The sequence below is a fragment of the Helicobacter bilis ATCC 51630 genome, from assembly GCF_000686565.1.
Lineage (GTDB): Bacteria > Campylobacterota > Campylobacteria > Campylobacterales > Helicobacteraceae > Helicobacter_A > Helicobacter_A bilis.
Genome location: NZ_JMKW01000008.1, coordinates 1 through 57,671, shown reverse-complemented (window position 1 = coordinate 57,671; position 57,671 = coordinate 1). Strand labels below are relative to the sequence as shown.

Here is a 57,671-nt window from a genome sequence, read left to right as displayed (position 1 = left end):
CAATGATAGCTCAAAATATCACCGAACTCATCGGCAATACGCCGATTTTACATCTCCAACAATTCGCCCCCAATCTCTATGGCAAATGCGAATTTTTAAACCCAAGCCATTCTGTCAAAGACCGCCCAGCTTATGCGATGATAGAGCAGGCTATGAAAGAGGGAAAAATCACTAAAGATACTACGATTGTAGAATGCACAAGTGGCAATATGGGCATATCTCTAGCAATGATTTGCGCTTCTTTGGGGCTTAAAATCATCATCACAATGCCAGAATCTATGAGCATAGAAAGACGCAAGATGATAGCTTTGTTTGGTGCGAATCTTGTGCTTACTCCTGCAAGTGAGGGTATGAAAGGCGCACTTGATAAGGCTCAAGAGATTTTAGATTCTACACCAAACTCATTTATGCCAAGTCAATTTGAGAATCTAGCAAACAAAGAAATGCACAAACGCACAACTGCGCTAGAGATTTATAAAAGTTTTGAGGGTAAATTAGATTATTTTGTCGCAGGATTTGGCACAGGCGGGACAATCAGCGGTGTAGGCGAAGTGCTAAAAGAAAAGATTCCAAACATTCAAATCATAGGCGTAGAACCAGCTGCCTCACCACTGCTTAGCAAAGGACAAGCAGGACCGCACAAGATTCAAGGCATTGGTGCAAACTTTATCCCCAAAATCCTTAATCGCGATGTGATAGATACTATTAAAGTCGTAGAAAATGAAGTTGCTATCAAAATGGCGCAAGATTTGGGCAAAATCGGCGCAATGGTAGGTATATCTAGCGGAGCAAATGTCGCTATCGCACTAGAGATTGCAAAAAACAATCCAAACAAAAAAGTGCTTACAATGCTCAATGACACAGCGGAACGATACCTTTCGACAGATTTATTTAATACGCTTTAGGGTTTGTGTAGTAGAGATGAGCTAGGCTTTACTCATCGGGTATTACGCGATAGGAAAATGGAATAGTGTATTGCGTGTCTTCTTGCAAATTGTGCGTCTGGCATTGTGCTTTTATACAGGCTTTAGCTTTGTGAAGCACTCTTGTGATGTGTGGGGCAAACTCGCTTTTGGGCTTATCAAATGCGAGAGATTGAATCTCGCAAGTATTAGCCTTGAGTATAAAGCTAACTTTTAGGTTTTCTTCTTTGCCAAGTTGCAGGAGTTCTTTAGGATAGGTATTGTGCTTATCTAGGCATTGTTTTATGGCTTTGGTTTTATAGCTTTGTGAAAAAAGGGGCTAGGCTTGAGTGCGTCTCTATGGTGGCTTTGTGCGAATCTTTTGCTAAGTCTTTAAAGCCTATCAGCAGATACACAAATACAAAGAGCCAAAACAATGTGCCAATAATGCCATAAAATAGTGCATATTTTTTCATCATAGAGCCTTTTTGGAGCAAAACTCGGCAAAAGTTAGGCGATTTTACAGCTCCGTTTTTAAAACCGCGCCATTTGCGGCGTTGCTTACAAGTAGTGAGTAGCGTTTAAGCCATTTGCTCTTTATCTCTTTTTTGATTGGCTTCCATTTTGCCTTTCTAGATTCTAGAATCTTAGAATCTACTCTCAATTCCAAGCTCCCACGCGAGACAGAAATCTCTATTTCATCACCATCTTCAATGAGTGCGATAAGCCCCCCTTCAGCAGCCTCTGGGCTTATATGCCCGATACACGCCCCCCTTGTCGCCCCACTAAATCGCCCATCGGTTATGAGTGCTACGCTTTCGCCCAAGCCCATTCCCATAATAAGACTTGTAGGGCTTAACATCTCTTGCATTCCCGGTCCTCCCTTTGGTCCTTCATAGCGGATAACTACCACGCTTCCAGCCTTTACTTTGCCCCCAGCAATGCCCTTAATCGCTTCATCTTGGGAGTTAAAGCAAATTGCCTTGCCGCTAAATTCTTTCATAGATTCTGCCACAGCGGCTACTTTTAGCACCGCACCTTGCTCGCATAAATTACCAAAAAGGATTTTTAATCCGCCAACTTGTGAGTAGGCATTGTCATTATGGCGGATAATTTCGGGGTCTGTGATATTTGCGTTTGCTATTCTCTCCCCCAAAGTTTCGCCGGTGATTGTGAGAGCGTCTAGGTGTAAAATAGCTTCTGTTTTGCGTGTTGTCCCTTTATTGTTGCTGGAATTTGCCGCCATAGAATCTAATCCTACAATTGCATTAAACTGCTCTTTATTTGTTTTAAAATATGTGCCTTGTATGGTATCTCCATACTTATCAAAAAAACTATAGCTTTCTTTGTAATATTTTTTTATTTCCAAACTTACATCGTTTATATCTATATTTAATTCGTTGATGTATTGTAGAGTGATTAAATCCTCTGCATTCTCTATTATCTCAAAAATACCATCAAATTTTTGCTGACCAAAGGCATAGGTTAGAACCTTATCGCCTTTTTTCATTTCTTCTGAGCATTTTCCATACCTTCTTATATTTCCACTCTCGTTATATTTATCCCACTGCCATTTTCCACTTATTCTCAATTGTGCTTCTTCTTCATTGTTGTAATAACCTGCAATCCAATAATCCACTGCATTGCCACGCTTAGAAATCTCATTCATTACCGCTGACACTCCCCCCGCTCGGTTTATGTCTTCCATATGCACACTACTTAATGCTGGGGCGATTTTAGCGATATGTGCGACATTTGCGGCAATATTATTGATAGATTCTAGGTTAAAATCCACTTCCGCTTCCTTAGCAATGGCTAACATATGTAAAATCGTATTCGTGCTGCCCCCCATTGCCATATCCACGACAAAGGCGTTATGCACGGCTTTTGCATTCAAAATATTGCGGAATCTAAACTTTTCACTTAGGCTAGAATCTAGGGCAATCTCTACAATGCGTCTAGCCCCCTGCCTTAGCAACTCTTCTCGCTCTGGCGTTAAAGCCGGGATTGTGCCATTGCCAGGCAACGCCACGCCCATAGCCTCACACAGAGTATTCATAGAGTTTGCTGTAAACATTCCGCTGCAACTCCCCCCACTAGGACAGGCTTGGCACTCTATCTCGTGCAGTCTTTTTTCATCAATCTTACCGCTTTCATACGCACCTACCGCTTCAAACGCGGAGTTTAGATCCAAAATTGTGCCATCACTCAAACGCCCTGCTTTCATAGGACCGCCACTCACAAAGATTGTAGGCACATTCACACGCAATGCCCCCATAAGCATTCCGGGCACGATTTTATCGCAGTTTGGTAGGCAAATCATCGCATCTAACGCGTGGGCGTTCATCACAGATTCTATGCAATCAGCAATCAGCTCTCGACTTGGCAGAGAGTAGAGCATACCGCTATGCCCCATAGCGATGCCATCATCTACGCCAATGGTGTTAAACTCAAAAGGTACGCCCCCTGCCTTGCGGATTTCGTCCTTTACAATCTCGGCATATTTATTTAGGAAAAAATGCCCCGGAATGATGTCAATATAGCTATTTGCCACGCCGATAAAGGGCTTATTAAAATCCTCATCTTTTAGCCCTGTTGCCCTTAGCAAACTTCTGTGTGGGGCGCGATTATGTCCCTTTTTTACAATATCACTTCGCATAGAATCTCCTTAATATTTTGTAGTAAATAATTATACTTGAAGATTCTTAGAATCTCGTTTGTGGATTCTAGGCTTGGGGGCAGTGCTTTAGAATCTATAAAGTGGATTCTATATAGTGTGTAAGCTCTAGCTCTAGGGCTTTTGCTTTCTCTTGTGTGGTGGCAATGCTAGATTCTATCTTGTGTATATGAGCTACAATTTTTTCTTGCACTTTCAAAGGCGGCAGGGGGATTTTTAGATTTTGTAAATCACCTTGAGATATTGCAGGGTAAAGAGCTCCAGACATTATTTGATTAAAAATATCAATGCCAATTTGAGATTGTAAAATGTGCTTTATATAATGATTTGTTACGATATTTTTAGAATCCACAACTGCAAACCCACTAGAAACAACAAAGTTATTATATTCTTGTTCTACAACTGCAAATGCACCAAGATTTGGTCTAGTTAGCGAAATCAATAACTCTCCTGTTTTAACGAGTGTTTTTGCACGAGATGGGGCATTATCATAATGAATCAATGAATACCCATCAATGCCTTTTTGTGTAACATTAGAAATTTGAATATAAGGAAATGTTTCATTTTTGTAATACTTATGCCAATTTCTATTGATAATCTCACAAATCTCGCCGAGTGTTTTAACTTCCCAGCCGTGCGGTGGCGGAGTAGGGATAGAATCTAGTAGGGCTTTTAAGTCTAGTCCCGTCATTGCGAGATTTTGCGTAGCAAAATCGTGGCAATCCATAGATTCTGTAAAATCCGCTTTTATGTTGTTTTGTGGATTATGGAAAGCTTCGGCTTCGCCTCGCAATGACAATGTGTCAAAATCTCTTTTAGATTCTATGTTTGTAGATACTTCGGCTATCGCCTCAGTATGACAATTTGGCTGTTCGGTATGGTAGGGGATAGAATCAGTGTGGCAAAGGTTTATAGCAATGCTTTGATTATGCCTTGTGTCCCAGCGGTCTAGGTCTTTAAAGCGGATAATGAAGACCTTTTGCCTTTTTGCTTCTTGCTTTTTTTCCAGTCCAAGTGCTATATATATATATGCCTCTATCTCATCTTTTAGGCGTTTTTCTTCTTCTTGCAAGGCTTTAATTTGTGCTTTTATGGATTCTATTTTGGCGACTATTTGCTTTTGAATCTTAAGTGGGGGCAGGGGGATTTTTATTTTTAGTAATTCTTTAAATGAAATGTATTGCCTATTTGTTGTCCCTGTAACTTGAGAATCCAAAAATTGTTGAAAAAACTTGCAAGAAAAAAGATGTTGTAAAAATAATAAATCAATTTTATCAGTATTTATTTTAGCTTGTATCATATTGTGTGAAGCGTAATACCCAATATGCTCTGTTAAAGTAACGCCAAAAGCACCATTTTTTGTATCCACTTTACACCAAAATAAATTGCCCTCTTGAATTTTTTGATAGCGTTTTGTTGTTTTTGTTATAAGTGTATTGCCCTTTGCCGTTCTGTTGTGATATACGCCTAACCCATAAGAGCGAACGCCCAAAATATTATAGTCTTTGTTTGGATTAAGTGTTTCGTATTCAACTTCTGCTTGTGATAGAAGGTCTTCAAATAATACTTGCTTATGGCTTGATTGCAAAGATAGGCTAACATTACTTTTTATATCCCACCGCACTAAATCCCTAAACCATACAACTTGCACTTTACTCATTTTTATTCCTTACTCACTTATTTTTAGAATCTTGCGTTATAATTCTATTGTTTTCAAGGGGATCCTTGTTCCCCACTCTTTGTTCCTTGCTTTTTCTTACTACTAGCTTTTTTATCATTTCTTTAAACTTTCCTTGTGATTTTTAGAATCTTGTGTTATAATGTCGGCGTTTTCAAGGGGATCCTTTTCCCCACCCTTTACTTTCTCTACAAAATAGCTTATAAAATCTCTCAAAAACAATTCAATTTTACTTGTTTCTATACTGATGATTATCTTTTCTTTACCACTTTTTACGGATACACTTAGTCTTGGTTTGCCTTGTTCGTTGAGTTTATAGAGATTCTCAAAGTGAAAGGCTCTATTGCGAAGATTCCTAAAAAGATTAAGAAAAATGCTGACTTTTTGGTAGTTTCTTAAAGGTTTAGTCTTAAAGCTGTTTTTATTCCCATTAAAATAGCGTTTAAAGTCTAGGGTATCTAAAAATTCTTTGTCAAAAAGCTTGTTGTGGATTTTGTAAAAATCTATAACCTTAAGCCAGAATCCTAAGCTTTGATGTGAGATGATTTGATGTGGCTTAGTATGCTTTGGGCTTGTCTTTAGCTCTAGCTCTTGTGGCAATTCATCTAGCCATTTAGCATTATCAAGCACAAGGGTGGCATTTATGTGATTTCGCAGGATAATCTCTAGCATTCCTAATGTTTGGGCTATGCGTGATATAAGGGCTAGATTATCAAAATGCTCTTGCGTGCTTGCATAAGCGTTTAGTCGCTCTTGTGAAAAAAGGCTTTGTAATTGTGCGGTGCTGAGTGTGTGAAACATTATTACCCTTTATTATTCTTGCTCTGTTTTCTTCCATTGTATGTTGTATTCTTGTAAAAACTTTTCAAAATAGCTTAGAATTCCCTTTTGCTTTAGGGACTTTTTCAAGCATTTGCCATTGTCATCTTTATGCACTTCATAGCTATCTAGTAGCTCATTTTTGACATTTTCGCCCATTTCGCCCGTGCTAGTGATACCTACAAACTCCGGCTCTGCCATAAATATGGGGTAGTCAAAGTCTATTTTGGTAAGCTTGAAAGCTTGCTTTTTTATACTAGATTCTAGCTCTTTTAGCTCTTTTTTTGCCTTGGCTTTGTCGTTTGCGTTGTATTTAGTTATTTTCTCGCCCTTTGCTTTGCGATAGTTGATAATGGTTTCTAGCTTGTCTAGTGTCTCTTTGTGCTTTTGCCTTAGCTCTTGCGTGTGTTTTGCTAAGAGAGAGTTAAACTCATTTTGCTCATTTTGGCTAAATTTTTGCAGAAATAAAATAGAGCTTTTCACACTTGCTTTACTGCTTGTGAAAGTCTCTTGTGGGAGTGAAATCACAGCGCGTAAAAATGCCCTGCCTTCTACAAACTCTCGCACATATTCGGCATTTGGCGTGTTAAACACGCCCTCTGGCAAGACGATTCCCATTCTGCCACTGGGCTTTAGCAAATCTAGGCAGCGGTTTATAAACAAATGCTCGGTTTTATCAGATTCTAAATTGGGCTTTAGGGCAAAGAGGGAGGCGATAGGCTTACCTATGTTGTCTAGGATTTTGCGTTGGGCGTTTTGGTAGGTCTCTTTGCCATAGGTTTTGTAGTAGTGTTCTATCTGCTCTTTTTTCTCTTCAGTGCAAGTTACTTCGCCGTTGTTGTTTAGGTAGGTTTGAGCGTCTTCTGCTCGTATGGTGTTTTCTTTCCTTACATTTGAGCCAAAGGGAGGGTTGGTTAGGATTATATCAAAGCGGTTTTCAAAGATTCCATTGATGTTTAAAAGCCCATCGTGGTGGTGAATCCCGCCGTGTCCATCGCCGTGCATTATCATATTCATCTTAGAAGTTCTTGCCATTCTGTCATTTGCATCTGTGCCATAAATGCAGTGGTTTGAAAGCTTGTGTAGCCTTGTGCCTTGCGTGTCAGTCTCTAGCTGTTTTTCTAGCTCACTCTTTTTGTCGTTGAGCTTTTTTGCTTCTGTGTCGGTGATGTTGTTTATATCTTTGAGTATGGATTTTTTATAGGCTTCATATTGCTTGATGATGTCTTGCTGTATGAGCTCACGCACTTTGCTAAAGATTCTAATGAGAAAGCCCCCGCTACCACTTGCAGGGTCGCAGGAGACTTCATCTTCTTGTGGGTTTATCATCTCTATCATAAATTCTACAATGGGTCGTGGGGTGAAAAACTGCCCTAATTCTCCCCTAAAAGTCTGCCCTAAAAACTTCTCAAATGCCACGCCTTTAATATCGCTTGAAGTGTTGGATAGATTGTAAATTTGAAGTCTTTCTATGATTTTATAAATAGTGGCGTTTTTTAGCTCAATTTTTTCGTTATCTATGAAAATTTGGTCTTTTGCAAATTCTTTTTTCGTTTCATTAAAGAGCCATTCTAGGTAGTTTGGATTATATTTTTCTGCCTCTTTTACATATTCTATTGTAAATTTATTATCCGTTTCACCCTTTATGAGCTTTCTCTCTACATACACTTTCATAAACAAAATTTTTGCGATTTCATCAAAGGCTTTTGTGGGGTCAAACTTATCATTATCGCGTATGGAATTGTGGCATTCCCATAAGATTTTAGCAAACTCATCTTCTTTAAAGGCAACTAAATCTTTGAGTAGTTTATCTATGTCTTTATCACTTGCGTTATTTTCTGGGATATTTGCTATCTCTTGGATATGCCCGGGCATTTTATCCTTTATCACACGCCAGAATCTTGTCTCATAGCTATTGTGCGTTACAAAAAATGGCGCATTTGTAAGCCTTGCATAGCTTTCCCCTTGTGCATAATCGCTTTCACTTATGCGAATGGTGTCTGCCTTGCACTCTACGATGATTAGGGGAGGATTCTTATCCTGCTTATCTTTGGGGCTTTTCCATATTACAATATCAGCCCTTGCGGCGTTTTTGCCCTTTTGCGTTTTGGCTTCTTCTTGCATTTGCTCTAGGCTGTAACCATAGCTATTTACAAGCGTGCAGATAAATTTCTGTCTTATAATCTCTTCTGGTGTAGCGACTTTGTATTTCTTACCTAATGGGCTATAAATCTTACCCTCTTTGTTGTATTGTAGCTCTAGCTTTTGTGTTTTGTGCATTATTGTCCTTGCTTGGATTTAATTGTGGAATTTTACCATTAAATATAAATGATTGCTTGAAGTGAATCTAGTTTGTTTCAATGGTTTAGCTACAATGTAGCAAACGCATTGTAGGCTGTGTGAAAAATGCTAATATCAAAAGGGGCAAAAATGTCATTACAAAATCTTTGTGCGCAAAGGGAATTATTTCTTGCACAATATGCAGATATGGAAAAACCTATCCAAACTTTGCGTGAGTTATATCAAGATAATGGTGAAAAACTCGTTGCTGTTGAGAGTTTTAACAAGTATATGGAGCAAAAAAGTGAAGTATTTGATGATTTTCAAAATATAGATAATAAAAGGCAAAAAATTGATGAGCTTAATAGGCAAATACATTACGCTGTGTGTGCGATATTGCAAAATATCAAAAAGGAATCGCAGACAACGAAAGATACATTAGAGATGACAATAAGATATTTGCGGGAATTGCAGATTCGTTATGATACGCAAGAATTTATTGAGTCGCTTAAAGGTGTGGGAAAATATGTAGGCAAACATTTGTCTCTATTTATTTGGATTCCAGCTGTCATTGGGGCATTGATTTTGATGTGTTATTTTGCTTTTAATGCTCAATATTTGCGACCTATCAGCAAAGATAGTGTGCTGTATTATATTTTTGCTACGACTATTTTGGGTGTTTTTATTGCTTTTGCGATGGGTATATTTTTTCTTTGCCCTATCTATGCTATTCATCTTATATTTTATGATAAGCCAAGACCAGAAAAATGGGCAAGTATGGCTTTTGGGGCTATTGCTGTATTGCCAACGTCTGGTTTGTTTGTGTTTATATTGCTTTATTTGTTTGATATTCAGCTTGGTTATAAATTTTTTGCATTTGCGATATGCTCCATTGTTCTTTATGCTTTACTTGTCCGTATTTGTCTTGCAAAGCTAGATTGTCTTAATTTTGAAAAGATAATGCTATTTGCTACATTGTCTTTTATGTTAATGTGTGCTTATCTTATGATAGTGGCTTGGATCATTAGATTTGATCCTGATATGAATCTCACATATTTTGTTGCTATTTCCATTCTTATTGTTTGTTACTCTATATTGTTTGTGGGGGCTTTGGCATCTACTCGTTTTAATTTGGTAAAGTTTTCATTTGTAATTGGCATTTTATGCCTAGTAGTTATACCTTTTTTGTTAAGCTCCTTTATTGTAAGCAAACTCCACATAGGCAACTACGCAGCAAAAGAGCTTATTTTCACACAAGAAGCCGCAGATTCTATCGCTCTATGTCAGCCAACACAGGGGGCAAATAACACGCTTACAATTTCTAATGCAAAGGTTATCTCTTCGCTTGGAGAGTATATACTCTTTGAATGCAACGGCATAGAAGGTCGCCGAAAAGTCCCAACGCGATTTTTGCTAGGGGAGATATTGCAATCAAATGCAGACAAAGATAAAAAGTAGATTCAATAAGAAAATCAATAATGGGTTTATGGTAGCCTATTAAAAGCTGACTTGATTGCTGTGTTTGGATAGGGCAATAATGATTCTAGAATCCTTAATACATATACCCCCTATATGTATATTTACAAATATATGGAATAATGCCTAAAAATTGATACCACGATATGAATAAAAAAGGCATTGCAAATGGATAGGCAAACAATATCAGCTACAACTCAAGCATTTTTAGCAGATGATGAAGATTTAACACAAGGTAGCACTTTAGCAAACCCCATATAAAGATTATACGCTTTCAATCTCTGGGCTTGATTGTCCAAGCTGTGCTTCACGCATAGAAGACTCTCTAAACGCCCTGCCACAAGTGAGTAAGGCAAATGTTGATTTTAACACCAACACACTCTATCTTTCAACAAGTGATTTAAGCCTTGCTAAATCCACAATTTACGCCATTGAGCCACAGGCTAGGCTCACTTCGCCCCAAGATTCTACATTTGTAGTTTCCACGCAAACGCCACAATCACAAAAGGGCTTTGTATTTTTAGAATCTGCGTTTATCCTCACACTTATAGGGATTTTTGGCTTATGTATGGGGGCGTTGCACTTGACAACTTTTGGGGAGCAGAATGCCCCTTATGTGTATGGAGTTTTAGCTCTTTTGTATCTCATCGCTGGAAAGCCTATTTTTTTAAACATGCTCAATAGAGTTTTTTGGATATTTTACGCAGCAATTTATAGAACAGACACATAAAAATTGGCTTCTACACAGCATTCAGGACTTTTATTTCCCAATTAGCTCTATTAGTTTAGGAGTCAACGCGATAAGCTGACATTATCATCTCTCTTTAGTATTTTTCTGCCACATACTTCATTTTATTTTGCTACCACATTTGCCCAATCTAAAAATAACATAATTTTAACACCACTAATCCACTTTAATCACGCTTGATTGCCATAGTGATATAAACATTGATGATACTGGTGTTCAAATTTAAAATTCAAGCCATGCGTAAAAAGTGTGCGTCTTTTGTGATTATTTGCCTATTTTCTAAATCAACTGAAAGCACATAGCGGTCAATATAAGGTATCAAAAAATGCTTATCAAGCACGAGATAATGTGTATTTGCTATCTCTTGTATGTCTTTTACAATGCCAAGATTTATGCCATCTTCTACTACGCACATGCCGATAATATCAAAGTAGAAAAACTCATCTTTTTCTAGCGTACATAGCTCTCTTGTATCATCAAGTGTGCTATAAAAAAGCATATTGCATAAAAGTTCTGCTTCTTCGCGTCTTATGATTTCTTTAAATTCTATAACCTTTTTTGTGGAATGAAAAGTTTTGAGTATTAGGGGCAAATATGCCCTTGTGTTCTCTTGTGTGGGATTATGTTTTGTAGCTATTAAATCAGTCTTATTCTGTGTTTTGCTTGTGTTGTTAGAATCTAGCTTATTAGGATCAGATAGAATAGATGAAAGCTTATCTATGTATTCCACATAAAATACATTGCCACTAGCTAAAATCTCGGGAAAATCTGTTAGTATCGTAGCGCGAATACCGCCTTTTAATCCTACACTTCTGCCAAACTTGCCGACAACAACCATATTTGATGGTGTGAAGTGCGGTAAAGATTCTATGTATTTTGCATGATTAAGGGGCATTAGAATCCAAAATTATTGCGACTTTGCATTACCACATGGATTTGTGCTATCATGGGCTACGACTACAAGCTCGTATGAGACATTATCCTTTGCCTTACATGCAGAAACGACATTCTTCAAAGCACTTACCATTTTGCCATCTTTGCCTATTATCTTACCTATATCTTCGTTTGCAACTTGAATGCAAATCATATAGTCAGAATGTTTTCCTGCACTCGTGGTAATCGCCACATCATCTGGATATTTTACAATTTTCTTAACATATTTTTCTAAGAAGTCTTGCACAGAAAACTTTTGCATACTACTTACTGCCATATAATTATTTGCTCAAAATCGCAACTCTTTCACTCATTTTTGCACCGACACTTTTCCAATATTCTAGTCGCTCTCTATCTAGCTTTACAACTGCTGGATTAGCCACAGGGTTATAAAAACCAATAGATTCAATCCAACCACCATCTCGTCTTTTTCTTGAATCTGTAACTACTATTCTATAAAATGGTTTTTTCTTACGACCCATTCGTGTTAATCTAATTACTGTTGCCATTGTATTCCTTATAAATGAAAAAAATTTTCGCTATTCTATCACAAAACTATGAATTTTTATAAATATTTTCCCAAAATTAAACTCTTCTTTCCAAAATCTAAACCAAACATACTATGATAGTAAAAAGCAATCAAGCAAAATCAATAAACACACAAGGCAATAAGCAAGTAAAACAATACTAAAATTTTTATTGTAAAATTCATTTATTAAAGATAAAGGCAGAATATGCAGATTCCATGCTCTCATTGTAAGCAAGTATATAATAAAGACGCATTAAAAGAAGTAAAAGATACAGAATCTAATGACACTTTATATTTTTGCTGTAATGGCTGCGAGCTTGCCTATTCGCTTTTAAAATCATGCAATTTAGAATCTTTTTATACAAAGCTAGGCGATAATACACTGCAAACAAAGAAGCTACAAGATTCTAAAGTGGCTACAAACTTTAACTCTATAAATTTCACACAAAAATATCTAAAAGATTCCAATGGCTTAAAGGAAGTGCATTTCATAATAGAGGGCGTTGTATGTGCAGCATGTGTATGGCTAAATGAGCAGATTTTAGCAAAGATTAAAGGTATAAAAGAACTAAAGATAAACTACACTACACATAAGGCAAAAATACTTTTTGATCCAAATGAAACAAGCTTTCAGCAAATCTATGATGAGGTTGCAAAGATAGGCTATAAGGCTATTGTTTATGACCCACAAGATAGGGAGCAAAATGATAATGTGAGAAATAGGGAATACTACATTAAACTAGCCGTAGCAATATTTTGTGCGATGAATGTTATGTGGGTAAATGTAGGGCAGTATAGTGGCTTTTTCTCTGGGATAGATTCTATATCAAGTAATATTTTAAATCTTGCGAGTTTTATCCTTGCTACACCTGTGCTTTTCTTTTGTGCGAGTGATTTTTATAAACAAGCATATAAGGGGCTAAAAAATGGCGTAATAGGCATGGAAATGCTTGTAATAACTGGCACAACCCTTGTGTATTGCTACTCGATTTATGCGTGGCTTAGTGGGAGCGGGCATACTTATTTTGAATCTGTGTGTATGATTATTTTATTTGTGCTAAGTGCGAAATTTTTAGAATCTTTAAGTCAAAAAAGGGCAAATGATAATCTCTGTAAATTAAATGCGATACTACCGCTTGAGGCAAGAAGAGAGAGTGGCGAGATAGTATCAGTATATGATATAAAGGCTGGAGATACCTTGCTTGTGTTAGCTGGAGAAATGCTTTGTGTTGATGGAATCTTGCTTAGTCCAAACGCACATTTAGATTATGCTAATATTAGCGGTGAGAGTGTAGCTATCACAAAAGAAGTGAATGAAGAGATTATGGCGGGGGCGATTGCCCTTGATAAGCCACTTATCTACAAGGCACAAAAAAGCTTTGAAGATTCTAGCATGAGTAAATTAGCAAGGCTTTTAAAAGAGAGTGAGTTTAGCACGCCACAAATTGCAACGACTGCTTTTAAAATCGCTGGGAAGTTTAGCCGCATTGTCTTAAGCATTGCTTTATGTAGTTTTTGCTACTACTATTTTTTCACACAGCATGGCTTTGAGTATGCCTTGCTTATTGCGGTATCTGTGATTGTGATTGCTTGTCCTTGTGCGTTAGCTCTTGCTACGCCTATTGCTAGTGTAGTGGGCTTAAATGTAGGCTTTAAAAATCACATTATCTACACAAAGGCTGACTTTTTAGAATCCTTAGCAAAAGCAGATTCTATAATCTTTGATAAGACAGGCACACTCACACAAGGAAATATGAGTGTAGTAAGCATAAAGAAATATAGCGGTTTTAAGGAATTGCTTGGGGGTTGTGCTTTAGATTCTAAAGATTGTTATATGAAACAAAGCAAGATAAATCAAAACTTAGATTCTAAAAATTGTCATATTGACCTTGAGCAAAGCGAAGGGGAAATATCTCAAAACCTAGATTCTCACTCTTGTCGTATTGAGCGTAGCGAAATATCTAATATGGAAAATATAGAATCTAAACAAAGCATAGATTCTATTGATACAGATTCTGTAACTAAAGATTCTAAAAGAGATTTTTCGACTTCGTCTCGCATAATCCGCAAGGATTTTGCCCACACTCGCAAAAATGACAAGGATATAGAATCTACAACAAGCACCAAAACAAAACAAAGCCGCAGTTTCTTTAGTAAAGAGACAACGCAGGTAAAGCAGAAAGAAAAAGGATTTCTATATGCTTTACTCAAACACAACAACCACACAATCGCAAAAGCTATATTGCAATCTTTATATAAGGATAATGCAGAATTAGATTTATTAAAAGATTTAGCAAATACATATAATTTTAAAGACTTTTCACTTATTGCAGGTAATGGATTTGAATCCTATTATAACAATACACATATTATAGGTGGTAGTAGGGCATATATGGAAAAAATGGGAGTTAGTCTATACAATGATAGAGATTCAAACAAGACAGACACAGACGATGATATAACAGAATGCTTCATTGCCTATAAATTAGAGAATGAAAAAAGCTACACTCTTGCATATAGATTTGGCTTAAAAGATTCTATAAAAGATGGAGCAAAAGATCTTATCTTGCTTCTTCATAGTTATAAAAAGAAAGTAAGCATTCTTAGTGGCGATAGAGAAAGTGTTGTGAAAAAAGTAGCACAAGAGTTGCATATCAAAGACTATAAACATTCAAAAACGCCCTTGCAAAAGGCAGAGTTTGTGAAAGATTTAATAGCAAAAGGGCATAATGTCGTTATGATTGGCGATGGTTTAAATGACTCACTTGCATTAAAATACGCACAAGTTGGCATTGCTATGGGGAGTGGTAGCGAGATTGCCCTACAATATAGCGATGTGATTATCCTTGATGATAGTCTAAAAAGCCTTTCAAAAGCCTTTAAAATCGCACATAAAACACTGCGTATTATAAAAGGCAATCTACTCATGAGTTTAGTTTATAATGTCTTAGCCATTCCGCTTGCATTTTTTGGCTTTGTGATTCCATTATTTGCGGCGGCATTTATGAGTTTGAGTTCATTATGTGTTGTGCTAAATTCATTACGACTCTACAAAAGTAGGCTTTAATATTGTTTTTAATCCGCTATAATTTTAGCTTTTTTGTAAGTTATTGAATCTTTTTTGAAAATATTGGGAGCATTATGCGTCTTTTATTACTTATTTTTTGTATGTTTAGTCTATCTTTTGCAGAAGTTATACAATCTGTAAAAGTGAATAATATGACTTATATGTCAGAATCTCTAGCAAAAGATATAATCAATATAAAATCAGGCGAAAAGCTTGACTATGGCAAGGTAGATACTGCTATCCTAGCCCTTTATAAGCAAGGCTATTTTAATGATATTTATGCGACTTTTGATAATGGAGTCTTGCAGTTTTTTGTGAAAGAGAAACCAGCCATTGCAAGTATTGAGTTAAAAGGCTATGGCACACAGAGTGAAAAAGAGACAATTTATGGACAGCTTGGGATCAAAAAGGGCGATACCTATGATGATATAAAGCTAGATAAAGCCCTTGAGACCTTAAAGCAAATGTTAGAATATAAGGGCTATTATGGCAGTGTGATTGAGCCTAGCGTAGTAGAGCTAAGTGAGGGCAGAGCAGTAGCAATAACGCTAAATGTTAATCGTGGGGATACAATCATCATTGAAAAAAGCTATTATGAAGGTGCGACAAAGCTACCAAAAAGAAAGCTAGAATCTCTTAGTGCGAATAAGCAAAGAGACTTTATGGGTTGGCTACCCGGGCTTAATGCTGGTAAGCTTATGCTAGGTGAGATTGAGTTAGATTCTTTAAGGATACAAGATTCTTATATGCGTAATGGTTTTTTAGACGCACAGGTGTCAAATCCACTTCTTTCAGTCAATATGACAAATCACAAAGCACAGCTTTACTACAATGTAAGCGAGGGAGAGCAGTATAAAGTCAGTGGAATCTCTTTTGTAATTGATAGTGAGCATAAAGATGAAATCACAGAAGAAGAGCTAAAAAAAGATTTAAGCGCTAAGATTGGCGAAGTCTTTAATATACAAAATATAAGAGATGATTCACAACGCATAAAGCTAAAAGTAGCCGATTTGGGTTATGCTTATGTTGCGGTGAATCCAGACTTAAAAAAGAATGCAGAAAAGCAAGAAGTAGAAGTTGTATTTCACATTGACTTTGGTAAAAAAGTGCGTATTAATGATGTCTTAATCACAGGTAACACACGAACAGGGGATAGAATCATACGCCGAGAGATTCTCATTGCACCGGGTGATATTTACTCTCTAGGTAAGATTCAAAGTAGTGAGATCGCATTAAAGCGTATTGGCTATTTTGAAAATGTCCGCATTGATGAAAGGCGTATTAGCGAAGATTCTATGGATTTAGTCGTGAATGTTACAGAGGGTAGGACAGGGGAGCTTACCTTTGGTATCGGTTATGGTAGCTTTTATGGACTTATGGTAAATGCAAGTGTAAATGAGCGCAATCTCTTTGGTAGTGGCTTTGGGGCAAGTTTATATGCGAATGTAAGCTTTGGGGGCGATTTCTCTTTTTATAATACAAGCAGGACTAGCTTTTTTACCGCTACACAACAAGCCTTTAATCTAAGCCTTACAAACCCTAGAATCTTAGATTCTAAATGGAGTTTGTCTATGAATCTTTATTATAGTCGCTATCTTAACTATGTTTATACGCAGCAAAGCGTAGGTGGTGGCTTCACTGTTGGGCGATTATTACTTCCTACTTTAAGGCTTAATGTAGGCTATGATATTAATAAAACAGATACCTTTGGATTCTACAATCTTTACACAGGACAAGCCCAACCGCAGTATCAAAAGTATTATGATTCTGGAAATATTGATTACACAATTAATAATCCAAATTGGGACGGAAAGACAAATGCGGGACAAACAGAGGATTGCACTGCCGTTGGCTCTTGTAGTAACACCATCACGAACAAAGAATTTCTAAAATACCGCACACAAGGCTTATGGGATAGAAGCTATTCTGGTTGGGATAATGCACCTATTAAAAGCTCTATTACCCCAAGCCTTGTATTTGATAACACAGATGACTACTATTTTCCTAAGAATGGTAACTCTACAACGCTTTCTTTAAATATCGCAGGTATCGGTGGTGATGTGTATTATACAAAGCTGTATGCTAAGACTGGATTCTATTTTGATATTAGTAAATGGACTAAAATCGATTTAATCGCACGATATAAGGCACAAGGGGGCTATCTCTTCCGCTATAGTCGAAATCACTTTTTACCGCTTAATGATACTTTCTATATGGGTGGTGTAGGCACAATCAGGGGATATTCAAGCTATTCTATTACACCGCTAGACATTGATGGCTTACGCGTTGGTGGTGATGGAATCTTTACAAATTCAGTAGAGCTTAGCTATGGCTTAATCCCTAGTGCAAAAATGCGTGTAGCCTTATATGCAGATTATGGGATCTTGACCTATCATGGTGCAAATGGTGCGGCAAACTTTAAGCAATACGGCACAATTTATGGCAACTCAAGTATATTAGCAAGGGGTGCAGCAGGTGTCGCAGTCGAATGGGTATCGCCTATGGGACCCATTGTAATAGTAATCCCTATGCTATGGTATGGACCAACAGACCCTATGGGTATAGGACCTAGCAAAATCTTTAGCTATGGCACAGCAAATGACATTCGTGCAAGTGGTGGCTATCTTACAAACTATCCTAGCTTTTTTGAATTTACTATGGGGACTAGATTCTAATCTTTGTATTCCTATGTATAATGCGGATTCTAAAAGCTGTTTTGAAAGTGTGCGGATAAGTTTGCAAGGGTTTATATGTCATTATCATCATATATTTTGAACGCATTATCTTTGCGACAAAAGATAGTCGTTATTCTGCTTTTTAGTAGCGTTATGCTTGGTATTGTAAGTGTGTGTATTATGCGTAGTGAGTGGATATTCTCACTTCTTTGTGGCTGCTTATCTTATATACTACTTATGATAGTAACATTTCAGTCTATCCGCACAAAGATTACACAAAAGATACAAGAAGCCGACACAGAAGAAAAACTACTCAAATACGCAAGCAAATATGATGATGAAATGCAAGATATTACACAAAAAGTTATCTCACAAGATTCTAAGCATAACACAGAATCTTATCCAAATGGGCGGACTGCGGAGTTTAGGACGCAAAATAGCAAGATTTTAGAATCTCAACCATTTGGGCGGGTGCAGGGCGTAGGGGTGCAAGATAATGAGAATTTAGAATCTACACAAAACACCCCAACCCATACAGCACAGAATTTAGAATTTAATAATTGTCATATTAACCAAAGTGAAAGGGAAATATCTAGCAAATCTTTAAAACAGAATTTAGATTCTATTCCTTATGAGCAGAGTGCAGAGCTTAAAACACAAGGCAAACAAAATCTAGATTCTAAACCTTGTCATATTGAGCGAAGCGAAATATCTAATATGAACAATATAGAATCTAAACTAAGCAAAGATTCCATAAATAAAGTTTCTTCAATCCCCCCAAATACCCAAAACAACACTCAAACAACAGAATCTAATCCCAACACAAAGCAAAGCAAAAAAGAAAAAAGCAAAGAGAGATTAAAGCTGCTTGATTTATCAAAGGCGAGTTTAGGTTTTGAGCTTAGTTTTTCACTCCCTAGAATCTTTGTATTCATTGGCATGATTGTGTGTTGTGTTGTGCTAGTGTGGTTTAGGGCATTCTACCCGCTCGTATATCTTTTTGGTGTATTTCTTGGCGTTGTGATTATTATGTGCTTTTTACTTATGAAGCGATGGCATGATGATTTTATGCAAAATTCACACAAACACGACACCAAATCATGTAAAACTTGCTAGAATCTACAAAATCTTTTAATAGGAGCGGTTATGAAACATGTAGGTTTTGTATTTTTTGTGAGTGCGTTTCTTATGGTAAAGTCGGCATTTTGTGTGCCTACTACAATGCAAAATGCGTATGATAATATTTGCTGGACTTGTTATAGCCCAGAAGTTGCGGTGCAGAATTTTCTCTCAAAATACCGCGAACCATTGCGGAATCTATGCTTCAAAAAAGATGCTAAAGCATGTGAAATGATGGCTACTCTCTACTCGGCATTACAAAATGACATAGACGCACAAGACTATTACCAAATGGCTTGCAAACTTGGCGTAAAAGACTCTTGTGCTAAGGTGGATGCAGAAGAAGAATAGAATGTGATTCTGCCTCGTCTTTTTCTTACATGATAAAGCTATATTCTCGCTTTTTAAAGTGGGAATCTTTTTATTGCATATATACTTTTACAATATAGCTTAGAGATTAAAATTTTGTTGCAATGTGTTTTTGATGTCATAGATTAGACTTTATAGCACACATACATGGATAAAAGTAGAAAATAGACAAGCATATCCTTAAAGTCTATGTAAATATGATACAATTTTTCTTTATTTTAATATGAGTCTTTGCATAATGTTTGTTTGCAAAGGCGTTTGATTCTAAATAGCAAAGCCACAAATGGATTAAAAATGACAATACAAAAAAGAGATGAAAAAGATAGAAAAACACAGGATTCTAAAGCGAAAAAGGATATAACAAATACGCAAGATTCTAAAATAAAGACTCATGCAGTAAAAGCACAGAATCACAATGTAAAAAAAGATATGCCAAATCTACAACATGTTACCACAAAAGAAGCACAAGATTCCAATATTTACTCATATCATTTAGATGAGTTAGAGAGCCTTATCACCCCAAAATTTAGGGCAAAGCAGATATACAACTGGCTTTATAAACATTATGTCAGCAACATAGAATCTATGAAAAACATTCCAAAAAACTTACAAGAGATTCTAAAGCAAACCTTTAATTTCCCAAATCTAAAGCCCATACGCATAGAAGAAAGCGGGGACGGCACAAAAAAATATCTCTTTCAAACAAGCGATGGAGCGACTTTTGAGAGTGTGTTTATCAAAATGCGAGAGAAGGAATATGATGAAAATAATCGCGTGAAAAAGGGAGAGAAATATACTTTTTGCGTATCATCGCAGGTTGGTTGCCGTGTCGGCTGTGCGTTTTGTTCTACTGCAAAGGGCGGCTTTGTCCGCAATCTTAGTGCTGGCGAGATTGTCGAGCAGGTCGTAGCACTCAAACGCGATAATAATCTGTCCGCACACAAGAGTATAAATATCGTGTTTATGGGTATGGGAGAACCACTAGATAACCTTAATAATGTCGCAAAAGCCATAAAGATTCTAAGTCATGAAGAAGGGCTTTGTATCGCTACTCGCAGGCAGACCATCTCTACAAGCGGTATTGCCCCGCAGATAGAAAAGCTGGGAGCTATGAATCTTGGCGTGCAAATCGCCCTTTCACTACACGCCGTAGATGACGCGTTGCGTAGTCGCCTTATACCGATGAATAAGGTTTATAACATTGAGCGGGTATTGCAGGCGTTAAAAAACTTTCCACTTGATACACGAAAACGCATTTTATTTGAATATTTAGTGATTAAGGACATAAATGATGATTTAGCAAGTGCGAAAAAGCTAGTGAAACTTCTACATGGATTTAGGGCAAAGGTAAATCTCATTCCATTTAATCCACATGCAGAAAGTGAGTTTCAACGCCCATGTATTGAGAAAATGCAGGGCTTTGCTGACTATCTTTATAAGCGGGGTATTGTAGCAACGATACGAGAATCTAAGGGTATTGATATTAGTGCTGCATGCGGGCAGTTGAGAGCAAAGCAGATGAAAGCATAATTAAAATGCACTAATGTAGCTAAAATCATCAGGGTATGTATTATTTGATTAGAGTCTAAACATTACGCAACATTATAGCATGTTAATAAAAAAATGCTTGGTGTAAGCGAACATGACACATAAAATCTTTAAAGTAGTGTCATGCAAAATTTATAGATTCATAGCTTTTTAATCTTATGTAGTGTAACATTGCAATCATGGTTTATAAAAAGGAAAAAATATGAATAATACAGAAAATATACCATTTACACACTTGCATTTACATACAGAATATTCACTACTTGATGGGGCAAATAAGCTTGATGTTTTAGCAAAACGCATAAAAGAGCTTGGCATGAATAGTGTCGCAATGACAGATCATGGCAATATGTTTGGGGCTATTGAGTTTTATAAGATTATGAAAAAAGCAGGGATTAAGCCCATTATTGGCATTGAAGCCTACATTCACAATAAAGAAGATTTAGGTGATAAATCCCCAAATACACCAAAATTTCATATATGTCTGTATGCAAAAAATGAAGAGGGATATAAGAATCTTATGTATCTATCAAGTCAGAGTTTTATACAAGGATTCTATCGCACTTCAAGGATTAATAAAAAGATTCTAAGAGAGTATTCTAAAGGTATTATTTGCTCTTCTGCATGTCTTAATGGCGAGATTTCATGGAATCTAAACCTTAGTCCATACATGGATAACAAAAAGCGAGAGAAAAAAATTATCATGGGTGCAAAAGGATATGATGGTGCAAAAGAAGCCATACATGAATATCAAGATATTTTTGGCGATGATTTCTATATTGAGATTATGCGACATGGCATAGCAGACCAACGCTTTATTGATAATGACTTATTGCGATTAAGCCTTGAGACAGGGGCAAAGCTCATTGCTACAAATGACGCACATTATACAAATAAAGAAGATTCTAGTATGCAAGAAGCAGCTATGATGATAGCTATGGCAACTGATATTAATGACCCAAAGAGATTGCGACACACCGTTCAAGAGTTTTATATCAAAAGTCCAAAGCAAATGCTTGATTTATTCATGGATATACCAGAAGCAGTATTTAATACACAAGAGATAGCAGATAAATGCGACCTTACTATCGACTTAAAAGATGATAAGAATCCACCCACCCCACCAAGCTTTAAGTTTGCAAAAGAGTATGCAGAAAATGAAGGGCTTACAATACAAGATGAAGCAGAATATTTTGCCTATAAATGCAAACAAGGTTTAGTAAAAAGATTAGAGCAAGTAGAAAAAGACAAGCATGAAATATATCATAAACGCTTGCAAGAAGAAATAGACATTATCACACAGATGAAGTTCCCCGGCTATATGCTTATTGTATGGGATTTTATCAATTATGCAAAGCAAAATAAGATTCCAGTGGGACCAGGTAGGGGAAGTGCAGCAGGTAGTCTTGTGGCATATTGTTTAGAGATTACAGATGTTGATCCAATTAAGTATAATTTGCTTTTTGAGCGGTTTTTAAATCCAGAGCGTATATCAATGCCCGATATTGATACTGACTTTTGTCAAAGAAGACGTCCTGAAATGTTTGAATATATGAAGGCAAAGTATGGTGAATATAATGTTGCACAAGTTATCACTTTTGGTAAAATGCTTGCAAGAGGCGTAATACGAGATGTGGCTAGAATCTATGGTATGTCCATTCCAAATGCGGATAAATTCGCAAAGCTTATTCCATCAAAACTTGGTATTACATTAAAGGGCTATACTGATAAAAATGGGAACCATATTGATGGAGCATATGAGTTAGAACCAAAAATCCAAGAACTGATTACAGAAAGTGAGCATGACAGAGATGAGAAAAATAGGGGGCTTCCAAAAAAAGTATGGGACATGGCATTAAGGCTTGAAAAGCTAAATAGAAATACGGGCAAACACGCCGCAGCTCTTGTGGTAGATTCTGAAAAAGAGTTATGGCATAAAGTCCCCTTATATGTGAGTGAGCGGACAAAAGGGGTTATGGTAACGCAATATTCCATGAAATACTTGGAGCCAGTTGATTTGATCAAATTCGACTTTTTGGGATTAAAGACGCTAACTGTCATACAAGATGCACTTGACATTATAAAAGATACGAATAATATTGATATTAATCTCTCAACACTTGATGTGAATGATGAAAAGGTATATAGGACATTGCGTAGTGGAAATACACTAGGGATATTCCAGCTAGAATCTAGCGGTATGCAGGAATTTAATCGCAGATTGCAACCAAGTGGTATTGATGATGCAATTGCACTTCTTGCATTATTTAGACCAGGTCCTATGGAAAGTGGTATGAGTGATGAGTATATCAATAGAAAGCATGGGAGGAGCCCAGTAAGTTATACTTTTAAGGAATTAGAACCTATCTTGAAAAATACTTATGGTGTGATTGTGTATCAAGAGCAAGTTATGCAAATTGTGCAGGTGATAGGCGGATTTTCTTTAGGTGAGGCTGATCTTGTAAGAAGAGCAATGGGTAAAAAAGATGCACAAATCATGACAGAAAATCGCACAAAGTTTGCCGATGGTGCAGAGAAAAATGGCTTTGATAGGACAAAAGCAGAAGAGCTTTTTGACCAGATAGCAAAGTTTGCAGAATATGGATTCAATAAATCGCATTCAGCCGCTTATGGAATCTTAACCTTTCAAACTGCCTATTTAAAGACCTATTATGAGCATGAGTTTATGGCAGCAATGCTATCAAGCGAAAGTCATAAAATAGAAGCAGTCGCTACATACATAGATGAAGCAAGGGCTATGGGTATTGAGATTTTACCCCCGCATGTAAATACCTCGCAAACTAACTTTTCTGTAATAATAGATTCTAATGGTAAAAAGAAAATCGTCTTTGGGTTGAATGCGATTAAAGGTGCAGGAGAAGGGGCTTTGCAAGGCATTATCGATGATAGAAAACAAAAAGGTGCTTTTAAGAATCTTGAAGACTTTATCACAAAAGCAGATTTTAAGAGAATCTCTAAAAAAGTGCTTGAACCCTTAGTAAAAAGTGGTAGCCTTGATAATCTTGGCTACACGCGTGCAAGTATGCTTGATAATCTTGATTATATTTGCGATTTAGGCAGAAGAATGTCTAGGGAACGCAGTGGTGGTGGGCTATTTGGCGCAGAAGAGCTATGCCCTGAATTGCAAATAAAGCCTTTGCCAGAACTACATAATAAAAGCCTACTTGAATATGAATATGAAAGTTTGGGAATCTATCTAAGCGGACATCCGCTTGATGACTTTAGAAGTGAGATAGAACAAATAAAAAATGTTGTAAAAATCGCAGAGTTAGAGAATATCGCCGATGGATCAAGGGTTATGCTTATAGGAAAGCTAGAAGACTTACAGCGAAAAATGAGTAAAAATAACCGCACTTATGGCACAGCAAAGATTATGGACTTTAGCGGTAAGCAACCTTTAACTTTATTTGAAGATCAACTCAACTTGCTTGATAGCTTTGACCTAAGCAATCCTATTGGCATAGTAGGCAAACTTGAAAAAGAGAGAATGGTAACAGAGGGCGAAGATGGCAGTGCTGAGGTAAGCTATAAAATAGAAATAAGAGTGCATGAAATCCACACATTACAATCATGCAAAGAGATAAAATTGCGTGTGAAAAAAGATAATGCAAAATCACAAACAAATACACAAAATCCTAAAACTTTTACAAAGCAATCTATGGATTCTAAGCTGCACAATAACGCAGTCTATGGAGATTCTATCCTTGATGAAGCAAATGGCATTGAGCCGCTTAACCTCGTAGCAGATATGGATATAAGAAACTCATGTCTATGTGCGCTAATGCAGAGTGTCATCACAGAAGAACAAGTCAGTGCCATAGCAAATATTATGCGTTCATCTCAAGGCGATACAAGATTTGGTATAGGCTTTCAAGATAGCGTGAGTGGCAAAACCTTTATTTTTGAGAGTAGCATGTATCTTGATGAGCGATTAAAGCATAAGATAGAAGAGATACTGCCTAATTGCACTTGGAAATATCTAGCGATTTAATGCTTTCATTCTCTGCAATAAAGTTTTATATTATTGGCTTTGTAGGTCTTTTATAAAACTTTTTCTTTATATATCCCCTCTCCCATTATAGACTATTTCATAGACTAAAAATTATGAAAACTATAAAATCTAATACGCAATATGTTCGTATAGTTCTATTACACCTAAGTCATCTTGTATAAGTGTGCGTGTCATTCGTTGATTTTTCTTTTTTAAGCAACCGCTTAAGTCAAAAAAGAGTGTCTTATCATCTTTTTTCCAAAGTGTGTAAGTGCATTTTACATTATATGAGTTTATGAAAGTATAGTCGTGTTCTTTGTTATCCTGTGGTAAGCCTAGTTTTAAGATATTTGATAGGTGTGCTATGCGGTCTTTTTCTCTTGTTGCGTGATGGTGTTTTAAGTAGATGACTAGATTTTCTAAAAAGATTCTATGCATCATTTCAATATCTGCTTGTGGATAAAAGCACCTTGTAGCATAGCACATAATGCTACCATCACACACTCTTTTTTGCCAAGTCTCATCGCATTTTGCATCTTCTACATAATCGTTTTGATTAAATAGAATTCTTATGCGTTTTATGGTTGTCTCTAGCCAATTTTCTTGTGTTTTTGTGTTAGTCTTTTGACGAGATTCTGTATTTTTAGTAGATTCTATTTTTTTAGAATCTACCTTAGAATCTGCTATCATAAGACTAGCACACACCATAAAAGCCATAATATATCTACACACAAAACGCATAAATCCCCCCTTTAAACACTACAATGTATCTGTGCTAATAGTCCTTAGATAGCCATTCTCACTTAGCATAACATAGAGTTTGCCTAGCACCGCCTTTTTTGTCTCTATGTCTAAATCACTATCTTCTATATGCTGCTTTAAGATTCTCTCAATCTCTTTTGTATCATAATCTAGGTCATCTAGCACATCGACTATTGTTTGTGCTTCTAATAGATTTGCGATTTCATAGCCTTTATTTAACTCATCATCAAAGATAACGCTAAATTCTGTTGGGTGCGTAAAGAGATTATGCCGCATACCTAGCACTTCTTGATACGCTCCAACAAGAAAAAAGCCTAGAAAATACTCTTCTTTTGACACATCGACATCATGTAAGAAAAGGGGCATTTGCGGATTAAATGAAATCTCACCATCACTATCACAGGTAATATCCCAAAGGCTTGCGGCACGCGTTGGACGGCGATTTAGCCTATCAAGTGGCATAACGGGGAAATTCTGCTCCAATCCCCAGTAGTCTGGCAAACTTTGAAAAAAGCTACAATTAAGCAAATATCTCTCTTGCACACTTTTTTGTATCTTTAGAATCTCATTATGATTTTTATACTTTAAAAGCTTAATCACTTTTTTGATAATCAAATGCACTAGCACTTCCGTATTACTTCTATCCTTTAAGTCGATGTAGCCCAAGTCAAAAAGTGTGAGTAAAGATTCCATGTGATCAAGGCTATCATGCAAGTATTCAATCGCATTTTTCTCTGTGATAGAGTTATATAAGTCATTTAGCTCTTCTACAAGCGGGGGATTAGAATCTTCTTTTAATTTCAACGCACTCTCTTCATACTCTTGTGAGAAAAGCTCTAGCACAGGGGCTACTAAAACCGCATGTGAAGCGGATATAAAGCGACCAGATTCTATAAAAATATCTGGCTCTAACTCATTTTTATTCTTTGCTATCTCTTTTAAGCTAAAGACGACATCGCCGCTAAACTCTGTCAAAGTGTAGTTTTTGCAATTCATACTTTCATGCTGTGCGTATTCCACTGCTAAACCACCGCCAATATTTACTGCGGTAAGATTCTTTGCTCCCATTTTTCTAAGCTCTGCATAGATATTGCCCACTTCTCTAATCGCCTTTTTTAGGGGTGAAATATCGCTTATTTGACTGCCGATATGAAAATGTATCATGGTAAATTTATGCAGAAGTTTTGAATGCTCTAGCATTTTCATAGCTTCTAAAAGCTCTGTTGAAGTCAATCCAAACTTAGAGGTAATACCCCCGCTTTTTGCCCAAATGCCCGTGCCAACGCTATGCAGTCGTATCCTTAAGCCAATATTAGGATAAGGCTCTGCCATCTCACTTGCAATCTCAATGATAGTTTTTAGCTCATTTAGCCCCTCTATTGTAAGGGTAATATCATGCCCCATATTTGCCGCGATAAAACCTAGTGAAATCATCTCTTTATCTTTAAAGCCATTCACGGTTATTGGACTGCCCTTATTTGTATAAGCCATAGCTACGATAAGCTCTGATTTACTCCCTGCTTCTAAGCCATAGCATTTACCCTTGCTAAGCTCGACTAAAGGCAGGACAAAATTTGGCATTTGATTAACTTTTAGGGGGAATACAGCTTTGAAACAGCCTTGATACTGATACTCTTTAATGGCGGTATGAAAAGCATCATAAACCTTTGTGATCTGATTTTCTATTAAATGTGGGAATCTTAAAAGCAGTGGTCCTTTATAGCCTTTTTCTCTTGCTTCTTTTACAATATCAATGAGAGCGGGTTTTACTTTATAATTCACCTTTACCACACCATCATCGATAATGAAATCATCATTTGACCAAAATTTAATGCCATAATCAACCATAATGCCTCCAGATTCTAACACTTCGTTATTTGCTTTGCTATGGATAGCAAAAAGCTTTAAAACATGAAGCACAGATTCTAGCAAATTTTAATTAAAAATGAAAAAATACTTTCATAAATGACTTGGTTGTGATATTTTTGGGAAATACTGCTGGGGTAGCGCAATAAAAAAGATTTGTGACTACTTTTAATATTGGGTTTTTGCAATCCTTTGTTGCTTTGGTGGCTTCACTTTATGATATTATATAAAATTATGGGGTAAAACATGTTATGCAACCATCTAAAAATATACTTCAATTTTTACACCTATTTGGTTTTGACATTAAAGCTAAACTTTCGCAAATGCACTTAAAAGCCCGCAATCTCCGCAAATAAAACGACAAGGATTCTATCACTCCAATCTTTATTTGCTACAAACCCTTACACACATACACACTCATATCCACAAGCCTATGTGTATAACCCATCTCATTATCATACCACGCAAGGACTTTTGCACTTTTGCCAATGGCGATTGTCTTATCTGGCACGATTACCGCACTCGCCTTGCTGCCGATAAAATCACTTGATACACGCATTTCATCATCAACGATAATAAGCCCTTTAAATGCCCCTTCAAAACTCTCGCCACTTTGAGCTTTATAAAATGCTTCATTGATAGAATCTTTACTTGCTTCGCTCTTTAGATTCACACTTAAATCCACCAAGCTCACATCAGGCGTTGGCACACGCACGGCAATACCATTAAGCTTCCCTGCTAAATGGGGCAATACAAGCCCGATAGCCTTTGCTGCACCTGTGCTTGTAGGTATCATAGATAGGGCTGCTGCACGCGCTCGGCGTAAGTCTTTATGTTTCACATCAAGGAGATTTTGATCATTCGTGTAGCTATGGATAGTGCTCATAAGGGCGTTTTCAATGCCAAAAGTAGAATCTAGCACTTTCACAATGGGGGCAAGGCAGTTTGTAGTGCAGGACGCATTTGATATGACACTTTCATTATTATATTGCGTATGATTGACGCCATAGACAAAAGTTGGCGTATTATCCGCAGGAGCGGAGATTATCACGCGTTTTACATTGCCTTTAATATGTGCTTTTGCTTTATCAAGGGCGTTAAACTTGCCCGTGCATTCAAGCACCGCTACCGCTTCACCAAAGTCAAGATTCAGCGGATCTCTATCGCTTAAAATCTTTACATTCTTGCTTTTACCTATGCGAAGTGTATTCTCATCTAACTTCTCAACATCATAGAATCTATGCACAGAATCATATCGCAGCAAATGCACTAAAGTATCTATACTTGCCGTGGTATTCATACTCACAAGCTCTACATCATCGCGTTCCCCAATAATCCTAGCCGCACATAGCCCAATGCGTCCCGTGCCATTAATCGCAAGTTTGATTGCCATGATTTATATCCTTTTTTGCTTAAAATATAGGTGTTTAAAGGCTGCATTGTAGCAAAAACTTGCAATTTTTTATAATTTAACTCTAAAATAACTTGATTTTCATACAAAAATCAAATACAATGCTAGCTTATCTTTTTAGCCTTGTGTGCTGTTTAAAGATAAATATATTTTATATAGGAGTTTTCGTTATGAAAAAGAGCGATTTTGTAAAAACTATCAAAGAAATCGGTGGTTATGCAAAGAAAGAGGATGCGGAAAAGGCACTTGATTCTGTTGTAGATGCAATTACACATGTATTGAAGTCAAATGAGACAGTTGAGCTTGTAGGGTTTGGTAAGTTTGAAAATGCGGTGCAAAAAGGTAAAGAAGGTAAGGTTCCGGGCACTGATAAGACTTATAAAACAGCGGATAAAATGGTGCCAAAATTTAAGCCCGGTAAAGCCTTAAAAGACGAGGTTGCAAGTATCAAGGTAAAAAAATAGACTTACGAAAAATTATGCTTTATAATTTCTAAGATTGTTATCCCTCCTTCAAACAAAAGTCGGCAATTCTTACTTTTTGATTTAGCCGTGATTGGTATGGTTAAATTGCTTGTGCTACAATGTTGTTTTATAAAGTTATGCAACATTTTCAAGGAGTAATTATGCCAAAAACCACAAGTATCACTTTAATGCAAGAAGCAAAAAGCATACGAGATATTACTATCAAAGACCAAAGGGTGTTGATCCGCGTTGATTTCAATGTCCCTATGGATAAAGATTTCAATATCAGCGATGATACGCGTATGCGTGAAGCCTTGCCAACAATTAACTATTGTATTGACAATGAAGCACAAAGTATTGTTTTGGTGAGTCATCTTGGCAGACCAAAAGGGCGTAGCAGTGATTTTTCACTCAAGCATGTTGTAAAAAGGCTAGAGAGACTACTCAATAAAGATGTATTTCTTGCCGATACAATAGAATCTGCAAAAGCCGCACAAAATGAAAATAGATGTCAAATCATCTTGCTTGAAAATATTAGATTCTATGAAGGTGAAACAAAAAATGATGAAACACTCAGTAAAAATCTCGCAAGTCTTTGTGATGTTTATGTGAATGATGCCTTTGGGACGAGCCATAGGGCGCATGCTAGCACTTATGGTATTGCGAAGTTTGTGAATCATAAAGTTGCAGGTATATTGTTGAAAAAAGAGATTGATTCCTTTGCAAAGGTGATTAAGAATCCATTGCGACCGCTTTTATTGATTGTTGGTGGAAGCAAGGTAAGCTCAAAGCTTAGTCTTTTGCAAAGAGTGCTTGATGTCGTTGATAAAATCATTATCGGTGGAGCTATGAGTAATACTTTCTTAAAAGCGTTAGGCTATGATATGCAAAATAGCCTTGTAGAAGATGATTTAATAAAAGATGCGATAACGATTCTAGAAAGTGCAAAAGAGAAAAAGGTAAAGGTATATTTGCCTGTGGATCTGGTAAGCACAAATAGCATTGATAGTCCAAGTGAGATTAAAATCACACCATCACAAGACATACCACAGAATCTCATCGCAGTTGATATTGGTCCTGCAAGTGTTAAACTTTTTAGTGAAGTGGTTACAGATTCTCAAACTATTATTTGGAATGGTCCGCTTGGTGTGTATGAGATTCACCAGTTTTCTCGTGGGACTTTTAATCTCGCTCATGCAATTGCTAATACTTATGCGTTTAGCTTTATCGGCGGCGGTGATATCGCAGACGCGATAGACAAAGCGGGGCAAAGAGATAATATGAGTTTTATATCCACGGGTGGAGGTGCTAGCCTTGAGTTATTGGAGGGGAATATTCTGCCTGCATTTGAGGTTCTTGATAAGAGGTCATAGATTCTATAAAATCTACAAATAAGTCGCTATCATTTAGGCATTCGCATACAAGATATTCTTTTATGCCAAGTGATTTTGCAAGTTCGGCATATTGTATAGCAAGCTCATATTTTGTTTCAGAGTTATCAATGGTAAAACTTAGCGGATATATAATCATATTGTTTGGAGCAAGGGATTTAATCACAGAATCTGTATAAGGACCAATCCACTTCACAGGTCCCACTTTTGACTGATAGCATAGCTGTATATCTTTAAATACAATATCATTTTTCTCTAATTCAGCTTGCAGCAGGGCTTTACAATCTTGGCATTCTTGCTGATAGGGATCACCTTTTTTAATGCGACTTATAGGCACAGAGTGTGCGGATAGAATCAGCACAAAATCCTTTGCATTTCTTCCATTTAAAGTGTCCTTAATGCTTTGTGTAATTGCCTTTATAAACAAGGGGTGGGTTGCATAGCGATCGATTGTTCTTATGTGTGGAGTAAAGTTTAGCGTCTTAAGGGCAAGTGAGACATCGCTAAAAGATGAATAAGTTGTAGTTGAGCTATATTGCGGATACATGCTAAAAAGCGTAATGTTATGAATGTTTTTTTGCATGATTTCTTGTATAACAGCTAATGAATAGGGTGGCACATAACGCATAGCATAAGTGTAGAATGTGCTTGGATTCCTCTTTTGCAATTTCTGTGTAAGTTTAAAAGTGATTTCTGTTAATGGGCTACAACCACCTATCTTTTCATACATTTTCTTGCTTTTTTCAATGCGTGAATTTACTATAACATTGCCTAGCATAGAGCGAAAAAACTCACTTTTAACGCTAAGGATACATGGGTCAGCAAACATATTTTTGAGAAAAGTGGCGACTTCATCTAAACTATTTGGTCCGCCCATATTGAGTAACACTACGGCTTTGTTTTGGGTTTGCATATATTTCCTTGTAAGTTTTGGGTGTAAAGATTCTATATTAAAGTAGCATTTACGCGTATTATAACAAGAATTTTGCTTTATTTATACGCTATATAAGATTGATTATACAAAATTAGATTCTAAATTTATTCTTAAAACAATTTGAATCTTTTCTACTAACTTAAGATAACAAACAGGATTCTAACGCATAAAATCTAAGCCATTATAGAATCTATCTAAGATTGCTTAATCGCACTATCTAGCTTTTGTATAAACTGCTGGCTTACTTCTTCCATAGCATTCAAATGCGTAATGATATAATCAATATCTGTGCTATCTAACTCTTTGCCTATCTTTTGTAATGCGTCAGTTACATTTTGAGTAATGATATCCCGACTTCTATCGACTTCCTGACTGCTTACAAGGCTAAAAAGAACTTTTTGACATATTGGGTCTTCAAAAAGATGTGATATAGCATGTTTGCTGAAATCTTGTGCCGGTTTAAAAAGCTTAAAGCTCAAATACGCATTAGATTTATACAGAATATGCTCAATTTTTGCTACATTGATAATAAGGCTTTTTTGCAAGATATTAAATGCACTATGCAGGGCTACGCTTTCATTGCCAAGATTCTCAAACACATCGGTAAAAGAAGCGATTTTACTTTGCGTGTCATTGATGATACGATAGACTTCTTCACTTCCTGCTTGAATGGTTGTGATCTCTTGTTGCATAGTTTGGATAACAAGTGAAATCTCATCAGTTGCTTTATGTGTGTTTTCAGCAAGCCTTCTTACCTCATCGGCTACGACTGCAAAGCCTCTGCCATGCTCTCCTGCCCTTGCGGCTTCAATACTTGCGTTTAATGCTAAGAGATTTGTTTGTGCTGCGATATTGATAATAAGTTGGATAACATTGCCAATATCACTTGAACGCTGTGCGAAGTTATTAATCGCATCATTGCTTTGAGCGATAAGTGTTAGGAGATTTGCTATACTATCAGCTATTTCTGTGATATTCGCTTTATTTTCATCTGCGATTTGAGTAAGCGACTGGATATTATCACTTACGCCGTGCATTTTACTCATTTCATGTGTTAAATCTGTGCTAATACTATTTAAGTCGTGATTTTGATTATCTAGGCTCATATTCATAAGTGATCTTGCAAGTGAGTTTTGGATACTCTCTTTTGCATTTGTCTCAATACTATTTAAACAAAAATTAATACTATCTATGTTTTTTACAAATGTGCCTTTCAAGCCCTCACCTAAGGCTCTTCTATAAAACTCATGATTTTGCGAAGCACTCACAGAAGTATTTACCTCACGCAGAAAGGCTTCAAGATTATCGAGTAAAACATTGAAATTCCCACCAAGTGTAACAAGCCTAGAATCTCCATGCAAATGAATAACGCGACTTTCAAAATCACCATCTTTTGCATGCTCTGTTACTTCAATAATGCGATCTAAAAATTGTGCATGTCTAGTCTCAAAAAATAAGCCCACACCTTGTGCCACACATGCAAGAAGTGCTATGCTTCCAGCAATAATGCCACCATTTAAAAAGCTTAATAAACCCGCAATGAAAGAAAGCAATATGCCTATTACCAAAAAGATTCTAAGCGACATGTCCATTCCTTTGAAGATTTAACACGAGATTATTGTAGGTTAGATTTGCATTTTTTGCATATTCAAGGATAAAGTTATATGACTTATTGACACCCTGTGTTTTTTCAATTTGGAGGGTTTGTTTATATATCTTGTCAATGACTGCTATTGCCGCTTCATTTGCTTTTCTACGCACCGAATAGTAGCCTATGATTTGATTGTGTTGGTTGTAGTTTGGTGTAACATTTGCAAATACCCAATAGAAATTATTGTACTTTGTTTTGTTCTTAACAAATGCAAAGGCTTCTTGACCTTGTTTGATATGTTCCCATAAGATTTTAAAAACACACTTTGGCATGTCTTCATGACGCACAATATTGTGGGATTTAAATAAAACTTCTTCTTCATCATACTCTGCATAATCTAAAAATGGCTTGTTGCAATACAGCACATTACCTTTTAAATCCGTTTTTGAAGTAATTAATACATCTTTATCAAGTATAAGTTCTTGCATATAACTCCCTTGTAAGTAATTAAATTGAATAATCATAGAACATAAAAGCGACCTGGCATTATAACATGTTAGGCTTAATGTAATATTAACGCTAGAACATATACTCTTTGTAGCCTTAACATTGTCTAGTATATCCACAATAAAAATAAGTAAAATCATAGTTTAAGGTTTATAAGAATATGACTTTGTTTATATTTTAATCATTTTGCTTACACTTCCAGATAGCAAAAGATTCCAAGTTATTAATTTATTTTAGCTTTAACAACTATCGGATAATCGAGATGTGGCTATCTATAAGCGGTAATATTTACACATTACACAACCGCATTCTCATCAATCACAATGCCAACAGGGCAGTGATCACTCCCCATTATCTCGGGGTAAATATGTGCTTCCTTAAGATTCTTAGCAAGGCATCTTGAGAGTAAAAAGTAATCAATTCTCCAACCCGTGTTATTTTGCCTTGCTTTGCCCATATAGCTCCACCATGTATAAGCATGCTCTTTATCGGGGTAAAAATAGCGATAAGAATCAATAAAGCCGCTCTCTAAAAGCACACTCATTTTTTCTCGCTCTTCATCAGTGAATCCTGCATTTCTGCGATTTGTTTTTGGATTTTTTAAATCTATTTCTTTGTGTGCTACATTTAAATCACCACATACAATCACAGGCTTATACTGCTCTAATCCCTTTAAAAAAGCACGAAAATCATCTTCCCATTCTTGCCTATATGTAAGCCGCTCTAGCTCTCGTTTAGAATTTGGCGTATAAACATTTACAAGAAAAAAGGTCGCATATTCTGCAACGATAATACGCCCCTCTTTATCATGGTGTGCTATCCCCATATCATTACACACGCTTAAAGGCTCTGTTTTGCTAAGAATGATTGTGCCAGAATATCCCTTTTTTTCCGCTTCATTCCAAAACTGATAATATCCATCAAATACAAAATCACTTTGATTTCTGTGCATTTTAGATTCTTGGATACAAAATACATCAGCATCGATTGTGTTAAAAAAGTCCATAAATCCTTTCGTCATACATGCACGCAAACCATTTACATTCCAAGAGATCATTTTCATATTATTGTCCTTAAAGTATTACACATAGATTCAATAAGGGAAAATTATAACCACAGAAATACAACATTACTTAATGCAAATATAGAATCACATTTCTAGCTACAATGTGTAACAAAAAGTAATAAAAGTGTTATTGAAAGTAAAAGAGTTTCTTAAAGTATGTTTCTTTTTAACACATGAAAATCCATAGATATCGTGTAAGCAAAATGAAAATCCCAGGAATTTACAAAATATTTGTTACAATTAAGATATAACAAGATCTTTACACACAGCAGCATAAACTAACAACATAGTCTTTTAGAGTATTTATTATGCTTCATTTACATACAATAATGTTTAAAGAGAATGTTTGTGTTTCCATTTGAAACGATAACCCAAAACAAGGAGAATATAATGTTAGAAATCAGATGGCATAGTAGAGCTGGTCAGGGTGCTGTAACAGGTGCCAAAGGGTTAGCAGATGTAATCGCTGGCACAGGCAAAGAGGTGCAGGCTTTTGCGACTTATGGTTCTGCAAAACGCGGTGCTACAATGGCGGCATTTGATAGGTTTGATGATACCCCTATTCTTAATCATGAGAAATACATGGAGCCAGATTATGTATTAGTGATTGACCCCGGTCTTACTTTTATCGCAGATATTTTTGAGAATGAAAAGCCTACAACAAAATATATCATCACAACGCATTTAAGTAAAGAAGAGTTGCAAGAGAAAAAGCCGGAGTTAAAGGATCGAGAGTTTTACATAGTGGATTGCATTAAGATTTCTTTAGAGGCATTGGGTAAGCCTATCCCAAATGCTCCTATGCTTGGTGCTTTCATTAAAGAATCTGGTCTTTTACCTATCGAAGAGTTTAAAGAAGCGTTTAAAAAAGTGTTGGGAAAAAAAATGCCACAAAAAATTATTGATGCAAATATGGTGGCAATCCAGCGCGCGTATGATGAAGTGCATTAATAAAGTATGAAAGGATAGATTATGCAAAATGCAAATAAAGGTTGGAATGACTTATTACCCGGTGCAGTTGTATTTCCACTTGAAACAGAAGGTGAAAAAAGCCTTGACCTACATCAAGAGGAGAGAAAATATACAGATAATAGCTCTTACACACTAAGCGTAGCACATTGGCGGACAGAAAAGCCCGTGCATAATGTAGAGCATTGCATTAACTGCTATTTTTGCTGGGTGTATTGCCCCGATAGCTCTATTTTAGTAAGAGATGAGAAAATGACAGGCGTAGATTATAAGCATTGTAAAGGTTGTGGTGTATGTGCTGATGTGTGTCCTACAAATCCTAAATCTTTAATTATGTTTCAAGATTTTGTTACAAAAGAAGATGCGATTAGTCAATGGCCAGCAAAAGAGAAGAAAGAGAAAAAGGCATAAGGAGTTAAACAATGGCAAAAGTATATGATTTACAAGAAGTTGAGGTATGGGATGGCAATGTCGCCGCTAGTCATGCCCTGCGACAAGCACAAATTGATGTAATGGCAGCATATCCTATCACACCATCGACGCCGATTGTGCAAGATTATGGCACATTTGTTGGCAATGGCTATATTGATGGCGAGTTTGTGCTTGTAGAATCTGAACATGCAGCAATGAGTGGTTGCGTTGGTGCAGCAGCAGCAGGTGGTAGAGTGGCTACTGCTACAAGCTCACAAGGCTTGGCATTAATGGTTGAGGTATTATATCAAGCAAGTGGTATGAGACTGCCTATTGTATTAAATCTAGTTAATCGTGCATTAGCAGCACCGCTAAATATACATGGCGATCATTCAGATATGTATCTATGCCGTGATGCAGGGTGGATTCAGCTTTGCACTTGTAATCCACAAGAAGCTTATGACTTTAACCTTATGGCATTTAAAATCGCAGAAGACTATGATGTAAGAGTGCCTACAATAGTGAATCAAGATGGCTTCCTAAGCTCACATACCGCACAAAATGTGCGTCCTTTAAGCGATGAAGAAGCATATAAATTTATCGGTGATTATAAGGTAAAAAACGCATTGCTTGATTTTAGCAAACCTGTTACTTATGGTGTGCAAGCAGAAGAAGATTGGCATTATGAGCATAAGGCACAATTACATGCAGCAATCATGGATTCTATGCCTGTTATTGAACGCGTATTTAATGAGTTTAAAGAAAAGACAGGCAGAGCATACAAGCCTGTAATGAGCTATGATATGGACGATGCGGAAGTAGCAATCTTTGCTATCGGCACAACCGCAGAATCTGCAAGAGTTGCAGCAAAGGCTATGAGAGAGCAAGGCATAAAAGCTGGAGTTGTAACTATCCATGTATTACGCCCATTCCCTTATAAGCAAGTAGGCGAGGCATTGAAAAACGCAAAAGCAGTTGCTATCATGGATAAGTCTTCACCAGCTGGGGCTATGGGTGCTATGTTTAATGAAGTGAGTGCAGCTATCTATCAAGCCGCTACAAATAATCGTCCTATACTTTCTAACTATGTGTATGGCTTAGGTGAGAGAGACTTAACACAAAAAGATATTAGAAAGATTTATAGCGAACTTGCTGAGAATGTGAAGGCTGGAAAGCTTACGCATAACGCACAGCAGTGGATTTGTTTGCGTGGTAAAGAAATGGGTTTTAATTAAGATTCTTAACTTTGAAAAGTTGTATTAAAAAGGAAAGATAATGACAAAAGAGATAAAAAATCTAAAACAATTTAGCAAAAGTGCTGAAAGATTTGAAGGTGCGCATTTATTGTGTCCGGGTTGTGCGCATGGTATGATTGTGAGAGAGGTTTTAAATGCAGTTGATGGACCAATAGCTATTGGAAACTCCACTGGCTGCCTAGAGGTTTCAACAGCAGTATATCCGCATACTTCATGGAATGTGCCATGGATTCATATCGGTTTTGAAAACGGCTCGACCGCTATTTGTGGTGCTGAAGCTATGTATAAAGCCCTTGAGAGAAAAGGCAAATACAAAGGGCAAAAGCCTAAATTTGTAGCATTTGGTGGCGATGGTGCGACCTATGATATTGGATTCCAATGGATTAGTGGCTGTTTTGAAAGAGGGCATGATTTCACATATATTTGCCTTGATAATGAAGTGTATGCTAACACTGGCGGACAAAGAAGTGGCTCTACACCGCTTGGGGCTAGCACCTCCACAACACCAGCAGGAAAAGTAAGCTATGGTAAAAAGCAAAAGAAAAAAGACTTGCTAAGCATTATGGCGGCACATGGAAGCCCCTATGTCGCACAAGTTGCACCAAATAAATGGAAAGATATGAATGCTAAGATAAAAAAGGCGATTGACACAGAAGGACCTACTTTTATCAATGCTATGAGTGCTTGCACGACTGAATGGAAATTTAACTCAAATCACACCGTTGAAATGAGTGATTTAGCCGTAGATAGCCTTGTATTCCCATTGTATGAAATCATTGATGGGCATGAGTTGCGTATCACTTACCGCCCTAAAAATGTCATTCCAGTTAGAGACTATCTAGCCGCACAAGGCAGATTCAAACACTTATTTAAACCAGAAAATGAGCATATCATCGAGCAATTTCAAAAAGATGTTGATGCTAGATGGGAGCTACTACAAAGAAGAGAGGAAGCGAAATTATAATACACTTTTCGAGTTTGCTATTCTCCATAACTATTCTTTTAAAACTATTGGGATTTGGATTTACTTGATGAAGTAGATTGAATCCTTAGAATCTCTACATGCACTCCCCATGCTATCCAATCGCTTTTTATTGACCCTAAGACACTACAACTCTTAAGTTATATGAAGTTATCATAGAGTATATAATTCAATCCGGTTTTATAGCCATTTGAGTGGACTGCTGGGTTCTAGCGTAACCGCAAATTCTAAATCCTACATTCATTGTGGTGTTTATGGAATCTATAAAGTATAGTATACCTATAAAATAACCCACAAACAAATTTTCACAAACAAAAAAATCACAAAACTTACAATTTTGTTGTATAATTTCTGCTTTGTGGAAAAACTCACATGTCAATCCTAAAAGTTGGTTGCCCTTTTTTGTGTGTTCAAGCTTAGGCTTGGTTTTACTGCAAATTCAAGGGTTAATGGGCATGGTGGCAAAACCAATTCACAAAATTTACTATTAAATTTTAAGGAGCTATATAATGGTTACTATGAAAGATTTGTTGGAATGTGGTGTGCATTTTGGACATCAAACAAGGCGATGGAATCCAAAAATGAAGAAATTCATCTTTGGTGTGCGTAAAAATATCCACATTATTGACTTGCAAAAGACGCTGCGTTACTTCCGCTACACTTATAATATCGTGCGTGATGCGGCGAGTGAGGGCAAGGTTATTATGTTTGTTGGGACAAAAAAACAAGCAAGTGATACTTTGAGAGAGTATGCTGAAAAAGTAAATGCACCTTATGTAAATTATCGTTGGCTTGGTGGTATGCTCACAAACTTTAGCACGATTAAAAAGTCAGTAAGAAAGCTTGAGATTATTGAAGAGATGGAATCAAGTGGGCAAATTGATCTTTTGACAAAAAAAGAAAAACTTATGCTTATGCGTAAAAAAGAGAAGTTAAATAAATATCTTGGTGGGATACGACATCTTAAAAAAGCCCCGGATATGCTTTTTGTTGTTGATGCACTGAAAGAAAAAATTGCGGTTGGTGAGGCAAGAAAACTTGGCATTCCAGTAGTTGCACCACTTGATACAAATTGCGATCCAGATTTAATCGACTACCCAATTCCGGGCAATGATGATGCGATCCGCTCTATTCAGCTTTTCTGTAAAGAAATAAGCGATGCGATTACAGAAGGGCGTGAGATGAATGGCATTGAGGGTGAAGAAAATACAGAGAGAACAGAGCCGCTACCTGCTACAGATGCTGAAAAAGATGAGGTAATGGCAGAATTACAAGCAGAAATGGAAAAAGAGTTTCAAGCAAAAGAAGGAGAATAAAAATGCGTGATGAGACTAAAGAAGCATTGCAAAATGCAAAAGATGCAATTAGCGAGGCAGGAAAGCAAATAAAGCAAGAAGTGCAAGAGATTTCTGCAAAGGTTGTAGCGGAGTTGCGTAAAAAGACTGATGCAGGTATCATGGAATGCAAAAACGCATTGAAAGAATGTAAAGGAAATATTGAAGAAGCAATAGAGTATTTACGCAAAAAAGGGTTAAGCAAGGCAGCTAAAAAGGCAGATAGAATCGCAGCTGAGGGCGTTATCGCAATGAAAATTGCTGATGATTTCACAAAGGCTACTTTGGTTGAGGTGAATTCTGAAACAGATTTTGTAGCTAAAAATGAAGATTTTCAAGAGATTGTTGCAAATATCCTTGATTTAGCGTTCAAACGCTCATTAAACACAACAGAATCTTTAATGCAGCTTAGCGTTAATGGTGAGTCTTTTGAAGATTATTTAAAGCAAAAGATTGCCATTATTGGAGAAAATATTGTTATCCGCCGTGTTGCTACTATCACATGTAAGCCAAATCAGCTTATTAATGGATACTTGCACCATAATAAAAAGGTGGGGGCAATAACACTTTTAAGCGTTGAAAAAGATGAAAATGTGTCTAAATTGAATGAATTTAGCAAACTTTTGAGTATGCATATCGCGTCTATGAAGCCAAAATTTTTGAGTTATAAAGAGCTTGATAAAGATTTTGTAGCAAAAGAGAGAGTAGCTATTGCTGCGGAATTAGAGAAAGAAAATGAAGAGTTAGCAAGACTGAAAAAGCCATTGCACCGCATTCCAGAGTTTGTAAGCCGCAGTGAGCTTAGTGAATCTGTATTGAAAGCAAAAGAGGAAGAATTGCGTGCTACATTAAAGGCTGAGGGAAAACCAGAGGCAATTTGGGATAAGATTATTCCGGGTCAGCTAGATCGCTTTATCCTTGATAATACGATTTTAGACCAGAGATTAACCCTATTAGCACAGCTTTATGCCCTTGATGATAAAAAGACTATTACACAAGTATTAAATGAAAAAAGCAAAGAGTTAAATGACAATATACAAGTAGTATCTTTCATAAACTTTGAGCTAGGTGAAGGTATTGAAAAGAAAGTGGATAACTTTGCTGAAGAAGTTGCAGCACAAATGAAGTAAATTTTTGGTTAATGCTGATGGATTTGTTAAGATTATAACAAGTATGGATTCTGCGAAATCCATATAGCATTCTTAGTGAAATTGATTTCATCACGACTCATATACATAAGCTAAAGATTATTTTTGAAGACATATTAAAGCAAGGCATATAGCATTATGATACAGCGAGGTGGTTATAGAATCTTTATGCTATATGTGAAACAATTCTATATTGTTTTTAGCTATATATCCTTTTTTATGATTACATTCTATCAAGTTCTATATGCTAAACAGAGTATAGATAAAGCACAAGATTCTATAAACGCACAGCAAATGCAAACCTATCCAAACACTACGCATAACACATTGCAAACTTATTCGATTATACACGATCTTCGCACAGCATTTGAGCCTTACTCCAGCATGGATACACAATATCAGGCTATACTAAAAAACTATAATGAAATGCTAAAAAATACACACGATTCTAGCACTTATCCGCAAAACACTATGTCTATACGAAAGCGATTAGATTCTAAATCTTTTCATACCCAAAACTCATCTAAATCACTAGGGCTAGATTCTAAAACACATGCTACAAGCCACACGCAAACAAAACAAGATTCTATACTACGACAAGAAACACAAGATATAGAATCTAACTTTACGCCAAATACCAAAGAAGCTAGAGAATCTATACTCCATGTATCTACACAAAATACCAAACATTCATACAATGTAGCACCAGATTCCACAAATAGCACCCTAAATCCTATCATTACGCAAGAGTTAGATTCTACAAATCGCTATGTTACCTATAGGGATTTTCTAGCTATTCTTGATACATTTTGTTGCTCTGTGTCCCTGCCAAACACCATTATTAATAGCTTTGATTTAAGAGATTCTAAACAAGCCTTGCAACACATAGAATCTAGACTAAAAGATTCTATCCCACAAGATTCCCCATTAAAAGATTCTGTGCAAAACACACAGAATCTAGCACAAAAACAAGACACAAAAAGCAAACAAAATAACACAAAGACAACTATCAACACAAGCCTACTAGCCCCAAAATGTGTAAAAAAGAAGTTTAATATCACAAAAGATGAAAAGCTAAATATCCACACCTTGCTACACGCCCTAGCAAAAGAGTGTGATTTCTCCATACAATACACACATAATGCCAAACAAAACCTACACAATCAACAAAACATAACGCTAAATATACGCGACAAACCGCTTGACTTTGTGCTAGAAATGCTTTTAAGCGATATGTTTTATAGCATAGATTCTAATCGCTTGATAATCAGTGATATTTCCATGCAAATGTTTGCGATAAACTACATTTCAAGCACAAGAATGGCTCAAAGCAACACTGATGTCCTATTCGCACAAGAACAACATGAAAACTACGGCTTAGGATACAATGGATTCTACAATAGCATGACTCCAAACTACACACAAAACTATTCTACACAAAACTATGCGTGGCAGAATCTAGCAAATACACAAACTTCACAAAGAGAAAATCAAAGCATGCCAGGCTACCTTGATAATCTTTCATTACGCAATCAACTTCGCTCTCAAATGAGTTCGGCTAATACGCGTTTTGGCAAAAGTGGAACAAAGGTGTATTCACTTGATGAGATTAACTTTTGGGCAGATATAGAATCTAAGCTTCACATTATGCTTGATACAAAGCTTGGCGATAAATTCATGATTGACAAAGGGGCGGGGCTTATTGCAGTATGGACTACAAAGCAGAAGATGAGAGAAGTCTCACAATTTTTGCAAGATTTAGAGCAAAAGATGAATATGCAAGTAGCCATTGATGTGGAGATTCTATCACTCATACATTTTCAAACAAATAATGTTGGCATTGACTGGCAGCAAATATTTTCTATCTTAAATCCTACGCAATCAAGTCTTAATATCGCATTTGGCGGTGGGGGTGCAATGCTTACACTTGGTAATAATAATGCTGATTTACAAAGTATTTTTAATCTCCTACGCACTTATGGCGATTTGCGTAGTCTTAGCAATCCAAAGATTATGGCATTAAATAATCAACCAGCATTAATTAGTGTCGGCTCTGTCCTTCGTTACACACAAAATCTCGTGTATCAATCAAATAATACAAATACGACAATCCAAAATACAAGCACGCAATACCCAAGCGTTTTTGCAGGGATATTGCTTGATATTACTCCATCAATTAGCCATGATTCTGTAATCTTACGCATTAATCCATCTATCACAAAGACAAAAGACCCAGATATGGAAAACGCCGCAGACGCCTTAAAAGCACCTCCAAACCTTAGCACAAATCAACTCTCCTCAATCGTAAAATTAAAAGATGGCGAACGAGTGATTATTGGCGGATTATTAAATAATGTCGTCCAAAATACAAGCCAAGCTATACCAAAGATAGGCGAAAACAAATGGCTAAAAAATATCTTTGGCAAACAAAGTCGCACAAATCGCAGCGAAGAGTTAATAATCATCATCACACCGCATATTATACGATAACATTTTTACATGCAAGATTACACGAGTAAGCATATCTCCACCACAAAGAATTTACATTTTGTTGTTACAATACACGCTTTGCAAAAACAAATCTAATTTTATTTCAAGATTCCTTAAAGGTTAATACATGCGTATCAAACAACTATGTATCATATATATACTCTTGCATATACACATAGCCTATGCGATAGACAATATAGAAAGTCATACTAAAGACTTGCAAACAATAGATTCTACAAAAGATTCCCAAGAAAACACGAAAGAAAGTCCTAAAGAAGATTCCAAGCAAAAAGATTCTAAACAAAATGCACTAGACCAACGCATAAGTGATGATTATGCACGCATACAAACACCACCTTTTCATTCAAAAACACTTGATGTAAGATCATTCTTTTCGCATTTTAAGTTTTATGAGCCATGGTATATATTACCTGCATATTATAGCTTTAGTGATATGTATAGCCCGGATCTAACACGCACAGAGATTAAAGCACAAATAAGCTTTCGTTTAGAGTTATTAAGCGATGTGATGTGTAAATATTGTGCTTTTAGCTTTGATTACATGCAAAGAATCTATTTGCAAACTTATAATGACCCACAAAGCGCACCTTTGCGTGATACAGATTTATCGCCTGCGATAAGCTTTATATATAAAAAGCCCATTCCCATTGCAAATGGCGATGGTGGCTATTTTAACTGGTTTTCTATTGGATATCGACATGTAAGCAATGGCGAGAGAGAAAATATATATGATTCTGATCCGCGTCAAGAAGCATGGGGTGGTAAGTTTGTAAGATCTAAAGCATTTGATAGAGTGGTATTTGAAACAAATTATAAATATAAGGATTTCAATGCGAGATTGCGTGCGTGGATGAATATCTCTGCGATCGCTTATGATGGTGCAAAAACAAATGGAGATATTGGCAAATATATGGGATATGGAGATATAAAGCTATCTTACACATATAAAAATAATCATTTTGAGCTATATCTAAACAATATTTTTAATAATTATTTTAGCCGTGATTACTGGGATTGGAAAGGGCATGTAGAGCTTGGATATAGCTATGGTGTGAGTAAGCATTATGCCATTTATGTACAGTATCTCTATGGACACGGCGATAGCTTATATGAATATAGTTTGCCTGTAAATCGAATTGGCGTAGGCGTGCGTTTGCGTGATTTTTAGATTCTGGGTTTTCATAAAGATTTAAGTTAATATAGTTGCTTACACATTCTAACTTTCAATGATTGCCATGCTAAATGTAAAAAGATCTCTAAATTTAGAATCTAACTTTAACCTTAGGTAAATACAGAGCTAAAGGTTAAAATGTTATGTGTGTTAATATTGTTTGAATTAGTGTTTGAGTATTTTTAGCGATTTAAAGTGTAGGTAAAAATATTTTTTCGCTAAATTTATTTACCATAATACTATTTTTTATGTTAGAATAACTCTTCCGTTTTACATAATGGATCTTTAGCTCAGTTGGTTAGAGCGCTCGGCTCATAACCGAGTGGTCGTAGGTTCAAGTCCTACAAGATCCACCACTCTCTGTTTTTTATATACAATAATCTTGAAAGTCTGTGTAGTCAGAATATCTTTTTGTTAATAAAACTACCCAGCAATATAATCTAGGTATTATCAAGAGTTCATATTGCACCATGTATGTGACACAAGATAGATAATTTATTATTTTTGTAAGTATGGATTTAATAATCATCAATAGACTCGAGCCTATATAAAATCTTTACCGATTATGTATATAGTAACAAAATAAGCAATTCTATTGATAAGTGCTTTAACATAGCAGTAATTAATATCTAAGATATTAAATCTCTGCGGTATACAAGTTTGAAACAATATTGATCGCATTATATCTTCCTTCTAGGGTCTAGTGTGCCATAGATAATACCTGTTTTTGGGTCAATTAAGATAGCATTGACATCGCCCATTGTGTCAGTTTCAATGACTTTATATCCCATTCTTTTTAGAATCTCTTGCGTGTCTTTATTGATAGAAAACTTCTCAATATCTAGCGTATCTGGCTGCCATTGCATGTGAAAGCGTGGGGATTCTACGGCGGTTACAAGATCCATTTTATAATCAATGAGATTTACAATCACTTGAGCTACAACACTTATAATCTTCCCACTCCCCGGGCTTCCAAGCACAACATATAGCTTACCATCTTTTAGAATCATAGTAGGACTCATCGTGCTTAGCGGTCGTTTGTTTGGTGCGATAGCATTATTTGTGCCTTCAATCATGCCATGCCTGTTTGGATAGCCGACTTTGATAGAGAAATTCTCCATTTGATCATTGAGCAAAAAGCCATAGCCACTCACAGCTGCCCCAGAGCCATAGCGTCTATTAAGCGTATAGGTAACACTGACTGCATTTCCCCATTTATCCACCACAGAAAAATGCGTGGTATTGCTGCCTTCATGCAGGTTTGGATTATTATTTTGCTTTATTTTGCCTAAACCCGGGATTATCCTATCGCTTGGTGTCGCCCTATTTGTCTTTATAGAGCGATAGACTTCTCTAGCATATTCCTTGCTTAAAAGTGTATCTAGGGGTAAATCAATAAAGTCTGGATCGCCCATAAAACTAGATCTATCAGCTTGTGCTTGTCGCATGGCTTCTGTTAAGAGATGAATGCTTTTTGATGATGCAAAGCCGAGTTTAGCCATATTCGCATTTTCGATAATGTTTAGAATCTCAAGGATATGCGCCCCACCACTGCTAGGTGGAGGCATGGTGATAATATCATATCCACGATAAGTCCCGCGTAAAGGCTTTCGCCATTTTACTTCATAATCTTTTAAATCTTGCAGTGTGAGTATGCCCCCACCTTTTTGAATATCGCTTACCATCGCTTTTGCAATTTCGCCTTGATAGAATGCACTCTCGCCTTCTTTTTGCAAGATTCTTAAAGTCCTTGCTAAATCTTTTTGTATGAGTATATCGCCATCTTTATAGACTTCGCCATTCTCTTTTAAGAAGTATTTAGAAGAATATTCAAACTTTGCAAAATCACTTTGGACTTCCTGCATAGTCTCTTGCTGTCTTTGCGTTACCATAAAGCCCTTTTCTGCTAACATAACTGCTGGTTCTAAAAGCTCACTAAGCGTTTTTGTGCCATATTTATCAAGCATGGCACTCATGCCTTTTACACTACCCGGGACGCCAACAGAGAGATAGCCTGTAACAGCGGCATTTGGGATAACCTCACCTTTAGAATCTAAAAACATATCGCGACTAGCCGCCTTTGGTGCGACTTCTCTAAAATCAAGGGCGATGTCTTCTCCATTTGCTAAATGGATAAGGGCAAATCCACCACCGCCAATATTTCCTGCCGCAGGGTGAGTAACTGCTAGGGCATAGCTCACTGCAACCGTTGCATCAATGGCATTCCCACCGCTATCTAGCACGGCTTTACCAATGGCATTTGCATAAGGACTGCTTGTCATAGTAAGCCCGCTTCCCTCTCTATCTTTGATGGGGACATAGCTTGCGGCATTTATATGTGTCATGCTAAACAATATAGCACAAAGTGCGAGAATGCTAAATATTCTATTCCGTCTTATGCCACAATCTAGCGATTTTAGATATGATAATAACATGCTTATCCTTTTTATGATTTCATCTCAAAAGACTTTTATTATAACTTAGTTTGTAACTAGAAATATAATATTTTTATATTCACTTAGCAACACATAATAAAACACTCTCTCTAACACTCAAAAACACACAAACACATAAAAGCCTTGTATAAAGGGAGTGAGAGAATGTGCTTTGCCATAAGCTCTAGCGAGTCTATTCTATCTTGACTAAACATATCAGTAGCAAGACTTGCCATTTGCACATAATCTATCTCTGATTCTATGGTTTTTTCCAAAAGATTATTTTTGCTTGAAATCATATTAATTGTTTGCTGCACGCCTAGCCCAATAAGCATTAACAAATAACGATAAGCGACACTTTTGACTTTTATATATTTTTAATTTTGCTTCATAAAAATACGCTTGTAAAGACAGGCTATAATACAGAATCTATGTTATTATTTTTTGCGTTTCAATATGAAATATTTTTAGATTCCATATTTACACTATTTTTATAATACACTAAGGATTAAAAGCATGAAACTCCAACTCTTACATGATATTGCACGCTTATTTTGCACGCATAAAATGGTTACTTATATCGCACGGATTAGTGATAATGTGATACATATACGACTTGATAGCATAAATTATTTTATCGATTTAAATAAAGGCAATCCGCGTATATACAGCACTGATGGCATACTCAAAACAAAGCAATATAATGCACCATTTGACATTGCAATGAGTAAATATATCTACAAAGCTAACATTAAGACATGCAAACTTGATGGTATGAATAAGATTCTAAAGCTATACTGCACATACAAAAGCACATATAAAAGCATTGAAACACTTTTTCAAATCGAACTCATAAATCGTGCTACAAATGCGATCATTGTGCAAGATGATAGAATCATATCTGCGTTACGATTTAGCGATTCTTTAAAAAGAGCAATCTTACCTAAAATACCACTTGCACCATTAGACCAACCACATTTTCTAAAAACTTTTACTGATAATAGCACTGAAGATACATTGCAAATGCTTAGAGAAGAATATAATATTATGCAAAAAGGTTTGCTAGACCAAAAGCGAGAGAAAGTCTTACAGAATCTAGAAGCAAAAAAAGCAAAGCTTACCAAACTCTTAGAATCCCTGCCAGATATTGACACGCTTACAAGAGAGAGAGAGACAAGCTTTATGCTTGCAAACTATATTTTAACGCATTTAGATTCTATACCAAATTATGCGACAAGCCTAAGCATTGAAAACAAAAACTATGAAATCCCATGTATGAATAAGCCAAGTCTAGCAAGTGATAAGCTTTTCAAACAAACAAAGAAGCTAAAGCAAAAAATAGAACATATACACAAACAACAAGAAAATCTAGAATCTAAAATCATTTTTTTAAATAATCAAATCGATTTTGCAAAATATGCAAATAGCCAATCTCTAGACATACTCGCACCAAAAAAACACACTACAAAGAAGTTACAAAAAAGCCATTATGCAAGCTTTTATATCGATGGGGTAAAAATCAGCATAGGTAGGAATGAGCGAGAAAATATCAGGCTTTTGCAAGATTCTAAGGGGGATTTTTTATGGTTACATATATGCGATATCCCATCATCACATTTAATTATCCATGCAAATAAAGTGAGCGATCAGGTGCTAGAATACGCAGGAATACTGCTTGCAAAACTTTGTGGCATAAAAGATAACAAAATTGTGATAGACTATACAAAACGCAGGTTTGTGAGACTGACACAAGGCGCACATGTAGTCTATGCGAAAGAAAATAAGCTACATTTACAGCTAAATAAGGAGTAACAAATGGCTTTAAATACTATTGGAAATATGACCTATATCAATCAAGCAAGTAGTGCGACATCAGCCTTGCACGCAAATAACATGCCACACCAAACTCCGCTTAATCACGCAATCTTTCATGAGCAAATGCAAAAAGTAGAAGAAGTGCGACCCGCAGAAGAAATGCATAAAACAGATGATAGAGAGGGCAGTGCTAAACGAGAGTTTGATGAAAAAGAAGAGAAAAAGGAAGAAGAGAGCAAAGACTTCCAAGAGCAAATGGAAAATGCAGCAATAACCCCAAAGAAAAAGAAAGATGATAGAGTAATCACAGAAGATGAAATGCTTATGCGACCAGAAACGCATTTACTTGATGTGAAAGGGTAGGGCAAGGTTAGGGTAGGGGGCTACAACTCTCATTGTGTTGCAATGAAATTAGATTAGAAAGCATATATTCTTAATTAAGAAGTCTCATCGCGTGAAGATATTGTTGCAATAAGAATCTTTTTTAGAATCTAGGTTTGAATAAAAGTTTCTTAAAAATAGATTCTGTTATCTTATTTTCAGGCTTGAGTATTTGCCACTTCACCAAAAGTCTTTATCAAAAATTCTTCAATATTGTATTTCTTGCGGTGATTTTCTGTGAAAATATGCACGATAACTTCGCCTAAATCAATGATAATCCAGTCTTCACTCTCTTCATCAATCGCATAGAATCTTACCCCCTTTGCTTTAAGATCTTCTTTAAGATAATGCAATAAAGATAGTGCGTGTTTTCCTGCCATAGCAGTAGCCACGACTACAAACTGCGATAAATAGCCCTTATTTGCGACATCAATCACTTCAATAGACTCTGCCTTTTTGGAATCTAAAATATCTTTTACTGCTTGGGCTAGATTCTGTGCGTTAAGTAATGAATTTTCTATCATATATGTCCTTTTTATAATTTAAACTTTATGTAATAACTTATAAGATTCTATCACATCATATCGAATATTTTCTGGAATCTCATCTTTATAATACTCTAAATTTTGAATGATAAGGCTTGAGGCATAAGGATATGAAAAATGTAAAAATTGCATGTTTAGATTGTGCTTTTGTGCGAATGCTTTACATATATTTTCATTATTTACATTCAAGCAATCTTTAGTTATGCGATTAAAGACTATGAAGCAAAGATTCTCTCTTAAAACTTCAAAATAGTTCCATTGTGGCAGCTGTAAGAAGTTATCCTGCCCTAAGATAAAATACATGGTAGATGGCTTATAAAGATTCTTAAAATACTCCATGCTTTCTTTTGTCGTTACAGGTTTGTTTTGTAATATTTCATAATCACTGCATAGAATCTTATCATATTTTTCACATACTTTTTTTATCCATGCAAGTCGTTTTTGTGCGGAGATTCTAAAATGTGCTTTAAGTGGATTTTGATAGGCTACAAGCACGATTAATAAATCTAGATTCAATGCAATCAAAGCCTTCTCAATAATGCCTACATGCCCTTTGTGTGGCGGGTCAAAACTCCCACCAAAAATAGCAAGATTCACTCTTATTTGCCTTTTTTAGAATCTCTATATTGCTTTGCTTTTTTTGATAGCACAAGAAAGATTATAAACGCACTGCCTGTTACAATAAGGATTGTACTCCATGCTTCAAAATGTGAGAAAGGCATACTAAAGTCAAACACTCTTTTTCCAAATATTTCAAATCCCATATTTTCCCTTTCTATTTTAATATCATTGCTACTTAATATCGCTTTTGCGAGTTTTTATAATCCATAATAAAAACAATGCAATCCCCATCATAACGCAACTTAGAATCTGCCCCATACTAAGCCCTAAGAAGTAATAGCCCATCTGCACATCAGCTTCCCTAAAATACTCTGCTATAAATCGTGCAAGACTATATGCAAACGCATAAATAACGATAAGCATACCCTCAGTTTGATTTTTTTTAGAAGCAATCCACACTATAATAAAGACAACAATGCCCTCCAAAAACGCCTCAATCAGCTGGCTAGGATAACGCAACGCCCCTTCCACATAGATTCCTATAAATTTTAGTGAATCTTCTTCAATCACCCTGCCATACAACTCTTTATTTAAAAAATTCCCAATTCTCCCAAACACATAGGCAAGCGGCACACTCAAAGCGACTATATCAAGCAGAGCAAAAATATTTGCCTTTTTCACATAAAAGAACAGAAATGAAGCAAGTAAAAAGCCAAAAACAGCACCATGAAAGCTCATACCCGCAATACCCACAAATCGCCCATCAACATAGGGGTTGAAAGCTTCCCAAGGGTGTGTGAGATAAAACATAGCAGAATCTGTATAAATAAAAAGATAGCCAAAACGTGCCCCAAGCAAGATTCCGACCTCAACCCATATAAAATAGCTATCTATAATCTTTGAATCAATATGTGAAAAACGCGGCATAGTTTTGACAAAATATTTCGCAAGAAAGAAACCAATAAGCAAAGCCGACACATACGCCAAGCTATACCAATGGATATTAAAGCCAAACGCACTAAAGGCAATGGGACTAAAATGAGAGTAGATTTCATTCCAAAAATTCATAATATAAACTCTATAACTATTAAATTAAAAAATCTCAATTATACATAATGTGTGATGATTTTTTAGCAAATAGTGTATAAAATTTGATTTTTGCGATATTTTTCAAGTCGATACCATAAGGTTTTTTAAAATTTAAAAATAATTAAAACAATATATCTTTCTAATACTTCATGCAACAGACAAAAACTGATAAATTTCGCGAAAGAATAAAAATGATAACTGAATACAAAGGAAGATGGTGGCTCGAGGCAGAATCGAACTGCCGACACAAGGATTTTCAGTCCTTTGCTCTACCGACTGAGCTATCGAGCCATTTTGAGTTTAAGCAATAAAAAGAAGTAATTCTACTAAAATAAATATTAAAAACAACTTAAAGTAAATATAAAATTTAATTTTTAATGTTGATTCTAAAAAAGATAAGTTACAGAATCTAAAATGTTAAATACATGTGTTTTAGAGAGATTGCTGGAATAAAGTCATAGAATCCTTCAAAGCAAATCTAGAAAATTTCACATTTGTTGTAGATATTCTAAGACATTGAGTATAATTTTATTTCTATACTATATTTATAAGCTATTTGGATTAACTCTATGGATTTTTTACAAAAAATATTTTTTGAATTACCGCTTATTGCAAGTTTTTTGGGTGGGATTCTAAACTTTCTTGCACCTTGCATTCTGCCGCTTATACCATCTTATATGAGCTATATTTCTGGGAGTGTGCTACATGATGAGACAAAGTATTCTCGCTTTAGTATGTTTCGCAATGCAGTGCTTTTTGTCGCTGGGTTTGGACTTGTATTCTTTTTGCTTTTTTTAGCCATGTTTCAAATTATCGATAATTTTTTTAATTATCCCATTGTGCGATATATTTCTGGCGGTATTGTTATCCTTTTTGGTATCCATTTTTTGGGAATCTTTCATATTGCAATGCTTAATCAAACAAAGCAATTAAACCTACAAAAGCTAGAACAACATAAGATTCTAAGATTTATCGCACCATTTATTATAGGCGTGGGTTTTGCGGCGGGCTGGTCGCCTTGCTCTGGTCCTATTATTAGCTCTATTGCCCTGCTTGCTTCTATGAATGAGGGACTTGCTATATACGCTAGTTTAGCTTTTATAGCCGGGCTTTCACTCCCTTTTTTATTATTAGCTCTCTTTTTAGACAAGGGCTTAAATCTCATACGCAAAGCAAAAAAGCAATTAAGAGTTATTGAGAAAATATGTGGTATCTTTTTAATTGGCATTGGAATCTTAATCATTTTGGGTGATACTTCTTTATTTATGAGTTAATGAAAGGATAGATATGCAAGAAGATAAAATACAATGTTTTAAAAATGCGAAAATATTTGATGATGAAAAGGGCTTTGTGCAAGGCAGTGTGTATGTGCAAAATGGCAAGATTATACAGGTTATACAAGATTCTATTTCGTTTAGAGATGATTTGCGAGAATGCGAAGAGATTGATTGCAACGGATATGCGATATTGCCAGCTTGTATTGATATCAATGTATTTCCACTTGATAAAAAGCTTGGGGCAAAGCCCATACACACACTTGCAAATAAGGCACTTTATGGCGGTATCTCTACCATCTTTCTTAATCCATACACACAGCCAAGCATTGATAATGAAGCTATGAATGCCCTTATTGAAAGCATTAATTCACACAATAGTATAAATATTTATCCACTTATTGCAAGCACAGATTCAGAATCTAGACTAAGCAATATCGATACATTGCATAGTCTTAATAAAAATGCAAAGGCAATTTTTAGTAATTCTGCGATTGGGTCTAATCTCTTATATCAAAGTATGCAATATGCTAAAATGCTTGATTTACCACTTTGTGTATTTGCATTTGATTTCAATATCGAGCAAGGTGTGGCGTATGAGAGTGCGTTTGCAAGGGGGCTTGGGCTACCTATGATAACGCCGATAGGGCAAATTAAAGAAGTGGCAAAAATAAAAGAAATGGCAAAGTTTCTTGATATTGAAGTCATTTTTATGTCTATGAATATAGCCCATACACTCGATATGATTTGCCATGAAAAAAACATGCACGCACAAGTTGGACTCCCACATTTAATCTTTAATGAACAAAGCATAAAAACCTATGATACACGCTACAAAATGACCCCGCCCCTGCTTACTCGGAGTAAAAAAGAAAAACTTGTAAAAAGATTGCAAGAGGGCAAAGTCTCTCTTCTAACAAGTATGCAGCAAGAAGTCTCAAAGCAGTATAAGGAGCAGGTATTTGAATATGCAAGTGAGGGTGTATCTGGTATTGAATACTTTTTTAGCCTTGCCTATACCTTGCTAGTGAAAGAAGAGATTCTGTCAATGCGAGATTTAGTAAAGCTTACAAGTAGCAATGCAAGTAATCTTATGCGACTAAATAAAGGGCATATTGCTACACAAAGAGATGCTGATTTTATGATCGTTGATTTGGAGGAAAAATTTGAAGTTTTAGATTCTACGAGTTTGTATCATGGTTTAGAGTTATATGGGAAGATTAAATATATGGTAGTTGATGGCAAGTTGTATAAATTGTGATTGCATTGTAATGAAAGTTTAGTGAGAAATCAGCTTGCATGAATTAAAAATAACTCTGTGGGATATGGTGTTAGAATCTATAGCTAAACGATGTGTAATTAAGTTTATATATCTTTCATTATTTTCGTGGAATCCAGTCTCTATTCAAGACATCAAAACAAACCTATGGAATCTGCTTATCACACCATCCAATCTATTAACCAAATCTCATGAGTTACCACACATTAGTCAGTTTGTAAAAGCTAATTTTTATGGAATCTAGCTAGAAATACAAACGAAATCGTAATAACAAAGCTATGCCATAGATTTCCAAAATAAACGATGTTTTCTTAATCTTAGAAAGAATTTTAACTGCTCTAATGGGCTAGAAATCTAGGGTATAATTAACTGGTTTCTAACATTTCCATCCCAACGCACGAATAAATCATGTGGTATATCAAGCATATCAAAATATTTACCGACTAAAAAATCATGCAAGGATTCTAAATCACAAATACCGCCATAATACCCAGCAATAGGTGGTGCGATATATACACCAAGATTAGCAAGCTTTGCCATATTTTCAAGTAAAATAGCGCTTAAGGGCATTTCTCTTACGCCAAGTATTAGTTTCCTCTTTTCTTTCAAACACACAGCACCTACACGAGTAAGCAGATTGCTTTGCAAGCCATTTGCAATGCTTGATAGTGTGTTGCTGCTTGTTGGTAAAATAATGCAGGATTCAAAATAAAAGCTGCCACTTGCTAAAGGGCTTGTCATAGAATCATGAATCACGAGATTATCCGTGCGTATCGCATTGATAAGATTTCTAAGATTTTGTTTCTTTTCTGCTTGACAAAGCATGGCTGCATTTTGCGTTGGCACAACATAGAGTGCACGATCTTTTGGGAATCTCTTTATAAAATGCAATGCCAACTCAATACAGCTTCCACCGCTTATACCAAGCACAATAGGCGTATAACTCACTCAAAAATTCCTTATATTGTTAAATAATCGATGATTTTATAGTAACTTTGTCGCGATATATGAAACTTCATGTGTTAAACCTGCATGAAATAATTCACATTTTTACACATAATGCATAAAAATGCAATAAGCATTGAGGTGAAAAAAGTATTATAGGATTTTTTATGTTATGCTGTAAGTCTAATCTTTAATTTGGGAGTTTTAGTTATGAAGAGATTTTTGCTGTTATTTGTTATGTTGTCCGGCTTTCTTTTTGCGGCGGTAAATATTAACACTGCTAGTCAAAAAGAGCTTATGACATTAAATGGTATCGGTGAAGCAAAGGCAAAAGCGATTATTGAATATCGCACAAAAAATAGATTCAAAAAGATTGAAGATATTATGCAGGTAAAAGGCATAGGGCAAGCGATCTTTGATAAGATTAAAAAAGATATTGTTGTAACGAGCCAACCACAAACAACAAAAAAATAATTTTTGTATCCGCTTTATATGTGATAAATATCACAATGGTGTGATTATATTTTTTTGCTGTAGTGCATGATTAATCCATGTTTCGTGGCGTTTTGCTGTGCTAGATTTTGTGAAGCAAAAAGCAAGATCTTTGTGTCAAAATGCAGATGAGATTGTGTTTGATTTGCATAGTTTAATTGAAAGCATGGAATTGGAATTATTGTCATTTTTGAGCTTTTATAAAGAATCTAAAGTTATTGAAACATGGAGTATTTTGAGTTCATATTAAAATACAACATGTATAATCCGTTGCCATTGGAGTATTATTTAGCTTTTATTTAATCTAAAACGATGAAAGTTTTATATCATTTTCCTTATTTATTAAATAAGGAAAATATTGTGAATATGCTTGAAAATCTAGTCTATGAAGCCCTTTGTATAGCTATTGAGGCTGGAAAAATCATTATGAAATTCCATGGTGATACTACACATATACAAAAGGCAGATAAAAGCCCTTTAACACAAGCAGATTTAGAATCTAATGCCTATATTACACAGCATTTACAAGCAATAAGCCCATATAAGGTATGTTCTGAAGAAGCAGTTTTAGAGTATAATGAAAGAAAGGATTTAGAGTATTTTTGGCTTATTGACCCGCTTGATGGCACAAAGGATTTTATAAGTGGCAATGGCAACTTTACAATAAATATTGCTTTATTGCATAAAAATGAAGTCGCACTTGGTGTCGTATATGCCCCTTGCCTTTATGAAGCCTATATTGGCTTAAAAGGCTTTGGTAGCTTTTCATATAATATTTGTGATTTTAAAAACTTTGCGTGTATGAATCTTGAGAAAAAATCTCGTATTGAATGGCTTAAAACGCATAAGATTCTACTTGCAAAAGAGTATGTAAAAAAGATTTATGGAGATAATTTAGAGTTTTTAAGTGGCGTAGATTCTCATATTAAACAAGAGATTCTAAAAAATATTGATGAGTATATAGAATCTAGCCATGCTTCTAAAAGTGCAGAGAGTTTTGAGAAAATAGATTCTATGCCTCTAGCTAATCAAAAAAGGCTTCTTGCTTGTGACTCTATCCACCATAGCACAAAGGCGACAGAAGAGTTCCTACAAAGATATAATGCCCTCGTGTTAAAGAGAGGCTCATCGCTTAAGATTTGTGCGTTAGCAAGTGGTATCGCTGATATTTATCCGCGTATGAATGGCACGAGTGAATGGGATACTGCCGCAAGTGAGATTATTTTACTAGAATCAGGTGGGATTACGCTTGATTTACAGACAAAAAAGCCCTTGTGTTATAATAAGGAAAATATCCGTAATAATCATTTTGTAGCTTTTGCAAAATCACATAAAAATGGTGATATTTATAGGGATACTATTGAATCGTGATAGTAAATAAAGGCGAGTGTATGCAAGAAATATCTATTTGCTCCCTAAAAGATAATCCAAGTTTGCTAGAGAAAGCACAAATTTTTCTGCTAAAAGCATGGGCAGATGAGAAATCAGAAAACTTTTATAAAGAAGTTTTGCAATGTTGTGTTAAAACAAGCGATTTTATCCCACATTTTCTTTTTGCAATAGATAAAGACAGAAAGATTATTGGTTGTGTTGGTATAGCATTGCAAGATTTTGTCTCATGTGTAAATCTTTATCCATTTTTAGTGGCATTATATGTGGAAGAAACCTATCGAAATAACGGCATAGCAAGTATGCTTATTGGGAAAGCAAAAAGAGATTGCAAAAATGCAGGTTTTAGCAATCTATATCTTTGCAGTGATTTATGTGGTTTTTATGAGAAGTTTGGCTTTGTGTTTCACAGCATGGCTTATGATGTTTTTGGCTTTAATAACCGCATTTATCATTGTGTTTTAAAGCCCAATGAATGTGCCACATTTGGACTTTAAAAATATAGAAGTTTTATGACAAGATTCTTTATATCCTTAATAAACTTCTAACCTTATGTTTTTAAACGCTAGAAGAAATATGCCAATAATGTATTAAAGATGAAGCTGCTTGTAATTCACATCAAATATATTGGTAAATAGGAAAAAGGCGAAGTCGCATAATAGGTCATAGCCAAATTCCAATGCTTCACAAAGGCATTATGCAAGGTATATTACATATAAATATAAGTATTTGTGATGCATAAAGGGTGGTATTGATAATATGCTGTATAATAATCGCTATCAAAAAAATCCACGAAATCCAACTTGTATTCTACCAAAACCCTGCATAACACCCAGTGTATTGCCATTTACGCCCCCACC

General features: G+C 36.0%; 50 protein-coding genes, 2 tRNA genes and 1 pseudogene. 29 read left to right on the top strand and 24 right to left on the bottom strand.

The window, feature by feature from the left end; all coding sequences use genetic code 11:
• The first annotated feature begins 2 nt into the window (after window positions 1–2).
• On the top strand, window positions 3–905 hold the full coding sequence (gene cysK / locus T368_RS0102690; RefSeq protein WP_004084339.1) for a cysteine synthase A: 903 nt from the start codon (window positions 3–5) through the stop codon (window positions 903–905).
• A gap of 70 nt (window positions 906–975) precedes the next feature.
• Entirely contained in the window at window positions 976–1,140 is a 165-nt protein-coding gene (locus T368_RS16505; RefSeq protein WP_230455583.1) for a hypothetical protein, read from the top strand.
• A gap of 79 nt (window positions 1,141–1,219) precedes the next feature.
• Here T368_RS16505 and T368_RS16500 read toward each other — a convergent pair whose 3' ends face one another.
• The 5 genes from T368_RS16500 to T368_RS0102655 all read right to left on the bottom strand — a co-directional run bounded on the left by T368_RS16500 (window position 1,220) and on the right by T368_RS0102655 (window position 8,356).
• The gene (locus tag T368_RS16500) at window positions 1,220–1,378 is read right to left on the bottom strand and encodes a hypothetical protein (protein ID WP_230455582.1); all 159 of its coding nucleotides are present in this window, start codon (window positions 1,376–1,378) and stop codon (window positions 1,220–1,222) included.
• Window positions 1,379–1,422: 44 nt separating this feature from the next.
• A complete protein-coding gene (locus T368_RS17365; RefSeq protein WP_004084336.1) occupies window positions 1,423–3,561 on the bottom strand; it encodes a dihydroxy-acid dehydratase domain-containing protein in 2,139 nt (712 codons plus the stop codon).
• 94 nt (window positions 3,562–3,655) lie between these two features.
• Window positions 3,656–5,239 carry a restriction endonuclease subunit S gene (locus T368_RS14440; RefSeq protein WP_004084334.1) on the bottom strand — a complete coding sequence of 528 codons (1,584 nt, stop codon included), beginning with the start codon at window positions 5,237–5,239 and terminating at the stop codon, window positions 3,656–3,658.
• 114 nt (window positions 5,240–5,353) lie between these two features.
• Window positions 5,354–6,058: a hypothetical protein gene (locus T368_RS0102660; RefSeq protein ID WP_004084331.1), complete on the bottom strand. Its 705-nt coding sequence runs from the start codon at window positions 6,056–6,058 to the stop codon at window positions 5,354–5,356.
• 12 nt (window positions 6,059–6,070) lie between these two features.
• Entirely contained in the window at window positions 6,071–8,356 is a 2,286-nt protein-coding gene (locus tag T368_RS0102655) for a type I restriction-modification system subunit M (RefSeq protein WP_004084328.1), read from the bottom strand.
• Between the two features lie 150 nt (window positions 8,357–8,506).
• On the opposite strand from T368_RS0102655, the gene T368_RS16495 reads away from it, so the two are divergent.
• The 3 genes and pseudogenes from T368_RS16495 (at window position 8,507) to T368_RS0102635 (ending at window position 10,562) form a co-directional block, all read left to right on the top strand.
• Window positions 8,507–9,814, top strand: a complete 1,308-nt coding sequence (locus T368_RS16495; protein WP_004084326.1) for a hypothetical protein — start codon at window positions 8,507–8,509, stop codon at window positions 9,812–9,814.
• A 295-nt stretch (window positions 9,815–10,109) separates the two neighbouring features.
• Window positions 10,110–10,166, top strand: a pseudogene (locus T368_RS17255) (hypothetical protein); the annotation flags it as partial.
• A gap of 9 nt (window positions 10,167–10,175) precedes the next feature.
• Window positions 10,176–10,562 carry a hypothetical protein gene (locus T368_RS0102635; RefSeq protein WP_027338276.1) on the top strand — a complete coding sequence of 129 codons (387 nt, stop codon included), beginning with the start codon at window positions 10,176–10,178 and terminating at the stop codon, window positions 10,560–10,562.
• Window positions 10,563–10,809: 247 nt separating this feature from the next.
• Here T368_RS0102635 and rimM read toward each other — a convergent pair whose 3' ends face one another.
• The 3 genes from rimM to rpsP are packed head-to-tail and all read right to left on the bottom strand — an operon-like array spanning window position 10,810 to window position 12,022.
• Window positions 10,810–11,475 carry a ribosome maturation factor RimM gene (rimM, locus tag T368_RS0102630; protein WP_004084324.1) on the bottom strand — a complete coding sequence of 222 codons (666 nt, stop codon included), beginning with the start codon at window positions 11,473–11,475 and terminating at the stop codon, window positions 10,810–10,812.
• Between the two features lie 12 nt (window positions 11,476–11,487).
• The gene (locus T368_RS0102625) at window positions 11,488–11,790 is read right to left on the bottom strand and encodes a KH domain-containing protein (RefSeq protein ID WP_004084323.1); all 303 of its coding nucleotides are present in this window, start codon (window positions 11,788–11,790) and stop codon (window positions 11,488–11,490) included.
• 4 nt (window positions 11,791–11,794) lie between these two features.
• Window positions 11,795–12,022, bottom strand: a complete 228-nt coding sequence (gene rpsP, locus T368_RS0102620) for a 30S ribosomal protein S16 (RefSeq protein ID WP_004084322.1) — start codon at window positions 12,020–12,022, stop codon at window positions 11,795–11,797.
• Between the two features lie 225 nt (window positions 12,023–12,247).
• On the opposite strand from rpsP, the gene T368_RS0102615 reads away from it, so the two are divergent.
• From T368_RS0102615 to dnaE, 6 genes are all read left to right on the top strand, one after another.
• Window positions 12,248–15,109 (top strand): heavy metal translocating P-type ATPase, encoded by a 2,862-nt coding sequence (locus T368_RS0102615; protein ID WP_004084321.1) that lies wholly within the window; start codon window positions 12,248–12,250, stop codon window positions 15,107–15,109.
• A gap of 74 nt (window positions 15,110–15,183) precedes the next feature.
• Window positions 15,184–17,784 carry an outer membrane protein assembly factor BamA gene (bamA, locus tag T368_RS0102610; RefSeq protein WP_004084319.1) on the top strand — a complete coding sequence of 867 codons (2,601 nt, stop codon included), beginning with the start codon at window positions 15,184–15,186 and terminating at the stop codon, window positions 17,782–17,784.
• A gap of 75 nt (window positions 17,785–17,859) precedes the next feature.
• Entirely contained in the window at window positions 17,860–18,900 is a 1,041-nt protein-coding gene (locus T368_RS0102605; RefSeq protein ID WP_004084317.1) for a hypothetical protein, read from the top strand.
• Window positions 18,901–18,930: 30 nt separating this feature from the next.
• A complete protein-coding gene (locus tag T368_RS0102600) occupies window positions 18,931–19,254 on the top strand; it encodes a hypothetical protein (protein WP_004084316.1) in 324 nt (107 codons plus the stop codon).
• 447 nt (window positions 19,255–19,701) lie between these two features.
• The gene (rlmN, locus tag T368_RS0102595) at window positions 19,702–20,802 is read left to right on the top strand and encodes a dual-specificity RNA methyltransferase RlmN (RefSeq protein ID WP_080628824.1); all 1,101 of its coding nucleotides are present in this window, start codon (window positions 19,702–19,704) and stop codon (window positions 20,800–20,802) included.
• Between the two features lie 220 nt (window positions 20,803–21,022).
• The gene (gene dnaE / locus T368_RS0102590) at window positions 21,023–24,832 is read left to right on the top strand and encodes a DNA polymerase III subunit alpha (RefSeq protein WP_004084314.1); all 3,810 of its coding nucleotides are present in this window, start codon (window positions 21,023–21,025) and stop codon (window positions 24,830–24,832) included.
• Window positions 24,833–24,961: 129 nt separating this feature from the next.
• Here dnaE and T368_RS0102585 read toward each other — a convergent pair whose 3' ends face one another.
• From T368_RS0102585 to gap, 3 genes are all read right to left on the bottom strand, one after another.
• Window positions 24,962–25,573, bottom strand: coding sequence for a hypothetical protein (locus T368_RS0102585; RefSeq protein WP_004084313.1), 612 nt, complete (start codon window positions 25,571–25,573; stop codon window positions 24,962–24,964).
• A gap of 18 nt (window positions 25,574–25,591) precedes the next feature.
• Complete coding sequence (gene speA, locus T368_RS0102580; protein WP_004084312.1) at window positions 25,592–27,442, bottom strand: arginine decarboxylase; 1,851 nt, start codon at window positions 27,440–27,442, stop codon at window positions 25,592–25,594.
• A 409-nt stretch (window positions 27,443–27,851) separates the two neighbouring features.
• The gene (gap, locus tag T368_RS0102575) at window positions 27,852–28,853 is read right to left on the bottom strand and encodes a type I glyceraldehyde-3-phosphate dehydrogenase (protein WP_004084311.1); all 1,002 of its coding nucleotides are present in this window, start codon (window positions 28,851–28,853) and stop codon (window positions 27,852–27,854) included.
• A 188-nt stretch (window positions 28,854–29,041) separates the two neighbouring features.
• Between gap and T368_RS0102570 the strand changes: the two genes are divergently transcribed.
• Window positions 29,042–29,335, top strand: coding sequence for an HU family DNA-binding protein (locus T368_RS0102570; protein WP_004084310.1), 294 nt, complete (start codon window positions 29,042–29,044; stop codon window positions 29,333–29,335).
• 161 nt (window positions 29,336–29,496) lie between these two features.
• On the top strand, window positions 29,497–30,708 hold the full coding sequence (locus tag T368_RS0102565) for a phosphoglycerate kinase (RefSeq protein WP_004084309.1): 1,212 nt from the start codon (window positions 29,497–29,499) through the stop codon (window positions 30,706–30,708).
• Here the strand turns inward: T368_RS0102565 and hemH are convergent.
• From hemH to T368_RS0102545, 4 genes are all read right to left on the bottom strand, one after another.
• Window positions 30,644–31,639, bottom strand: coding sequence for a ferrochelatase (hemH, locus tag T368_RS13045; RefSeq protein ID WP_004084308.1), 996 nt, complete (start codon window positions 31,637–31,639; stop codon window positions 30,644–30,646). The two genes, T368_RS0102565 and hemH, sit on opposite strands and share 65 nt — an antisense overlap.
• Window positions 31,640–31,854: 215 nt before the next feature.
• Window positions 31,855–33,246, bottom strand: a complete 1,392-nt coding sequence (locus T368_RS0102555) for a methyl-accepting chemotaxis protein (protein ID WP_004084307.1) — start codon at window positions 33,244–33,246, stop codon at window positions 31,855–31,857.
• Window positions 33,236–33,739, bottom strand: a complete 504-nt coding sequence (locus T368_RS0102550) for a PAS domain-containing protein (RefSeq protein WP_027338274.1) — start codon at window positions 33,737–33,739, stop codon at window positions 33,236–33,238. The genes T368_RS0102555 and T368_RS0102550 overlap by 11 nt, the downstream gene beginning before the upstream one ends.
• A 314-nt stretch (window positions 33,740–34,053) precedes the next feature.
• Window positions 34,054–34,821 carry an exodeoxyribonuclease III gene (locus T368_RS0102545; RefSeq protein WP_004084305.1) on the bottom strand — a complete coding sequence of 256 codons (768 nt, stop codon included), beginning with the start codon at window positions 34,819–34,821 and terminating at the stop codon, window positions 34,054–34,056.
• 393 nt (window positions 34,822–35,214) lie between these two features.
• Between T368_RS0102545 and T368_RS0102540 the strand changes: the two genes are divergently transcribed.
• The 9 genes from T368_RS0102540 (at window position 35,215) to T368_RS0102500 (ending at window position 44,962) form a co-directional block, all read left to right on the top strand.
• Window positions 35,215–35,775, top strand: a complete 561-nt coding sequence (locus T368_RS0102540) for a pyruvate flavodoxin oxidoreductase subunit gamma (RefSeq protein ID WP_004084304.1) — start codon at window positions 35,215–35,217, stop codon at window positions 35,773–35,775.
• Between the two features lie 21 nt (window positions 35,776–35,796).
• A complete protein-coding gene (locus T368_RS0102535) occupies window positions 35,797–36,204 on the top strand; it encodes a 4Fe-4S dicluster-binding protein (protein WP_004084303.1) in 408 nt (135 codons plus the stop codon).
• Between the two features lie 11 nt (window positions 36,205–36,215).
• Complete coding sequence (locus tag T368_RS0102530) at window positions 36,216–37,439, top strand: 2-oxoacid:ferredoxin oxidoreductase subunit alpha (protein WP_004084302.1); 1,224 nt, start codon at window positions 36,216–36,218, stop codon at window positions 37,437–37,439.
• A 40-nt stretch (window positions 37,440–37,479) separates the two neighbouring features.
• Entirely contained in the window at window positions 37,480–38,424 is a 945-nt protein-coding gene (locus tag T368_RS0102525) for a thiamine pyrophosphate-dependent enzyme (protein WP_004084301.1), read from the top strand.
• A gap of 527 nt (window positions 38,425–38,951) precedes the next feature.
• A complete protein-coding gene (gene rpsB, locus T368_RS0102520; RefSeq protein WP_004084300.1) occupies window positions 38,952–39,758 on the top strand; it encodes a 30S ribosomal protein S2 in 807 nt (268 codons plus the stop codon).
• 80 nt (window positions 39,759–39,838) lie between these two features.
• Window positions 39,839–40,906 carry a translation elongation factor Ts gene (gene tsf / locus T368_RS0102515; RefSeq protein ID WP_027338273.1) on the top strand — a complete coding sequence of 356 codons (1,068 nt, stop codon included), beginning with the start codon at window positions 39,839–39,841 and terminating at the stop codon, window positions 40,904–40,906.
• A gap of 156 nt (window positions 40,907–41,062) precedes the next feature.
• The gene (locus T368_RS14435) at window positions 41,063–43,414 is read left to right on the top strand and encodes a secretin N-terminal domain-containing protein (protein ID WP_004084297.1); all 2,352 of its coding nucleotides are present in this window, start codon (window positions 41,063–41,065) and stop codon (window positions 43,412–43,414) included.
• Between the two features lie 127 nt (window positions 43,415–43,541).
• Window positions 43,542–44,603 carry a phospholipase A gene (locus tag T368_RS0102505; RefSeq protein WP_027338272.1) on the top strand — a complete coding sequence of 354 codons (1,062 nt, stop codon included), beginning with the start codon at window positions 43,542–43,544 and terminating at the stop codon, window positions 44,601–44,603.
• A gap of 282 nt (window positions 44,604–44,885) precedes the next feature.
• A tRNA-Ile gene (locus tag T368_RS0102500) sits at window positions 44,886–44,962 on the top strand.
• 324 nt (window positions 44,963–45,286) lie between these two features.
• Here T368_RS0102500 and ggt read toward each other — a convergent pair.
• Together ggt and T368_RS0102485 are read right to left on the bottom strand one after the other, a co-directional pair.
• Entirely contained in the window at window positions 45,287–47,041 is a 1,755-nt protein-coding gene (gene ggt / locus T368_RS0102490; protein ID WP_004084292.1) for a gamma-glutamyltransferase, read from the bottom strand.
• A 110-nt stretch (window positions 47,042–47,151) separates the two neighbouring features.
• Window positions 47,152–47,358, bottom strand: a complete 207-nt coding sequence (locus tag T368_RS0102485; protein ID WP_230455581.1) for a hypothetical protein — start codon at window positions 47,356–47,358, stop codon at window positions 47,152–47,154.
• A 199-nt stretch (window positions 47,359–47,557) separates the two neighbouring features.
• On the opposite strand from T368_RS0102485, the gene T368_RS0102480 reads away from it, so the two are divergent.
• Together T368_RS0102480 and T368_RS0102475 are read left to right on the top strand one after the other, a co-directional pair.
• Window positions 47,558–48,853: a DUF814 domain-containing protein gene (locus T368_RS0102480; RefSeq protein WP_004084289.1), complete on the top strand. Its 1,296-nt coding sequence runs from the start codon at window positions 47,558–47,560 to the stop codon at window positions 48,851–48,853.
• 3 nt (window positions 48,854–48,856) lie between these two features.
• Window positions 48,857–49,219: a hypothetical protein gene (locus T368_RS0102475; RefSeq protein WP_004084286.1), complete on the top strand. Its 363-nt coding sequence runs from the start codon at window positions 48,857–48,859 to the stop codon at window positions 49,217–49,219.
• A gap of 176 nt (window positions 49,220–49,395) precedes the next feature.
• Here T368_RS0102475 and rsfS read toward each other — a convergent pair whose 3' ends face one another.
• From rsfS to T368_RS0102450, 5 genes are all read right to left on the bottom strand, one after another.
• Window positions 49,396–49,761, bottom strand: coding sequence for a ribosome silencing factor (rsfS, locus tag T368_RS0102470; protein ID WP_004084285.1), 366 nt, complete (start codon window positions 49,759–49,761; stop codon window positions 49,396–49,398).
• 18 nt (window positions 49,762–49,779) lie between these two features.
• Window positions 49,780–50,379 (bottom strand): nicotinate (nicotinamide) nucleotide adenylyltransferase, encoded by a 600-nt coding sequence (gene nadD, locus T368_RS0102465; protein ID WP_004084280.1) that lies wholly within the window; start codon window positions 50,377–50,379, stop codon window positions 49,780–49,782.
• 2 nt (window positions 50,380–50,381) lie between these two features.
• A complete protein-coding gene (locus T368_RS16085) occupies window positions 50,382–50,546 on the bottom strand; it encodes a hypothetical protein (RefSeq protein ID WP_004084278.1) in 165 nt (54 codons plus the stop codon).
• A gap of 28 nt (window positions 50,547–50,574) precedes the next feature.
• Complete coding sequence (gene lgt, locus T368_RS0102455; RefSeq protein WP_004084277.1) at window positions 50,575–51,411, bottom strand: prolipoprotein diacylglyceryl transferase; 837 nt, start codon at window positions 51,409–51,411, stop codon at window positions 50,575–50,577.
• Between the two features lie 236 nt (window positions 51,412–51,647).
• Window positions 51,648–51,723 (bottom strand) — tRNA-Phe (locus T368_RS0102450).
• Between the two features lie 278 nt (window positions 51,724–52,001).
• Here T368_RS0102450 and T368_RS0102445 point away from each other — a divergent pair.
• Both T368_RS0102445 and T368_RS0102440 read left to right on the top strand, forming a co-directional pair.
• Window positions 52,002–52,706 (top strand): cytochrome c biogenesis CcdA family protein, encoded by a 705-nt coding sequence (locus T368_RS0102445; RefSeq protein WP_004084276.1) that lies wholly within the window; start codon window positions 52,002–52,004, stop codon window positions 52,704–52,706.
• A gap of 13 nt (window positions 52,707–52,719) precedes the next feature.
• Window positions 52,720–53,967, top strand: a complete 1,248-nt coding sequence (locus tag T368_RS0102440) for an amidohydrolase family protein (RefSeq protein ID WP_004084275.1) — start codon at window positions 52,720–52,722, stop codon at window positions 53,965–53,967.
• A 372-nt stretch (window positions 53,968–54,339) separates the two neighbouring features.
• Here T368_RS0102440 and T368_RS0102435 read toward each other — a convergent pair whose 3' ends face one another.
• Window positions 54,340–54,933 carry a UbiX family flavin prenyltransferase gene (locus tag T368_RS0102435; protein WP_004084274.1) on the bottom strand — a complete coding sequence of 198 codons (594 nt, stop codon included), beginning with the start codon at window positions 54,931–54,933 and terminating at the stop codon, window positions 54,340–54,342.
• A gap of 207 nt (window positions 54,934–55,140) precedes the next feature.
• Here T368_RS0102435 and T368_RS0102430 point away from each other — a divergent pair, with 207 nt between their 5' ends.
• Window positions 55,141–55,404, top strand: coding sequence for a ComEA family DNA-binding protein (locus T368_RS0102430; RefSeq protein WP_004084273.1), 264 nt, complete (start codon window positions 55,141–55,143; stop codon window positions 55,402–55,404).
• Between the two features lie 44 nt (window positions 55,405–55,448).
• Here the strand turns inward: T368_RS0102430 and T368_RS15300 are convergent, their stop codons facing one another.
• Window positions 55,449–55,610, bottom strand: a complete 162-nt coding sequence (locus T368_RS15300) for a hypothetical protein (protein WP_155116617.1) — start codon at window positions 55,608–55,610, stop codon at window positions 55,449–55,451.
• 178 nt (window positions 55,611–55,788) lie between these two features.
• Here T368_RS15300 and T368_RS0102420 point away from each other — a divergent pair, with 178 nt between their 5' ends.
• Window positions 55,789–56,793: a 3'(2'),5'-bisphosphate nucleotidase CysQ family protein gene (locus T368_RS0102420; protein WP_034567010.1), complete on the top strand. Its 1,005-nt coding sequence runs from the start codon at window positions 55,789–55,791 to the stop codon at window positions 56,791–56,793.
• A 20-nt stretch (window positions 56,794–56,813) separates the two neighbouring features.
• Window positions 56,814–57,308 (top strand): GNAT family N-acetyltransferase, encoded by a 495-nt coding sequence (locus T368_RS0102415; protein WP_004084271.1) that lies wholly within the window; start codon window positions 56,814–56,816, stop codon window positions 57,306–57,308.
• Window positions 57,309–57,671: the final 363 nt, after the last annotated feature.

Excerpts from the sequence above, each read along its gene's own strand:
- cysK (WP_004084339.1), top strand. The coding sequence starts at position 3 with ATGATAGCTCAAAATATCACCGAACTCATCGGCAATACGCCGATTTTA.
- T368_RS16500 (WP_230455582.1), bottom strand. The coding sequence starts at position 1,378 with ATGAAAAAATATGCACTATTTTATGGCATTATTGGCACATTGTTTTGG.
- T368_RS17365 (WP_004084336.1), bottom strand. The coding sequence starts at position 3,561 with ATGCGAAGTGATATTGTAAAAAAGGGACATAATCGCGCCCCACACAGA.
- T368_RS14440 (WP_004084334.1), bottom strand. The coding sequence starts at position 5,239 with ATGAGTAAAGTGCAAGTTGTATGGTTTAGGGATTTAGTGCGGTGGGAT.
- T368_RS0102660 (WP_004084331.1), bottom strand. The coding sequence starts at position 6,058 with ATGTTTCACACACTCAGCACCGCACAATTACAAAGCCTTTTTTCACAA.
- T368_RS0102655 (WP_004084328.1), bottom strand. The coding sequence starts at position 8,356 with ATGCACAAAACACAAAAGCTAGAGCTACAATACAACAAAGAGGGTAAG.
- T368_RS16495 (WP_004084326.1), top strand. The coding sequence starts at position 8,507 with ATGTCATTACAAAATCTTTGTGCGCAAAGGGAATTATTTCTTGCACAA.
- rimM (WP_004084324.1), bottom strand. The coding sequence starts at position 11,475 with ATGCCCCTTAATCATGCAAAATACATAGAATCTTTACCGCACTTCACA.
- T368_RS0102625 (WP_004084323.1), bottom strand. The coding sequence starts at position 11,790 with ATGGCAGTAAGTAGTATGCAAAAGTTTTCTGTGCAAGACTTCTTAGAA.
- rpsP (WP_004084322.1), bottom strand. The coding sequence starts at position 12,022 with ATGGCAACAGTAATTAGATTAACACGAATGGGTCGTAAGAAAAAACCA.
- T368_RS0102615 (WP_004084321.1), top strand. The coding sequence starts at position 12,248 with ATGCAGATTCCATGCTCTCATTGTAAGCAAGTATATAATAAAGACGCA.
- bamA (WP_004084319.1), top strand. The coding sequence starts at position 15,184 with ATGCGTCTTTTATTACTTATTTTTTGTATGTTTAGTCTATCTTTTGCA.
- T368_RS0102605 (WP_004084317.1), top strand. The coding sequence starts at position 17,860 with ATGTCATTATCATCATATATTTTGAACGCATTATCTTTGCGACAAAAG.
- T368_RS0102600 (WP_004084316.1), top strand. The coding sequence starts at position 18,931 with ATGAAACATGTAGGTTTTGTATTTTTTGTGAGTGCGTTTCTTATGGTA.
- rlmN (WP_080628824.1), top strand. The coding sequence starts at position 19,702 with ATGCCAAATCTACAACATGTTACCACAAAAGAAGCACAAGATTCCAAT.
- dnaE (WP_004084314.1), top strand. The coding sequence starts at position 21,023 with ATGAATAATACAGAAAATATACCATTTACACACTTGCATTTACATACA.
- T368_RS0102585 (WP_004084313.1), bottom strand. The coding sequence starts at position 25,573 with ATGCGTTTTGTGTGTAGATATATTATGGCTTTTATGGTGTGTGCTAGT.
- speA (WP_004084312.1), bottom strand. The coding sequence starts at position 27,442 with ATGGTTGATTATGGCATTAAATTTTGGTCAAATGATGATTTCATTATC.
- gap (WP_004084311.1), bottom strand. The coding sequence starts at position 28,853 with ATGGCAATCAAACTTGCGATTAATGGCACGGGACGCATTGGGCTATGT.
- T368_RS0102570 (WP_004084310.1), top strand. The coding sequence starts at position 29,042 with ATGAAAAAGAGCGATTTTGTAAAAACTATCAAAGAAATCGGTGGTTAT.
- T368_RS0102565 (WP_004084309.1), top strand. The coding sequence starts at position 29,497 with ATGCCAAAAACCACAAGTATCACTTTAATGCAAGAAGCAAAAAGCATA.
- hemH (WP_004084308.1), bottom strand. The coding sequence starts at position 31,639 with ATGCAAACCCAAAACAAAGCCGTAGTGTTACTCAATATGGGCGGACCA.
- T368_RS0102555 (WP_004084307.1), bottom strand. The coding sequence starts at position 33,246 with ATGTCGCTTAGAATCTTTTTGGTAATAGGCATATTGCTTTCTTTCATT.
- T368_RS0102550 (WP_027338274.1), bottom strand. The coding sequence starts at position 33,739 with ATGCAAGAACTTATACTTGATAAAGATGTATTAATTACTTCAAAAACG.
- T368_RS0102545 (WP_004084305.1), bottom strand. The coding sequence starts at position 34,821 with ATGAAAATGATCTCTTGGAATGTAAATGGTTTGCGTGCATGTATGACG.
- T368_RS0102540 (WP_004084304.1), top strand. The coding sequence starts at position 35,215 with ATGTTAGAAATCAGATGGCATAGTAGAGCTGGTCAGGGTGCTGTAACA.
- T368_RS0102535 (WP_004084303.1), top strand. The coding sequence starts at position 35,797 with ATGCAAAATGCAAATAAAGGTTGGAATGACTTATTACCCGGTGCAGTT.
- T368_RS0102530 (WP_004084302.1), top strand. The coding sequence starts at position 36,216 with ATGGCAAAAGTATATGATTTACAAGAAGTTGAGGTATGGGATGGCAAT.
- T368_RS0102525 (WP_004084301.1), top strand. The coding sequence starts at position 37,480 with ATGACAAAAGAGATAAAAAATCTAAAACAATTTAGCAAAAGTGCTGAA.
- rpsB (WP_004084300.1), top strand. The coding sequence starts at position 38,952 with ATGGTTACTATGAAAGATTTGTTGGAATGTGGTGTGCATTTTGGACAT.
- T368_RS14435 (WP_004084297.1), top strand. The coding sequence starts at position 41,063 with ATGATACAGCGAGGTGGTTATAGAATCTTTATGCTATATGTGAAACAA.
- T368_RS0102505 (WP_027338272.1), top strand. The coding sequence starts at position 43,542 with ATGCGTATCAAACAACTATGTATCATATATATACTCTTGCATATACAC.
- ggt (WP_004084292.1), bottom strand. The coding sequence starts at position 47,041 with ATGTTATTATCATATCTAAAATCGCTAGATTGTGGCATAAGACGGAAT.
- T368_RS0102480 (WP_004084289.1), top strand. The coding sequence starts at position 47,558 with ATGAAACTCCAACTCTTACATGATATTGCACGCTTATTTTGCACGCAT.
- T368_RS0102475 (WP_004084286.1), top strand. The coding sequence starts at position 48,857 with ATGGCTTTAAATACTATTGGAAATATGACCTATATCAATCAAGCAAGT.
- rsfS (WP_004084285.1), bottom strand. The coding sequence starts at position 49,761 with ATGATAGAAAATTCATTACTTAACGCACAGAATCTAGCCCAAGCAGTA.
- T368_RS16085 (WP_004084278.1), bottom strand. The coding sequence starts at position 50,546 with ATGGGATTTGAAATATTTGGAAAAAGAGTGTTTGACTTTAGTATGCCT.
- lgt (WP_004084277.1), bottom strand. The coding sequence starts at position 51,411 with ATGAATTTTTGGAATGAAATCTACTCTCATTTTAGTCCCATTGCCTTT.
- T368_RS0102445 (WP_004084276.1), top strand. The coding sequence starts at position 52,002 with ATGGATTTTTTACAAAAAATATTTTTTGAATTACCGCTTATTGCAAGT.
- T368_RS0102440 (WP_004084275.1), top strand. The coding sequence starts at position 52,720 with ATGCAAGAAGATAAAATACAATGTTTTAAAAATGCGAAAATATTTGAT.
- T368_RS0102430 (WP_004084273.1), top strand. The coding sequence starts at position 55,141 with ATGAAGAGATTTTTGCTGTTATTTGTTATGTTGTCCGGCTTTCTTTTT.
- T368_RS15300 (WP_155116617.1), bottom strand. The coding sequence starts at position 55,610 with ATGACAATAATTCCAATTCCATGCTTTCAATTAAACTATGCAAATCAA.
- T368_RS0102420 (WP_034567010.1), top strand. The coding sequence starts at position 55,789 with ATGCTTGAAAATCTAGTCTATGAAGCCCTTTGTATAGCTATTGAGGCT.
- T368_RS0102415 (WP_004084271.1), top strand. The coding sequence starts at position 56,814 with ATGCAAGAAATATCTATTTGCTCCCTAAAAGATAATCCAAGTTTGCTA.